Origin of the sequence: Klebsiella sp. C239, assembly GCF_048822715.1 — a bacterium.
Taxonomy (GTDB): Bacteria; Pseudomonadota; Gammaproteobacteria; order Enterobacterales; family Enterobacteriaceae; genus Klebsiella; species Klebsiella quasipneumoniae.
This window is the reverse complement of the sequence record NZ_JBMEZK010000010.1, coordinates 55866-111499: the sequence shown is the minus strand read 5'-3', so window position 1 is coordinate 111499 and position 55634 is coordinate 55866. Positions and strand designations below refer to the sequence as shown.

Annotated in this window: 58 protein-coding genes and 3 tRNA genes (2 of these 61 cut by a window edge); 22 read left to right on the top strand and 39 right to left on the bottom strand. The window is 57.4% G+C overall.

Annotated elements, in window-relative coordinates:
• A protein-coding gene (gene gpmB, locus ACOI6Z_RS22730; protein ID WP_004204216.1) for a 2,3-diphosphoglycerate-dependent phosphoglycerate mutase GpmB crosses the window boundary here: on the bottom strand, window positions 1-437 show its 5' portion. The gene continues 211 nt to the left of window position 1, outside the view; 437 of the gene's 648 nt are visible here — the first part of the coding sequence; the start codon lies at window positions 435-437; the stop codon falls past the left edge of the window.
• A gap of 113 nt (window positions 438-550) precedes the next feature.
• Between gpmB and yjjX the strand changes: the two genes are divergently transcribed.
• Window positions 551-1066, top strand: coding sequence for an inosine/xanthosine triphosphatase (yjjX, locus tag ACOI6Z_RS22725; protein ID WP_032452387.1), 516 nt, complete (start codon window positions 551-553; stop codon window positions 1064-1066).
• On the opposite strand, the gene trpR is transcribed toward yjjX, so the two are convergent.
• Together trpR and sltY are read right to left on the bottom strand one after the other, a co-directional pair.
• Window positions 1053-1382: a trp operon repressor gene (gene trpR, locus ACOI6Z_RS22720; protein WP_004204213.1), complete on the bottom strand. Its 330-nt coding sequence runs from the start codon at window positions 1380-1382 to the stop codon at window positions 1053-1055. The genes yjjX and trpR overlap by 14 nt on opposite strands.
• A gap of 88 nt (window positions 1383-1470) precedes the next feature.
• Window positions 1471-3408 carry a murein transglycosylase gene (gene sltY, locus ACOI6Z_RS22715; protein WP_420687519.1) on the bottom strand — a complete coding sequence of 646 codons (1938 nt, stop codon included), beginning with the start codon at window positions 3406-3408 and terminating at the stop codon, window positions 1471-1473.
• Between the two features lie 228 nt (window positions 3409-3636).
• Here sltY and ettA point away from each other — a divergent pair, with 228 nt between their 5' ends.
• Window positions 3637-5304 carry an energy-dependent translational throttle protein EttA gene (gene ettA / locus ACOI6Z_RS22710; protein ID WP_023291900.1) on the top strand — a complete coding sequence of 556 codons (1668 nt, stop codon included), beginning with the start codon at window positions 3637-3639 and terminating at the stop codon, window positions 5302-5304.
• A gap of 93 nt (window positions 5305-5397) precedes the next feature.
• Here ettA and nadR read toward each other — a convergent pair whose 3' ends face one another.
• Genes nadR through serB form a run of 3 tightly spaced genes read right to left on the bottom strand, consistent with a single transcriptional unit; the run spans window position 5398 to window position 9015 of the window.
• On the bottom strand, window positions 5398-6630 hold the full coding sequence (nadR, locus tag ACOI6Z_RS22705) for a multifunctional transcriptional regulator/nicotinamide-nucleotide adenylyltransferase/ribosylnicotinamide kinase NadR (protein ID WP_004886547.1): 1233 nt from the start codon (window positions 6628-6630) through the stop codon (window positions 5398-5400).
• A gap of 21 nt (window positions 6631-6651) precedes the next feature.
• Window positions 6652-8034 carry a DNA repair protein RadA gene (radA, locus tag ACOI6Z_RS22700; protein WP_065812860.1) on the bottom strand — a complete coding sequence of 461 codons (1383 nt, stop codon included), beginning with the start codon at window positions 8032-8034 and terminating at the stop codon, window positions 6652-6654.
• A gap of 9 nt (window positions 8035-8043) precedes the next feature.
• On the bottom strand, window positions 8044-9015 hold the full coding sequence (serB, locus tag ACOI6Z_RS22695; RefSeq protein ID WP_065812859.1) for a phosphoserine phosphatase: 972 nt from the start codon (window positions 9013-9015) through the stop codon (window positions 8044-8046).
• 104 nt (window positions 9016-9119) lie between these two features.
• Between serB and ACOI6Z_RS22690 the strand changes: the two genes are divergently transcribed.
• Complete coding sequence (locus ACOI6Z_RS22690) at window positions 9120-9767, top strand: YtjB family periplasmic protein (protein WP_023291897.1); 648 nt, start codon at window positions 9120-9122, stop codon at window positions 9765-9767.
• Entirely contained in the window at window positions 9767-10783 is a 1017-nt protein-coding gene (lplA, locus tag ACOI6Z_RS22685; RefSeq protein WP_032452385.1) for a lipoate--protein ligase LplA, read from the top strand. The genes ACOI6Z_RS22690 and lplA overlap by 1 nt, the downstream gene beginning before the upstream one ends.
• 83 nt (window positions 10784-10866) lie before the next feature.
• On the opposite strand, the gene deoD is transcribed toward lplA, so the two are convergent.
• The 13 genes from deoD to ACOI6Z_RS22620 form a co-directional block, all read right to left on the bottom strand.
• A complete protein-coding gene (deoD, locus tag ACOI6Z_RS22680) occupies window positions 10867-11586 on the bottom strand; it encodes a purine-nucleoside phosphorylase (RefSeq protein ID WP_002887789.1) in 720 nt (239 codons plus the stop codon).
• A gap of 103 nt (window positions 11587-11689) precedes the next feature.
• Entirely contained in the window at window positions 11690-12913 is a 1224-nt protein-coding gene (gene deoB, locus ACOI6Z_RS22675) for a phosphopentomutase (RefSeq protein WP_023291895.1), read from the bottom strand.
• A gap of 52 nt (window positions 12914-12965) precedes the next feature.
• Window positions 12966-14288 (bottom strand): thymidine phosphorylase, encoded by a 1323-nt coding sequence (gene deoA / locus ACOI6Z_RS22670; protein ID WP_032429093.1) that lies wholly within the window; start codon window positions 14286-14288, stop codon window positions 12966-12968.
• Window positions 14289-14397: 109 nt separating this feature from the next.
• Window positions 14398-15177, bottom strand: coding sequence for a deoxyribose-phosphate aldolase (gene deoC, locus ACOI6Z_RS22665; RefSeq protein ID WP_004886530.1), 780 nt, complete (start codon window positions 15175-15177; stop codon window positions 14398-14400).
• Between the two features lie 415 nt (window positions 15178-15592).
• Window positions 15593-16870: a NupC/NupG family nucleoside CNT transporter gene (locus tag ACOI6Z_RS22660; RefSeq protein ID WP_023291892.1), complete on the bottom strand. Its 1278-nt coding sequence runs from the start codon at window positions 16868-16870 to the stop codon at window positions 15593-15595.
• 129 nt (window positions 16871-16999) lie between these two features.
• Window positions 17000-17794 (bottom strand): metal-dependent hydrolase, encoded by a 795-nt coding sequence (locus tag ACOI6Z_RS22655; RefSeq protein WP_044525304.1) that lies wholly within the window; start codon window positions 17792-17794, stop codon window positions 17000-17002.
• Window positions 17791-18864, bottom strand: coding sequence for a patatin-like phospholipase family protein (locus ACOI6Z_RS22650; protein ID WP_023291890.1), 1074 nt, complete (start codon window positions 18862-18864; stop codon window positions 17791-17793). The genes ACOI6Z_RS22655 and ACOI6Z_RS22650 overlap by 4 nt, the downstream gene beginning before the upstream one ends.
• A 153-nt stretch (window positions 18865-19017) precedes the next feature.
• The gene (locus ACOI6Z_RS22645) at window positions 19018-19179 is read right to left on the bottom strand and encodes a DUF1328 domain-containing protein (RefSeq protein ID WP_002887716.1); all 162 of its coding nucleotides are present in this window, start codon (window positions 19177-19179) and stop codon (window positions 19018-19020) included.
• 129 nt (window positions 19180-19308) lie between these two features.
• Window positions 19309-19929 carry a molecular chaperone OsmY gene (osmY, locus tag ACOI6Z_RS22640; protein ID WP_032454796.1) on the bottom strand — a complete coding sequence of 207 codons (621 nt, stop codon included), beginning with the start codon at window positions 19927-19929 and terminating at the stop codon, window positions 19309-19311.
• Window positions 19930-20148: 219 nt separating this feature from the next.
• Complete coding sequence (gene prfC, locus ACOI6Z_RS22635) at window positions 20149-21738, bottom strand: peptide chain release factor 3 (RefSeq protein WP_002887711.1); 1590 nt, start codon at window positions 21736-21738, stop codon at window positions 20149-20151.
• Between the two features lie 90 nt (window positions 21739-21828).
• A complete protein-coding gene (gene yjjG, locus ACOI6Z_RS22630; protein WP_023291888.1) occupies window positions 21829-22506 on the bottom strand; it encodes a pyrimidine 5'-nucleotidase in 678 nt (225 codons plus the stop codon).
• A 14-nt stretch (window positions 22507-22520) separates the two neighbouring features.
• A complete protein-coding gene (rimI, locus tag ACOI6Z_RS22625; RefSeq protein ID WP_023291887.1) occupies window positions 22521-22967 on the bottom strand; it encodes a ribosomal protein S18-alanine N-acetyltransferase in 447 nt (148 codons plus the stop codon).
• Entirely contained in the window at window positions 22936-23349 is a 414-nt protein-coding gene (locus ACOI6Z_RS22620; protein WP_004886506.1) for a DNA polymerase III subunit psi, read from the bottom strand. Before ACOI6Z_RS22620 ends, rimI begins: the two co-directional genes overlap by 32 nt.
• Window positions 23350-23451: 102 nt before the next feature.
• Here ACOI6Z_RS22620 and rsmC point away from each other — a divergent pair, with 102 nt between their 5' ends.
• The 4 genes from rsmC to ACOI6Z_RS22600 all read left to right on the top strand — a co-directional run bounded on the left by rsmC (window position 23452) and on the right by ACOI6Z_RS22600 (window position 24970).
• Entirely contained in the window at window positions 23452-24480 is a 1029-nt protein-coding gene (gene rsmC, locus ACOI6Z_RS22615) for a 16S rRNA (guanine(1207)-N(2))-methyltransferase RsmC (protein WP_023291885.1), read from the top strand.
• 171 nt (window positions 24481-24651) lie between these two features.
• Window positions 24652-24738, top strand: a tRNA-Leu gene (locus ACOI6Z_RS22610).
• Window positions 24739-24766: 28 nt separating this feature from the next.
• Window positions 24767-24853 (top strand) — tRNA-Leu (locus ACOI6Z_RS22605).
• 30 nt (window positions 24854-24883) lie between these two features.
• Window positions 24884-24970, top strand: a tRNA-Leu gene (locus ACOI6Z_RS22600).
• 21 nt (window positions 24971-24991) lie between these two features.
• Here ACOI6Z_RS22600 and ACOI6Z_RS22595 read toward each other — a convergent pair.
• On the bottom strand, window positions 24992-25231 hold the full coding sequence (locus ACOI6Z_RS22595) for a DUF1435 domain-containing protein (protein ID WP_023291884.1): 240 nt from the start codon (window positions 25229-25231) through the stop codon (window positions 24992-24994).
• A 70-nt stretch (window positions 25232-25301) separates the two neighbouring features.
• On the opposite strand from ACOI6Z_RS22595, the gene ACOI6Z_RS22590 reads away from it, so the two are divergent.
• The 3 genes from ACOI6Z_RS22590 (at window position 25302) to fhuF (ending at window position 27437) form a co-directional block, all read left to right on the top strand.
• On the top strand, window positions 25302-25472 hold the full coding sequence (locus ACOI6Z_RS22590) for a hypothetical protein (protein ID WP_072096669.1): 171 nt from the start codon (window positions 25302-25304) through the stop codon (window positions 25470-25472).
• 23 nt (window positions 25473-25495) lie between these two features.
• Window positions 25496-26542, top strand: coding sequence for a GGDEF domain-containing protein (locus ACOI6Z_RS22585; RefSeq protein ID WP_044525300.1), 1047 nt, complete (start codon window positions 25496-25498; stop codon window positions 26540-26542).
• A 106-nt stretch (window positions 26543-26648) separates the two neighbouring features.
• Entirely contained in the window at window positions 26649-27437 is a 789-nt protein-coding gene (gene fhuF, locus ACOI6Z_RS22580; RefSeq protein ID WP_023291882.1) for a siderophore-iron reductase FhuF, read from the top strand.
• A gap of 50 nt (window positions 27438-27487) precedes the next feature.
• Here fhuF and ACOI6Z_RS22575 read toward each other — a convergent pair whose 3' ends face one another.
• Window positions 27488-28831 (bottom strand): PTS cellobiose transporter subunit IIC, encoded by a 1344-nt coding sequence (locus ACOI6Z_RS22575; protein ID WP_002887650.1) that lies wholly within the window; start codon window positions 28829-28831, stop codon window positions 27488-27490.
• A 333-nt stretch (window positions 28832-29164) separates the two neighbouring features.
• Here ACOI6Z_RS22575 and ACOI6Z_RS22570 point away from each other — a divergent pair, with 333 nt between their 5' ends.
• Entirely contained in the window at window positions 29165-29623 is a 459-nt protein-coding gene (locus ACOI6Z_RS22570; RefSeq protein WP_023291881.1) for a YbaK/EbsC family protein, read from the top strand.
• A 5-nt stretch (window positions 29624-29628) separates the two neighbouring features.
• Here the strand turns inward: ACOI6Z_RS22570 and bglJ are convergent, their stop codons facing one another.
• From bglJ to pobA, 4 genes are all read right to left on the bottom strand, one after another.
• Window positions 29629-30303 carry a DNA-binding transcriptional activator BglJ gene (gene bglJ / locus ACOI6Z_RS22565; protein WP_032454790.1) on the bottom strand — a complete coding sequence of 225 codons (675 nt, stop codon included), beginning with the start codon at window positions 30301-30303 and terminating at the stop codon, window positions 29629-29631.
• Window positions 30264-30986, bottom strand: coding sequence for a helix-turn-helix transcriptional regulator (locus ACOI6Z_RS22560; RefSeq protein ID WP_044525327.1), 723 nt, complete (start codon window positions 30984-30986; stop codon window positions 30264-30266). The genes bglJ and ACOI6Z_RS22560 overlap by 40 nt, the downstream gene beginning before the upstream one ends.
• 263 nt (window positions 30987-31249) lie before the next feature.
• Window positions 31250-32131 carry a helix-turn-helix domain-containing protein gene (locus ACOI6Z_RS22555; protein ID WP_023291878.1) on the bottom strand — a complete coding sequence of 294 codons (882 nt, stop codon included), beginning with the start codon at window positions 32129-32131 and terminating at the stop codon, window positions 31250-31252.
• 16 nt (window positions 32132-32147) lie between these two features.
• Window positions 32148-33332: a 4-hydroxybenzoate 3-monooxygenase gene (gene pobA, locus ACOI6Z_RS22550; protein ID WP_060591487.1), complete on the bottom strand. Its 1185-nt coding sequence runs from the start codon at window positions 33330-33332 to the stop codon at window positions 32148-32150.
• A 280-nt stretch (window positions 33333-33612) separates the two neighbouring features.
• Here pobA and ACOI6Z_RS22545 point away from each other — a divergent pair, with 280 nt between their 5' ends.
• From ACOI6Z_RS22545 to opgB, 6 genes are all read left to right on the top strand, one after another.
• Window positions 33613-34389, top strand: a complete 777-nt coding sequence (locus ACOI6Z_RS22545) for a threonine/serine ThrE exporter family protein (protein WP_004886474.1) — start codon at window positions 33613-33615, stop codon at window positions 34387-34389.
• The gene (locus ACOI6Z_RS22540) at window positions 34380-34853 is read left to right on the top strand and encodes a threonine/serine exporter (RefSeq protein ID WP_004886472.1); all 474 of its coding nucleotides are present in this window, start codon (window positions 34380-34382) and stop codon (window positions 34851-34853) included. The genes ACOI6Z_RS22545 and ACOI6Z_RS22540 overlap by 10 nt, the downstream gene beginning before the upstream one ends.
• Window positions 34854-34955: 102 nt before the next feature.
• On the top strand, window positions 34956-35495 hold the full coding sequence (gene dnaT, locus ACOI6Z_RS22535; RefSeq protein WP_032454787.1) for a primosomal protein DnaT: 540 nt from the start codon (window positions 34956-34958) through the stop codon (window positions 35493-35495).
• Window positions 35496-35497: 2 nt separating this feature from the next.
• Complete coding sequence (dnaC, locus tag ACOI6Z_RS22530) at window positions 35498-36235, top strand: DNA replication protein DnaC (protein WP_025999144.1); 738 nt, start codon at window positions 35498-35500, stop codon at window positions 36233-36235.
• Between the two features lie 65 nt (window positions 36236-36300).
• Window positions 36301-36795, top strand: a complete 495-nt coding sequence (locus tag ACOI6Z_RS22525; RefSeq protein ID WP_023291874.1) for a DUF2501 domain-containing protein — start codon at window positions 36301-36303, stop codon at window positions 36793-36795.
• 257 nt (window positions 36796-37052) lie between these two features.
• Entirely contained in the window at window positions 37053-39344 is a 2292-nt protein-coding gene (opgB, locus tag ACOI6Z_RS22520; protein ID WP_023291873.1) for a phosphatidylglycerol--membrane-oligosaccharide glycerophosphotransferase, read from the top strand.
• A 54-nt stretch (window positions 39345-39398) separates the two neighbouring features.
• On the opposite strand, the gene ACOI6Z_RS22515 is transcribed toward opgB, so the two are convergent.
• The 9 genes from ACOI6Z_RS22515 to ACOI6Z_RS22475 all read right to left on the bottom strand — a co-directional run bounded on the left by ACOI6Z_RS22515 (window position 39399) and on the right by ACOI6Z_RS22475 (window position 48906).
• Entirely contained in the window at window positions 39399-40343 is a 945-nt protein-coding gene (locus tag ACOI6Z_RS22515; RefSeq protein ID WP_074423641.1) for an Rpn family recombination-promoting nuclease/putative transposase, read from the bottom strand.
• A gap of 133 nt (window positions 40344-40476) precedes the next feature.
• Complete coding sequence (locus ACOI6Z_RS22510) at window positions 40477-41487, bottom strand: SIS domain-containing protein (RefSeq protein WP_065812856.1); 1011 nt, start codon at window positions 41485-41487, stop codon at window positions 40477-40479.
• Between the two features lie 17 nt (window positions 41488-41504).
• Complete coding sequence (locus ACOI6Z_RS22505) at window positions 41505-42566, bottom strand: SIS domain-containing protein (RefSeq protein WP_065812855.1); 1062 nt, start codon at window positions 42564-42566, stop codon at window positions 41505-41507.
• 12 nt (window positions 42567-42578) lie between these two features.
• A complete protein-coding gene (locus ACOI6Z_RS22500; protein WP_065812854.1) occupies window positions 42579-43430 on the bottom strand; it encodes a PTS system mannose/fructose/sorbose family transporter subunit IID in 852 nt (283 codons plus the stop codon).
• Window positions 43408-44187 (bottom strand): PTS mannose/fructose/sorbose/N-acetylgalactosamine transporter subunit IIC, encoded by a 780-nt coding sequence (locus ACOI6Z_RS22495; RefSeq protein WP_023291868.1) that lies wholly within the window; start codon window positions 44185-44187, stop codon window positions 43408-43410. The genes ACOI6Z_RS22500 and ACOI6Z_RS22495 overlap by 23 nt, the downstream gene beginning before the upstream one ends.
• A gap of 16 nt (window positions 44188-44203) precedes the next feature.
• Window positions 44204-44674: a PTS sugar transporter subunit IIB gene (locus ACOI6Z_RS22490; protein ID WP_023319678.1), complete on the bottom strand. Its 471-nt coding sequence runs from the start codon at window positions 44672-44674 to the stop codon at window positions 44204-44206.
• Between the two features lie 14 nt (window positions 44675-44688).
• Window positions 44689-45111, bottom strand: coding sequence for a PTS sugar transporter subunit IIA (locus tag ACOI6Z_RS22485; protein WP_064155480.1), 423 nt, complete (start codon window positions 45109-45111; stop codon window positions 44689-44691).
• Between the two features lie 99 nt (window positions 45112-45210).
• Entirely contained in the window at window positions 45211-47976 is a 2766-nt protein-coding gene (locus tag ACOI6Z_RS22480) for a sigma 54-interacting transcriptional regulator (RefSeq protein WP_044525294.1), read from the bottom strand.
• 99 nt (window positions 47977-48075) lie between these two features.
• Window positions 48076-48906, bottom strand: coding sequence for a GNAT family N-acetyltransferase (locus ACOI6Z_RS22475; protein ID WP_032454781.1), 831 nt, complete (start codon window positions 48904-48906; stop codon window positions 48076-48078).
• 32 nt (window positions 48907-48938) lie between these two features.
• Between ACOI6Z_RS22475 and ACOI6Z_RS22470 the strand changes: the two genes are divergently transcribed.
• Complete coding sequence (locus ACOI6Z_RS22470) at window positions 48939-49472, top strand: GNAT family N-acetyltransferase (protein WP_032454780.1); 534 nt, start codon at window positions 48939-48941, stop codon at window positions 49470-49472.
• Between the two features lie 70 nt (window positions 49473-49542).
• On the top strand, window positions 49543-50406 hold the full coding sequence (locus ACOI6Z_RS22465; RefSeq protein ID WP_032429092.1) for a MurR/RpiR family transcriptional regulator: 864 nt from the start codon (window positions 49543-49545) through the stop codon (window positions 50404-50406).
• Here ACOI6Z_RS22465 and ACOI6Z_RS22460 read toward each other — a convergent pair.
• The 5 genes from ACOI6Z_RS22460 to ACOI6Z_RS22440 all read right to left on the bottom strand — a co-directional run bounded on the left by ACOI6Z_RS22460 (window position 50403) and on the right by ACOI6Z_RS22440 (window position 55287).
• Window positions 50403-51002 carry a 2-dehydro-3-deoxy-6-phosphogalactonate aldolase gene (locus ACOI6Z_RS22460; RefSeq protein ID WP_023291861.1) on the bottom strand — a complete coding sequence of 200 codons (600 nt, stop codon included), beginning with the start codon at window positions 51000-51002 and terminating at the stop codon, window positions 50403-50405. The two genes, ACOI6Z_RS22465 and ACOI6Z_RS22460, sit on opposite strands and share 4 nt — an antisense overlap.
• Entirely contained in the window at window positions 50989-51861 is an 873-nt protein-coding gene (locus ACOI6Z_RS22455) for a 2-dehydro-3-deoxygalactonokinase (protein WP_117129205.1), read from the bottom strand. The genes ACOI6Z_RS22460 and ACOI6Z_RS22455 overlap by 14 nt, the downstream gene beginning before the upstream one ends.
• Entirely contained in the window at window positions 51858-53342 is a 1485-nt protein-coding gene (locus tag ACOI6Z_RS22450; RefSeq protein WP_101976489.1) for a sodium:solute symporter family protein, read from the bottom strand. The genes ACOI6Z_RS22455 and ACOI6Z_RS22450 overlap by 4 nt, the downstream gene beginning before the upstream one ends.
• 102 nt (window positions 53343-53444) lie before the next feature.
• On the bottom strand, window positions 53445-53837 hold the full coding sequence (locus ACOI6Z_RS22445) for a RidA family protein (protein WP_004204205.1): 393 nt from the start codon (window positions 53835-53837) through the stop codon (window positions 53445-53447).
• Window positions 53838-53847: 10 nt separating this feature from the next.
• The gene (locus ACOI6Z_RS22440) at window positions 53848-55287 is read right to left on the bottom strand and encodes an N-acyl-D-amino-acid deacylase family protein (RefSeq protein WP_117129204.1); all 1440 of its coding nucleotides are present in this window, start codon (window positions 55285-55287) and stop codon (window positions 53848-53850) included.
• Between ACOI6Z_RS22440 and ACOI6Z_RS22435 the strand changes: the two genes are divergently transcribed.
• Both ACOI6Z_RS22435 and ACOI6Z_RS22430 read left to right on the top strand, forming a co-directional pair.
• Complete coding sequence (locus ACOI6Z_RS22435) at window positions 55265-55411, top strand: hypothetical protein (protein WP_048296605.1); 147 nt, start codon at window positions 55265-55267, stop codon at window positions 55409-55411. The two genes, ACOI6Z_RS22440 and ACOI6Z_RS22435, sit on opposite strands and share 23 nt — an antisense overlap.
• A 76-nt stretch (window positions 55412-55487) precedes the next feature.
• A protein-coding gene (locus ACOI6Z_RS22430) for an amino acid deaminase (protein ID WP_032454775.1) crosses the window boundary here: on the top strand, window positions 55488-55634 show its beginning. The gene runs 1074 nt beyond the window's last position; only the first 147 of its 1221 coding nucleotides appear in the window; it begins with the start codon at window positions 55488-55490; its stop codon lies beyond the right edge, outside the window.

Here is a 55634-nt window from a genome sequence, read left to right as displayed (position 1 = left end):
AGCGGTCGACTACCGGCCGGTAATTCCAGACAGGCTGCCAGCGCCGCATGCATACGTTCGCTAAGCTCCTGCATCGATTCGCCCTGAGGAATACGACCATCCGGCGTGCCGTTGACCAGCTGGCGGCGCCAGCCCTCTTCTTCTTCGCTGAGCGAGTCGATATGGCGCTTCTCCAGCACCCCCATATCCAGCTCGCGCAGGCGCGCATCGGCGATCACGCTGCAGCCGCAGGCTTCGGCGATAATCTCTGCTGTGCGGCGGGTTCGTCCCAGATCGCTGGTAATGATATGGGTGATCCCCAGCGTTCTGGCGCGCTCGCCAACCTGCCAGGCCTGGCGCTCACCGTGTGCGGTCAGCGGGCTGTCGGACTGACCCTGAATACGTCGCTCGGCGTTCCACTGCGTTTCACCGTGGCGAACAAGGTATACCTGTAACATGCTTTTTTTCCGTTCTGAACTCGTTATCGACCGCTTTCAGGCATTACCGCCTGCCCTGGGGGTGATTTAGAGTATACTGCGATGACGTTAGTTTATTCTGAGTTGTTTTGATTATGCACCATGTTGTCTCAGCGACCACTAATCCCGCCAAAATTCAGGCAATTCTGCAGGCTTTTGACGAGATTTTCGGCGAAGGATCCTGCCACATTGAGTCCGTATCCGTCGAGAGCGGCGTGCCGGAACAGCCCTTCGGCAGCGAGGAAACGCGCGCTGGCGCACGAAATCGCGTCGCCAATGCGCGCCTCGCCCAGCCCCATGCCGATTTCTGGGTCGCCATCGAAGCCGGAATTGACGATGGCAGTACCTTTAGCTGGGTGGTCATCGAAAGCGCCAGCCAGCGCGGAGAAGCGCGCTCAGCCACGCTGCCGTTGCCTGACGTTATTCTTGAGCAGGTTCGCGCTGGCGAAGCCCTCGGGCCGGTCATGTCGCAGTATACCGGCATCGATCAGATCGGTCGTAAAGAGGGGGCGATTGGGGTTTTCACCGGCGGCAAATTAACCCGCAGCAGCGTTTACCATCAGGCGGTCGTGCTGGCGTTAAGCCCGTTCCACAACGCTATTTATCGCTAGCCAGCAGCGTCTGCTCCAGCCACTGGCGCAGCTCAACCGGCGCCGACTTCAGGCTGTTCGACCCGCGGGTAATGGTCGCAATGCCGGCGCCGAGCTCATTTTTCAGCTCGCGCTGGCTCATCTCGCCGCGCAGCAGCTCTTCGATAATGCGCACCCGGGTTCCCAGCGCTTCGCGCTCATCAGGGGTTAGCATTAGCTGCAGCAGCGGCAGATGCAGATCCTGCGCATAGGCCTGCTGTAGCAGCGCCACAAAGCGCAGCCACTCCTGATGACGTTGTTCGGCAACGGCCGCGGAATAGGGAGATTGTTGGGTCATATCGCGCCACCATATTGAGACGGGCAGCTTACGCTGCCCGTCGAATGTACTCTTCAACGAGTACAAAGCATAACATACTTCCCGGCGATCAGTAACGCTGCCGCCACTCCGCATCGCTGAAGAGCTTATCCTGCTGTCCCATAAAGTAGCGGTAGTAGGCGTCATAGGAGAGGACGTTCTTCACGTAGCCGCGGGTTTCCGAGAACGGAATACTCTCGACAAACGCCACGGCGTCGATCCGTCCGGCGCTGTTCCCCTGCCAGGTGCGTACCCGACCCGGCCCGGCGTTATAGGCCGCCGAGGCGTAGATGCGGTTATTGCCGAACTGCTGGTAAACGTACTGCAAATAGCTGGTGCCGATGTTGATGTTGGTTTCCGGATCCAATAGCTGCGACGGGCCGCTGTAGCCGGGAATGCGGAACATGCTGACGGTATGCGTCGCGGTGCCCGGCATAATCTGCATCAGCCCGCTGGCGCCGACCGGCGAGCGCACTTTCGGGTTCCAGGCGCTCTCCTGGCGGGCAATGGCCATCGCGTAGCTTTGCGGAATATCTTTACCGCTGATATAGCGGGCAAACAGATCGTTATAGGCCAGCGGGAAGCGCTCATCCAGCTGATCCCACAGCTTGCCGGCGATCGTCGCCTGCACGCTCAGATCCCACCAGTGTTGATCGAAGGCATAGCGCGCCAGCTGCGCCTGCTGAGATTTTGTGCGGCTGGTGACCAGATTCGCCCATTCGGTGCGCGCGGTGTTATCCATATTCCAGTACATCAGCTCGCGTACCCGGGCCATCTCCGGACCGGAAGCCAGCGCCGGATCGAGCGTGCCAGTCGCTTTATCGATGCGGAAGGTATACTCCTCGCCGAGACGCTGCGCGGCGACCATCGGGTAGAATCCGCGCTGCTGCATCAACGACCGGAGGATCGCCTGCGCCTCCTCGTCCCTGCCGCGCTCCAGCAACAGATCCGCCTGCCAGTAGCGCCATTCGTCTTTCTCTTTCGCCTCCATCGGCAGGCGCGCCAGCCAGGTATTCAGGCCATGGCGATCGCCCGTCCCCAGCGCCATCCGCACCCGCCGCTCCACCAGCGGCGTGGACTGCGATCGCATAATCGCATCGTCGCGCCAGATGGCCTGCTCTTCGGTCACATCGTTCCCCATCAGGCGCCAGGCGACAATATCGCGTAGCTCCTGGGTCTGATCCTCATTGAGCTGCTGGGCCTGCACCAGCGAAGGGATCATCAAACGGGCATTTTCCACATCCTGACGGGCGACGCTGGCGAAGGCGACGGCGGCCATCTGGCGGGTAAAGTCCGTCGCCCCAGTGGTGCGGGCAAAGGTCAGGACGCTGTTAGGATCGTTAGCCAGAGCGACCACGGCGCTGGCGATGCTCTGGTAGTTGGCGGGCATCTGCTGGGCCAGCGATTTCACCAGCCCGATATTGCCGGCCTTCATCGCCAGGCGGATCCGTTCGAGATAAGCCAGCGGATCCTGCTGGCCGGAGTCGCGCCAGGCGCTGAACAGCGGTTCACAGGCGCCGGGCTGGTTCTTGCCCGTCAGCCAGAGGTCTTTCGCTCCGCTCCAGGCCTCCTGCGACTGCCCCACGCTCAGTTTGGCGTAGTAGTAGTTGCACTGCGCCTCGGTGCTGGTCGGCTTATCGGGACTAAACGCCAGCAAGCCGCGCCAGTCGCTGCGCCGGGCCAGTTCATTCACGAAGCGCGAACGTAATGAACGCGCGGGGGGCAGCGTCGGGTTGGCGTCAATAAAGTTTTTCACCACCAGCGCCGGCTGGTTCATCAGATCGTCGGTAATCTGCCGGTACTGCAAATAGGGATACAGGGGATAGGTGCTTAACGTGGGCATCAGCTGGTCAACCACATCCATCTGCCGGTTATCCCACGCCTGCTTAATTTGTGCGTAGCGGCTGCGCTGTTCATCCAGTGAATCCGCATGCGCCAGCTGACTCAACGCCAACAGACCAACGCTGGCAGCCAAAAGATGCCACGCCATTTTTTTGGCTTTTTCCACAAGCTCTTCCTCTTTCAGGTGCATTTTCGCAGCATCGTGCCGCTTAAAAGCCCCTACCGGTTCGGCAGGCGGCTTTACTTATGCTAATCAGACAACGCTAAACGCGCCATGTCCTGAACATTTTTTTACGCTTCTGTGAATCCTGTCGCCTCGCTGGGATTAGCGCGCGAAAAAGGCTACACTTCGGCTTTGAACTATCTATCAAAATAGAAAGAGGCGAAGTCCAACGTGGCTCAATTCGTTTATACCATGCATCGTGTCGGCAAAGTGGTTCCGCCGAAACGTCATATTTTGAAAAATATCTCCCTCAGCTTTTTCCCTGGCGCGAAAATCGGTGTGCTCGGTCTGAACGGCGCCGGTAAATCTACCCTGCTGCGCATCATGGCCGGTATCGACACCGAGATCGAAGGTGAAGCGCGTCCGCAGCCTGGCATTAAAATCGGCTACCTGCCGCAGGAGCCGCAGCTCAACCCGGAGCACACCGTGCGCGAGTCCGTTGAAGAAGCGGTCGCCGAAGTGGTTAACGCGCTGAAGGGTCTGGACGAAGTCTATGCCAAGTACGCCGAGCCGGATGCAGACTTCGATAAGCTTGCCGCACAGCAAGGCAAGTTCGAAGAAATTATCCAGGCGCACGACGGCCACAATCTGAACGTGCAGCTGGAGCGCGCGGCCGACGCCCTGCGCCTGCCGGACTGGGATGCGAAAATCGCCAATCTTTCCGGTGGTGAACGCCGCCGCGTCGCGCTGTGCCGCCTGCTGCTGGAAAAACCAGACATGCTGCTGCTCGACGAACCGACCAACCACCTGGACGCCGAGTCCGTCGCCTGGCTGGAACGCTTCCTGCACGACTTCGAAGGCACCGTGGTGGCAATTACCCACGACCGTTACTTCCTCGATAACGTCGCCGGTTGGATCCTCGAACTTGACCGCGGCGAAGGTATTCCGTGGGAAGGCAACTACTCCTCCTGGCTGGAGCAGAAAGATCAGCGTCTGGCGCAGGAAGCCTCTCAGGAAGCCGCGCGTCGCAAATCCATCGAGAAAGAGCTCGAGTGGGTTCGCCAGGGTGCGAAAGGCCGTCAGTCCAAGGGCAAAGCCCGTCTGGCGCGCTTTGAAGAGCTCAACAACGTTGAATACCAGAAACGTAACGAGACCAACGAACTGTTCATTCCGCCAGGCGCGCGTCTGGGCGATAAAGTTCTGGAAGTCAGCAACTTGCGTAAATCCTACGGCGACCGCGTGCTGATCGACGATCTGAGCTTCTCGGTACCGAAGGGCGCTATCGTCGGCATCATCGGCCCTAACGGCGCGGGTAAATCAACGCTGTTCCGCATGATGTCCGGCCAGGAACAGCCAGATTCCGGCACCATCACCCTGGGCGAAACCGTTAAGCTGGCCTCCGTCGATCAGTTCCGCGACGCGATGGACAACAGCAAGACCGTGTGGGAAGAGGTCTCCGGTGGCCTGGATATCATGAAGATCGGCAACACCGAGATGCCGAGCCGCGCCTACGTGGGCCGCTTTAACTTCAAAGGCGTAGACCAGGGCAAACGCGTTGGCGAACTGTCCGGCGGTGAACGCGGTCGTCTGCACCTGGCGAAGCTGCTGCAGGTTGGCGGTAACGTACTGCTGCTCGATGAACCGACCAACGACCTGGATATCGAAACCCTGCGCGCGCTGGAAAACGCCCTGCTGGAGTTCCCGGGCTGCGCGATGGTTATCTCGCACGACCGTTGGTTCCTTGACCGTATCGCCACCCACATTCTGGATTACCAGGATGAAGGTAAGGTGGAGTTCTTTGAAGGTAACTTTACCGAGTACGAAGAGTACAAGAAACGCACCCTCGGCGCCGACGCGCTGGAGCCGAAGCGAATCAAATACAAACGTATCTCAAAATAAAATGCAAAAAGGCAACGCAAGTTGCCTTTTTTAATGTTTGCTCCCTCTCCCACCGGGAGAGGGCCGGGGTGAGGGCATCAGCCCGCAGAGGATCTACCCCTGCTCCCCCATCAGCTGCTTCACCAGCTCGACGCAGCGCAGGAAGCGCGTATCGTAGTCCGACTCCTTAACATGGACGAACTCGATCTCATTCTCTTTCAGCAGCGACACCAGCAGCGACTGAAACTCTTTACGATCCACCGAACTCCCAAGGCTGCGTAACCCATCGGCCACCCACGGGGTATTGTTCTCCAGCAGGATCACCAGATCGAAGCGGTATTCATCAATCAGCGCCTGCACGAACGGGTGCTCTCGCCCCTCGTACTTCAGGCAGAACGCCTGAGTGCTGACGAAGTCGGTATCGATAAACGCCACCTTGTTGGCATATTTCACTGCGAAATCAATATACTGGGCATGCCCGAGGGCTATTTTATCGTAATCCGAATACTGGAGCGCCATCTCATCGCCGCCGAGATGCGAAAAGACATAATCCCGGCCATATTCCCAGGCGCTGGTGGTATTGAAGATATTGGCGAGCTTATTGACCAGCGTTGATTTCCCGCTCGACTCGCCGCCGAGGATCGCCACCGTCCGCACAAAGAACGGTTTCACTTCCGTCGGAATATATTCCCAGTAACGGAACGGGTTCTCGCGGATCTGGCCGCCGCTAATATTCATAAAGGTCCGCTTAGGATCGATAAGCACCGTCTCGATCCCCAGATGCTCAAGGTACTGCGGCGCATCGGCCTCTTCCGAGGTATAGATCCGGTTCGGCTCGATCCCTTTTTCGCTCATAAAAGCGCGGATACCATGACTCCACACATCCCAGCCGTGCGGATAGGGTTCCATCCCCTCTTCATTGAAGGCGTGGATGCGAATATTCTTCTGATATTTAAAAGTTTGTAGCAGCCAGCGCAGGCGGTCAGGCACCGTCGGCTGCTGCGACATGGCGCTCTCTTCAAACAGCTCGCGGTCGCGTGTGTCGTCATAGCCCATGATGATATGCAGCTCATCGACCTGGCTACAGGCGCGTTGAATCAAATAGATGTGCCCGGTATGCAGCGGGTAAAATTTACCAAACACCACGCCGACGCTTTTCTGTCGGCGGGGAAACTCCAGCCCGAGGAAACGATGCAGCGCTTCTAGCTTCTGCGCGCTCGGGCTTTTGATTTTGGCATTCAACAGTTGGCTGAGATACCCTTTGGTCATCCCGCTGGCTTCCGCCACCTGCTGCAGGGTACAGCCTTTCTGCTTTATGGCGCTTTTTAAATAGTCAAATGACGACATCGCTAATCTCCTTTTAACTTATTATAAGTCGTCAAAAACGCTTAGCGCGTCTGAAAGCTTTTTCACACCAAAGATTTGCATGCCTTCCGGCACTTTTTTCGGCACATTGGCCGCCGGGACGATGGCGCGGCGGAAGCCATGCTTCGCCGCTTCGGAGATACGCTCCTGTCCGCTCGGCACCGGGCGAATTTCGCCAGCCAACCCCACTTCGCCAAAGACCACCAGGTCCTGCGGCAGCGGGCGATCGCGCAAGCTGGAGACCATCGCCAGCAGCAGCGCCAGATCGGCGCTGGTTTCCGTGACCTTCACCCCACCGACCACGTTGACGAAAACGTCCTGATCGGCCATCTGCAGGCCGCCGTGGCGATGCAGCACCGCCAGCAGGATCGCCAGACGGTTCTGTTCCAGCCCCACCGCCACGCGGCGCGGGTTGGACATCATCGAGTGATCCACCAGCGCCTGGATCTCCACCAGCAGCGGGCGGGTCCCTTCCCAGACCACCATCACCGAGCTGCCGGAGGTGATTTCATCGCCCCGGCTGAGGAAGATAGCGGATGGGTTGCTCACTTCGCGCAGCCCCTGCTCGGTCATGGCGAAGACGCCCAGCTCGTTCACCGCGCCAAAGCGGTTTTTGTGGCTGCGCAGAGTGCGGAAGCGGGAGTCGGCATCGCCGTCCAGCAGCACCGAGCAGTCAATACAGTGCTCCAGCACCTTCGGGCCGGCCAGCGAACCGTCTTTGGTGACGTGGCCGACCATGACGATCGCCACGCCGCGTGTTTTGGCAAAGCGCGTCAGATAGGCCGCCGTTTCACGTACCTGGGCGACGCTGCCCGGCGACGACTGAACGTCGGCCATATGCATCACCTGGATAGAGTCGATCACCATCAGCTGCGGTTTTTCTTCCTCGGCAATCTGACAAATCTGCTCAATGCTGGTTTCCGACAGCATGTTCAGGTTCGCCGTCGGCAGCCCAAGGCGATGGGCGCGCATCGCCACCTGCTGAAGGGACTCCTCCCCGGTGACGTACAGGGTTTTCATCCCCTCCGCAAGTTTGCAGAGGGTTTGCAGCAGCAGCGTCGATTTCCCGGCGCCGGGGTTGCCGCCAATCAGGATCGCGCTGCCCGGCACTACGCCACCGCCCAGCACGCGGTCAAACTCTTTAAAGCCGGTGGAGAAACGCGGCAGCGCCTCCAGGCTGATATCTGACAGCTTCTGCACCTTCGACACGCCGGCGTTACCGGCATAGCCTGAAAGACGCTCGTTTCTCGCCACCTGCGGCGACGCGGCGATGCGCATCTCGGTGATGGTGTTCCAGGCATGGCAGGCGCTGCACTGCCCCTGCCAGCGCGGATAATCCGCACCACATTCATTACAGACAAATGCGCGTTTTGGAGCTTTCGCCACGTTTACCTCTTACTTTTGGTTCATGCTGCCCGAGAGAATACAGAATACCCCCATCAGGTCAGCGTGGCGGATAGTCACTTCCGCCTGTTCATTCACTTTAGGCTTCGCGTGATAGGCGATGCCGAGGCCTGCCGCCTTAATCATCGGCAGGTCGTTGGCGCCATCACCGATAGCCACAGTTTGCGCCGTTGGGATCTCATACTTTTCCGCCAGCTTGCGCAACGTATTGGCTTTATATTTCGCATCGACGATATCGCCGAGCACGTTGCCGGTGAGCTTGCCGTCGCGGATCTCCAGTTCATTGGCGAACACCGCGTCGAGATGTAGCTTGTCGCGCAGGTACTCGGCGAAGAAGGTGAAGCCGCCGGAGGCGATCGCCACCTTCCAGCCCAGCGTTTCCAGCTTGAGCACCAGCTGCGCCAGGCCCGGCATCAGCGGCAGCGCGTCGCGAACCTGCAGCAGAATGCTGGCATCAGCGTCTTTCAGCGTCGCCACGCGCTGGCGCAGGCTGGCGGTGAAGTCCAGCTCCCCGCGCATCGCCCGCTCGGTCACTTCCGACACCAGCTCGCCGGTGCCGGCCAGTTTCGCGATCTCATCGATGCATTCGATCTGGATCGCCGTGGAGTCCATATCCATCACCAGCAGTCCCGGGGTGCGCAGATGAGGGATTTTACCCAATGGCGCGACGTCCAGCCCCGCCTCATGTGCCAGTCGCGTCGCACGGGGGGTCAGCGAACCGGCCAGGCGGATCACCTGGTAATCCTCGACCACCCAGGAGGCGACGATCACTAACGCGGCGCCCAGCTCACGCTGCCAGTCCGTCAGACGGCGTTTATCCAGCCCACGCCCGTACAGCAGCCAGCCGCTGCGCCCGGCGTGATAATCCAGCGGCATGACCTCGTCACCGCTCAGGGAAAGCGGCAACCCAGGCCACAGGGAAACGTCTTCAGGCAGGTCGCACCAGGTCAAACTGTTAGGCATTACGGCTCCACATCTCTTCATTCAGGCGAGGAAAATAACGCATGAGGCTACCTTGTAACCAGCGCTTCTGGCAACATTAAGCTGCAAATTTTCAAAGGTGGAATATGGTTCGCGCAAAACTGAAATTCCGGCTGCATCGTGCGGTCATTGTCCTTATCTGTCTCGCCCTGCTCGTCGCGCTGATGCAGGGCGCCTCGTGGTTCAGTCAGAACAGTCAGAAACAACGCAATCCGCAGCTGGAAGAGCTGGCCCGCACGCTGGCGCAGCAGGTGGTGCTGAATCTTGCGCCGCTGATGCGCAGCGAGACGCCGGACGAAAAGCGCATCAATCAGCTGTTGACGCAGCTCACCCACAACAGCCGCGTACTGGACGCCGGGGTATATGACGACCAGGGCGACCTGGTGGCGCGCTCTGGCGAAAGCGTCGAGGTTCGCGACCGGCTGGCGCTGGATGGTAAGAAAGCCGGCGGCTACTTCAACCAGCAGATTGTCGAGCCGGTGCCGGGAAAAAACGGTCCGTTGGGCTACCTGCGTCTGACCCTCGATACCCATACGCTGGCGACCGAGGCGAAGCAGGTGGATAATACCACCAATATCTTACGCCTGATGCTGTTGCTGTCCCTGGCCATCGGCGTGGTACTGACCCGCACGCTGCTGCAGGGCAAACGCACCCGCTGGCAGCAATCGCCCTTCCTGCTCACCGCCAACAAGCCGGTTGAGGATGAAGACGATGAAAAGAAAGGAAATCTATAATGTCCACACTGCGCCTCCTGCTTTCTGACTCTTACGACCCGTGGTTCAACCTGGCGGTCGAGGAGTGCATTTTCCGCCAGATGCCCGCCACCCAGCGGGTGCTGTTCCTGTGGCGCAATGCCGATACCGTGGTCATCGGCCGCGCGCAGAACCCGTGGAAGGAGTGTAATACCCGCCGCATGGAGGAAGATCATGTGCGGCTGGCCCGTCGCAGCAGCGGCGGCGGCGCGGTATTCCACGACCTCGGCAATACCTGCTTTACCTTTATGGCAGGCAAACCGGAGTACGACAAAACTGTCTCCACCGCTATTGTGCTGGCGGCGCTCAATTCACTTGGCGTAACCGCCGACGCCTCCGGGCGCAACGATCTGGTGGTCAAAACCGACAGCGGCGACCGCAAAGTCTCCGGCTCCGCCTATCGTGAAACCATGGACCGCGGTTTTCACCACGGCACCCTGCTGCTCAACGCCGATCTAAGCCGTCTCGCCAACTACCTCAACCCGGACCAGAAAAAGCTGCAGGCTAAAGGCATTACCTCGGTGCGCGGGCGGGTGGCGAACCTGGTTGAGCTGCTGCCGGGCATTACCCATCAGCAAGTTTGCGAGGCGATCCAGGAGGCGTTCTTCAGCCATTACGGCGAACGGGTAGACGCCGAGGTGATCTCCCCGGACAACACGCCGGACCTGCCGAACTTTGCCGACACTTTCGCTCGCCAGAGCAGCTGGGAGTGGAACTTCGGCCAGGCGCCTGCCTTTTCCCACCTGCTGGACGAGCGCTTCCCCTGGGGCGGCGTCGAGCTGCATTTTGACGTTGAGAAGGGCCATATCACCCGCGCGCAGGCCTTTACCGATAGCCTGAATCCGGCGCCGCTGGAGGCGCTGGCGGAACGCTTAATCGGCTGTCAGTATCGGGCTGAGGTTTTGCAGCAGCAGTGTGAGGCGCTGATGGAGGACTTCCCGGAGCAGGAAGCGGAACTCAAAGCGCTGTCGGTGTGGATTGCCGGCGCGGTACGCTAAAAAAAGCCCGCTGGCGTAGCGCTTAGCGGGCCTGGAAAACCGCAGGCCGGGTCAGGCGAAGCCGCCGCCCGGCACAACAGCGTTTACTCTTTATCGCCCAGCAGCACGGATTCCAGCGCGATTTTAATCATGTCGTTGAACGTGGTCTGACGCTCCGCGGCAGTGGTCTGCTCGTGGGTACGAATATGGTCAGACACGGTGCAGATGGTCAGCGCTTTCGCCCCGAATTCCGCCGCCACGCCGTAGATACCCGCAGCTTCCATTTCCACGCCCAGGATGCCGTATTTTTCCATCACGTCGAACATGGACGGGTCCGGGGTATAGAACAGGTCTGCAGAGAAGATGTTGCCGACGCGCGCGTCAACGCCCAGCGCTTTCGCCGCGTCTACCGCGTTACGCACCATGCCGAAATCGGCAATCGCCGCGAAGTCGTGGTCTTTAAAACGCAGACGGTTCACTTTGGAGTCGGTGCAGGCGCCCATACCGATCACCACGTCGCGCAGTTTGACGTCTTCGCGCACCGCGCCGCAGGAGCCGACGCGGATGATTTTCTTGACGCCGAAATCGGTGATCAGCTCTTTGGTGTAGATAGAGCAGGACGGAATACCCATCCCGTGGCCCATGACGGAGATTTTGCGGCCTTTATAAGTGCCGGTGAAGCCCAGCATGCCGCGCACGTTGTTCACTTCACGCACGTCTTCGAGAAAGGTTTCTGCAATGTGCTTGGCGCGCAGCGGGTCGCCCGGCATCAAGACTACGTCAGCGAAATCGCCCATTTCTGCGTTAATGTGAGGAGTTGCCATCTTCAGTTCCTTTTACATTGTTGTTTTTGCCGGGCGGCGGCTACGCCTGACCCGGCCGACAAAACCGTAGGCCCGGATCGTTGAGCGCCTCCGGGCAATTGCATCACAGCATATTTTTACCGTAGGCCATTGGCGAGGTACCAAAGTATGTCGCCAGCGTCTGGCCGATGTCCGCGAAAGTTTCGCGGTGGCCTAACGATCCTGGTTTCACTTTCGGGCCGTACACCAGCACCGGAATATGCTCGCGGGTGTGGTCGGTACCGGTCCAGGTCGGGTCGCAGCCGTGGTCGGCGGTGAGGATCAGGATGTCGTCTTCCCCTACCAGCTCCATCAGCTCCGGCAGACGGCGGTCGAACAGTTCCAGACCCGCCGCGTAGCCGGCGACATCGCGACGGTGGCCCCAGGAGGAGTCAAAGTCGACGAAGTTGGTGAAGACGATAGTCTCGTCGCCGGCTTCCTTCATCTCTTTGATGGTCGCGTCGAACAGCGCGTCCAGCCCGGTGGCTTTCACTTTTTTGGTGATGCCGCAGTTTGCGTAGATGTCCGCTATCTTACCGACAGACACCACGTGGCCGTTCTTCTCGTCAACCAGCTTCTGCAGCACGGTCGGCGCCGGCGGTTCGACCGCCAGATCGTGACGGTTGCCGGTACGCTGGAAGTTACCGGCTTTATCGCCGATAAACGGACGAGCGATGACGCGGCCAATGTTGTAGCCGCCTTCGGTCAGCTCTTCACGGGCGATTTCGCACAGCTCATACAGCTTGTCGAGGCCAAAGGTCTCTTCGTGACAGGCGATCTGGAACACGGAGTCAGCGGAGGTATAGAAAATCGGTTTCCCGGTTTTCATATGCTCTTCGCCGAGCTGATCGAGGATCACCGTCCCGGAAGAGTGGCAGTTGCCGAGGTAGCCCGGCAGGTTGGCGCGTTTCACCAGCTTATCCAGCAGCTCCTGCGGGAAGCTGTTTTCATGATCGCTGAAGTAGCCCCAGTCAAACAGCACCGGCACGCCGGCGATTTCCCAGTGGCCGGACGGCGTATCTTTACCAGAAGAGAGTTCATGCGCCCAGGCCCAGGCGCCAATCACTTCGGCATTGCCATCCATTCCGGCGGCAATTTTACCGGTAGAGCCTTCATGCGCTTTCACCAGCCCCAGACGGGTCAGGTTCGGTAAATTCAGCGGGCCTTTGCGGCCGTGGTCAGCCTCGCCTTTGGCGCAGGCTTCCGCAATGTGGCCCAGGGTATCGGCGCCGACGTCGCCAAAGCGGTCTGCGTCTTCCGTTGCGCCAATCCCAAAGGAGTCCAGCACCATGATAAATGCACGTTTCATCTTGTTCTCCATACATCTTGCGCTGCAAAAAAGCGATCAGATCAGTATATCGCTATTCGGTGATACGGCGATAGACTGTCGGTGTAATTTCCGGAGCTTTATCGTCCAGTTTAATGGCCGCTTTGACCGCTTTCGCGGCCTCCTGCCAGCTGTTCTCGTCTTTGGCATGGATCACCGCCAGCGGACGCTGTCCGTCCACGCGGTCACCCAGACGCGCCATCTCGGTAAAGCCAACGCTATAGTCAATGGTGTCTGATGCCTGACGGCGGCCGCCGCCCATAGAAACCACTGCCATACCCAGCGCGCGTGTATCCATCGCGCTGACAAAACCTTCGGTATCAGCATAGACTGCTTTGCTCAGCATCGCCGTCGGCAGATAATGATCATAATTCTCGACAAAGTCGCTCGGTCCTTTCTGCGCCGCGACCATACGGCCAAAGACTTCCGCCGCTTTACCGTTATCCAGTACCGCCTGCAGCTTCGCGCGCGCGTCGGCATCGTCCGCCGCCAGCTTGCCGGAAATCAGCATCTCTACACACAGCGCCATCGTCACGTCGAACAGACGCGGGTTGCGGTATTCGCCGGTCAGGAACTGGACCGCTTCGCGAACTTCAACGGCGTTCCCGGCGCTGGAGGCCAGCACCTGGTTCATATCGGTCAGCAGCGCGGTGGTGCGCACGCCGGCGCCGTTGGCGACCCCGACGATCGCTTCCGCCAGCGCGGCGGAAAGTTCATAAGTCGGCATAAACGCGCCGCTGCCGACTTTGACGTCCATCACCAGCGCATCCAGCCCTTCCGCCAGCTTCTTGGCAAGGATCGAGGCGGTGATCAGCGGGATGGAGTCCACCGTCGCGGTAATATCGCGGGTGGCATAGAAACGTTTGTCCGCCGGAGCGAGGGAGCTGGTCTGCCCGATAATCGCCACGCCGACATCTTTAATAATCTCGCGGAAGCGGTTGTCGTCCGGGAAGATATCGAAGCCCGGGATCGCTTCCAGTTTATCCAGGGTACCGCCGGTATGGCCGAGTCCGCGGCCGGAAATCATCGGCACATACCCGCCGCAGGCGGCCACCATCGGTCCCAGCATCAGCGAAGTGACATCCCCGACGCCGCCGGTGGAGTGTTTATCGACGATCGGGCCGTTAAGGTTGAGGCTTTTCCAGTCCAGAACGGTACCGGAATCCCGCATCGCCATGGTCAGCGAAACGCGCTCCGGCATAGACATATCGTGGAAGAAGATGGTCATCGCCAGCGCGGCGATCTGCCCTTCTGAGATAGTATTGTCGCGGATGCCGTTGATGAAAAAGCGGATCTCTTCATCGCTTAATGCCTGACCATCACGTTTTTTACGAATAATTTCTTGTGCGAGAAACACGGTAACCCCCATGAGGAATCGGGTGAATGGTGGCGGGTGGCGCTAAGCTTACCCGCCCTACGATCCTGTAGGCCGGATAAGCGAAGCGTCATCCGGCAATGTCTGACAATCAGTAGCTGCTGGCGCTCTTGCCGTCGCCGTGACCCAGAGCTTTCAACAGGCTGGCCAGCAGGCTGGAGGCACCAAAGCGGTAGTGACGGGCATCGGCCCAGTCGGCGCCAAACAGCTCATCGGCGATCGCCAGGAACTGCTGCGCATCTTCCGCGCTGCGCACGCCGCCCGCCGGTTTGAAGCCAACGGTTTTCTCAACGCCCATATCGCGGATGACTTCCATCATGATGCGCGCGCTTTCCGGCGTGGCATTCACCGGCACTTTACCGGTCGAGGTTTTGATGAAATCGGCCCCGGCTTTGATAGAGATTTCAGACGCTTTACGGATCAGCGCTTCTTCTTTCAGCTCACCGGTTTCGATGATCACTTTCAGCAGCACGTTGGCCGCCGCGCAGGCCTCTTTACAGGCTTTCACCAGCTCGAAGCCGACCTGCTCGTTACCGGCAATCAGCGCGCGGTACGGGAACACCACGTCCACTTCATCGGCGCCGTAAGCGATCGCCGCGCGGGTTTCCGCCAGCGCAATGTCGATATCGTCATTACCGTGCGGGAAGTTGGTGACCGTAGCGATGCGGATATCCGGCGTTCCCTGCTCGTTCAGCGTTTTACGGGCAATCGGGATGAAGCGCGGATAGATGCAGACCGCCGCGGTGTTACCCACCGGGGTTTTCGCCTGATGACACAGGGCAATCACCTTCTCATTGGTGTCGTCGTCGTTCAGGGTGGTCAGGTCCATCAGTTTTAACGCGCGCAGGCTGCTTGCTTTTAAATCAGTCATTTCATACTCCGCCGGCGCAGTGCCGGTTCAATAGTTTGTTCACCTTGCGAGTCTGTTACTATTGTAACATTCACTCGCCGCTACACTTCGACATTCATCACAGTTAATGAAAACTACTTACTAATTTGCATTACTGTAATGTGACTTTAATCACAAAATATCAGCGCATACCGCGGCAATTATCCTCACGCCCCTCTTAAGCATAATCGAAACTCCGCACCCAATGAGGATGTGATAATTCTAACACACAATGACAGAGACTCTCGACACCGTGGCGCACATTTTGCCCACCCAGCCGGTGATACAATTATTATATTTTGAAATATAAGCTATTTTTCTGAAAGTCAGAAATGATGGAATTTTCACAAACTCAATAAAACCAGCGACGCGGCGGCCGCTGGTTGAGGGAACTGGCTTAGAGGGCGAGGAAAACCCCGGCGATGGTGGCGCTCATCAGGTTAGACAGCGTCCCCGCCGCCACCGCACGCAGCCCAAGCTGGGCGATATCCTGACGCCGGTTGGGCGCCATCCCCCCGAGGCCGCCGATCAGGATGGCGATCGATGACAGGTTAGCGAATCCGCACAGCGCGAAAGAGATAATGGCTTTAGTGTGATCTGAAATAACCTGCAGCCCGGCCGCCGCCACCTCGGCGTCCGCCTTCAGATACTCGCCAAAGTTCATATAGGCCACGAACTCGTTAATGATCAGCTTCTGGCCGATAAACGACCCCGCTACCGTCGCTTCGTGCCACGGCACGCCGATCACCCACGCCAGCGGTGAGAAGACCCAGCCGAGGATCATCTGCAGCGACAGCTCCGGATGGTTAAACCAGCCGCCGACGCCGGACAGAATGCCGTTCAGCAGGGCGATCAGCGCGATAAACGCCAGCAGCATCGCGCCGACGTTGAGCGCCAGCTGCATACCAGACGCGGCGCCGGAGGCGGCGGCGTCCAGCACGTTGGCCGGTTTATCCGCGTCAGCGCTCTGGCGGTCATGAGCCGGGTTATCGTCCGGCGTTTCCGTTTCCGGTACGATAATTTTGGCAAACAGCAATCCACCCGGCGCCGCCATAAACGACGCGGCAATCAGGTACTCCAGCGGAACGCCCATCTGCGCATAGCCCGCCAGCACGGAACCTGCCACCGAGGCCAGGCCGCCGCACATGACCGCAAACAGCTCCGAGCGGGTCATAGTGGCGATATAAGGACGCACCACCAGCGGCGCTTCGGTCTGACCAACGAAGATGTTCGCCGTGGCCGACAGCGATTCGGTACGCGAGGTCTTCAGTACCGCCCGCAGCGCGCCGCCGAGAATGCGAATGACCAGCTGCATAATGCCCAGGTAGTAAAGCACGGCAATCAGCGACGAGAAGAAGACGATCACCGGCAGCACGCGCAGGGCAAAGACAAAGCCGCCGCCGCCAAACACCTCGAACATTTTATCGGAGACCAGCCCGCCGAAGATGAAACCGATCCCTTCATTGCCATAGGCAATTACGCGGGCGACGCCGTTCGACATCGCTAACAGCGCCGAGCGCCCGGCCGGTACATACAATATCAACGCGCCGATACCCACCTGGATTATCCAGGCGCCGAGCACAGTACGCAGGTTAATGGCTTTTCGATTATTGGAGAGCAGCACAGCAATGGCCAAAAGCGCCACCATGCCGATAAGTCCCATGAGGATTTGCATACAGATTCCCTGTGTTTTGATAGTCCAGCACTAACGGCGTGATTATATCGGCATGAAACTATCCTGCCTGCCAGGCATCACACATTTTACGCAAATCAATGATATGGATGAACAATTATGAGAATTCGATCACCATACAGTGGCTGAGGGCAGGGAAAACAAGGCAAGCGTGTTGCGCATTATCCCTTCGGCTATGGCTGCCGGCGGCTCCGACCGGAGTTCGCACAGGGCGTCAAATACCCGCGCAGCTTGCTCCGGGCGATTGGGCTGGCCCTGGAAGCCATTGAGCGGCATATCCGGGGCATCGGTCTCCAGCAGCAGGGCTGAAAGCGGCAGACGCGCCATCACCTCGCGGGTTTTGCTGGCGCGGGGATAGGTAATGGTGCCGCCAACGCCGATCTTATAGCCAAGCTGCACGAAACGCTCGGCCTGCTGCAGGCTGCCGGCGAAGCCATGTACCACCCCGGTACGCGGCAGGGCATGTTTTTTCAGCAGCATCGCCAGCTTATCGTGGGTGCGTCGGGAGTGGAGGATCACCGGCAGATCGTAACGCTTCGCCAGACACAGCTGCGCTTCCAGCAGCGCCTGCTGACGATCGAACTGCGGCTCGTCGCGATAGAGATCGAGACCAATCTCCCCCACCGCCACCAGTTTTGGCGGGCGCTGCGCCAGCGACGCCTCCAGTTGCGCCAGCCCCTCATCGGTGTGCTGCTCGATGACAATCGGATGCAGGCCCAGCGCGGCATACAGCGCCTCGTGCTGCGCCGCCAGCGCCAGCACGCGGCTAAAACGCTCAGCGGAGATGGCCGGAACGATAATTCGCCCGACGCCGGCCTGCGCCGCACGCGCCAGGCTGGCGACCTCATCTTCCGCGAAGGGGGGAAAATCGAAATGGCAGTGGGTATCGATAAAACGGTGCGTCACGCCAGATCCTCATGATTAAAGCTTGCGTCATTGGCCTGCGGCGCAGCGATGATGGTCGCCTGCGGCGCTTCATTGGCCACCGGCACCGGCGGCACCACCACCGGCGCAGGCCGGGCGATACGCGGTGCGTGGCGCAACAGCGGCGGCCGGTCGGCCAGCAGTTTACCCACGGTGGCCAGGAAATAACGGCCGCACTGGCGTCCGGTTTTGTAGTCCTCCAGCAGCGCCGGCAGTCGGCTGCCAAGCGCCATGCTGCGCAGCGGCCGCTGGGGATAGATTTCGAAGATCCGCAGTTTGCCGGGCGGTTTTTCGATGAACTGCTGGATGGCGCGATAGGTGGTTTCGTGATGATGCACCAGATTGACCAGCGGCTGCAGGCTGCTCTCCCCCAGCCAGCGCTCCATCCGCTTAAACCACTCCGGGGTGTAAAACATCTGCGAAGGGACAGTGCGGATCACCACGATGGTCTGAGCGCCGCGGCGGGCCGCCTCCTGTACCGGGATCGCATCGCTGACGCCGCCGTCAAGGTAGCTAACGCCGTCAAGTAACACGCCGCTGCGGTAAAACCCGGGGATGGCGCTGGAGGCGCGGATCAGATCCAGCCAGGTTTGCGGCGTCGGTGAAAAATAGCTGGCGGAGTAATCGTCGCCGCGACAGGCGCACATCCACAGCTCTTTGCCCAGCGCGAACTGCGTTTCGGCATAGTTCATGGCCAGCGGCATCTGCTGCGAGGTGGCCTCCACCAGCCAGTCGAGATCGATAAGGTTGCCGCCGCGCACAAAGCGCATCGGATCGAAAAACTGGCGTGAGGTGGTGTAGCGTGTGATGACTTTGCGGGCATAGCCTTGCTGATTACACATGTAAGCGGAGAGGTTTTGCGCCCCCGCGGAGGTCCCCAGCATCAGGTCAAAGGGGTTAAATCCGGCGCGCATGAATTCGTCCAGAACCCCGGCGGTGAAAATCCCTCGCTGTCCCCCACCTTCACACACCAGCGCCAGCTTGCCTGGTCGGAAGGGTTTAACCGCCAGCGGGGCGATATTGCCCAGCGTAACGGGAATGCGTTGCCCCACCCTGCTTTCCTGTTCGATTAGTCTTCTCCTGACAAGGTAACGCAATTTGCCCATCGCTTAAACCGCGAAAGCCAGTCCGCAGGACTGGCTTTGTGTAAGATGACGTGTCAGTAAAAACGCTCAGGCTTCAGCATCGCCCGGATTGTTGTCCCTCTACGGACGTCTGCGTCCTGTAAACAGGCTCACCAGGAACAGGATAATCCCGACGACAAAGACGATTTTCGCGGCGCCAGCGGCAGTACCCGCCAGACCACCAAAGCCCAGGGCCGCAGCAATTAATGCAATGACCAGAAAAATAATTCCCCATCGAAACATACTTTTCTCCTTACCATAATGGACGGTGAACAGCGGTTTGCGCACCCTTTCTGGAAAGCTCATCGCTCAGTGGGTGCTGCTATTCGTTCGGCAACCTTGGCCAGACAACACTTTTGTTAATAACTCGATTTACTTCACGCTAAGATCGTTGCGGACGCTTTTCACACCGGAAACCGCTTTCGCAATCTCTGCGGCGCGCTCAGCCTGCGCCGCGGAAGCCACCGTACCGGTCAGATGCACTGCGCCGGCGTTAGTTTCGACTTTCACATTGCGCGAAGGGACAATGTCATCCGCCAGCAGCTTAGCCTTCACTTCGCTGGTAATAGCGGTGTCCCCGGCATAGCCTTTCAGCGTCGCCGTCTCACTCGACGATTTGTGCTTCACCGTCAGCTTGTCGTTGACCTGAGAGACGCCTTCGACCGCTTTTGCCACGCTCAGCGCCTGACTTTTCTGTTCAGCACTGGTGACGTCGCCGCTGAGGGTGACCACTTTGTTTTCCGTTTTCACCGAAATATCGCCGGAGTTAATATCTTTATGGTCGATCAGCGCCGCCTTTACCCGTGCGGTAATAGTGCTGTCGTCCATAAAATCGCCGACTTTATTAATCGAATTGTCTACCGCCTCTCCCGCATTGCTGGCAGCTGACTTCGCACTGTCTACCGTTGTTTTTTCCGTCTCTGCCGAGGCGTTCAACGCGGCTAAGCCTAAGAAGAGCGCCAGCAACATATTGGCATTCTTTAGTCTGGTCATCGTGATGTCCTCGTTTTTTCACCAGCGCTGGCGTCTTATCGCAGTGAATTACGCCAGCATTTTTAAAAACACGAATTAAATATAGTAGACAGGCGAAGGGGTTGCGGAGGATATGGATAAAAAACAGACGAATTAGCGGCGTTTTAAGAACTTTCCAGAAGGAGGGAAGCGCGGGCGGAAGAAGAAAAAAGCGCGGCCTGCGCCGCGCTTCGTCAGGGATTAGTGCTCGCGCGTTTTGCGGAACACCACGTCAGGATAACGCTCCTGCGTCAGGTTCAGGTTGACCATCGTCGGGGCGATGTAGGTCAGGTTATCGCCGCCATCCAGCGCCAGCTGAACTTCGTTTTTACGTTTGAACTCTTCGAATTTCTTCACGTCAGTGGATTCAACCCAGCGCGCGGTGGCCACGTTGACCGATTCGTAAATCGCTTCCACGTTGTATTCGCTTTTCAGGCGCGCCACGACGACGTCAAACTGCAGCACACCCACGGCGCCGACGATCAGATCGTTATTGGCGATCGGACGGAAGACCTGCACCGCGCCCTCTTCAGAGAGCTGAACCAGCCCTTTCAGCAGCTGTTTCTGCTTCAGCGGATCCTTCAGGCGAATACGACGGAACAGTTCCGGGGCGAAGTTCGGAATACCGGTGAACTTCATCATCTCGCCCTGGGTGAAGGTATCGCCAATCTGAATGGTGCCGTGGTTATGAAGGCCGATGATATCCCCAGGATAGGCTTCTTCAACGTGCGAACGGTCGCCGGCCATAAAGGTCAGCGCGTCGGAGATCACCACGTCTTTACCGATGCGCACCTGACGCAGCTTCATGCCTTTCTCATATTTACCTGACACCACGCGCATGAAAGCCACGCGGTCGCGGTGTTTCGGGTCCATATTGGCCTGAATTTTAAACACGAAGCCGGTGAACTTCTCTTCCGTCGCGGTGACTTCACGGGTGTCGGTGTTACGCGGCATCGGCGCCGGCGCCCACTCCACCAGGCCATCCAGCATATGGTCAACGCCGAAGTTACCTAACGCGGTTCCGAAGAACACCGGGGTGATTTCCCCGGCCAGGAACAGATCTTTATCGAACTCGTTCGACGCGCCCTGCACCAGCTCCAGCTCGTCGCGCAGCTGCTGCGCCAGATCTTCCCCCACCGCCGCGTCGAGATCCGGGTTATTGAGCCCCTTCACGATGCGCACTTCCTGGATGGTATGGCCTTTACCGGTCTGATACAGGTAGGTTTCATCTTTGTAGAGATGATAGACGCCCTTGAACAGCTTACCGCAGCCGATAGGCCAGGTAATCGGCGCGCAGCCGATTTTCAGCTCGTTCTCCACTTCATCCAGCAGCTCCATCGGATCGCGGATATCACGGTCGAGTTTGTTCATAAAGGTGAGGATCGGCGTATCGCGCAGACGGGTGACTTCCATCAGCTTACGGGTCCGATCTTCGACGCCTTTTGCCGCGTCAATCACCATCAGGCAGCAGTCCACCGCCGTCAGGGTACGGTAGGTATCTTCCGAGAAGTCTTCGTGCCCCGGGGTATCCAGCAGGTTCACCAGACAGTCATGATAGGGGAACTGCATCACCGAGGTGGTGATCGAGATACCACGCTGCTTTTCCATTTCCATCCAGTCGGATTTCGCGTGCTGGCTGGAGCCACGACCTTTTACGGTACCGGCGGTCTGAATCGCCTGTCCGAACAGCAGCACCTTTTCGGTGATGGTGGTCTTACCGGCATCCGGGTGAGAAATAATGGCAAAAGTGCGGCGTTTGGCCACCTCTTGCAGATAAGGAGACAACGTCATAATTAATCTTCTAAGTAAACGCGGCCATGGGCCACGCATGTGGAATACGAAAAATTGCGGCTATTTTACCCATCAACGGGGGGGAGGCAATCAGTGTTTACACAGGAGCTGCTCCAGTTCGCTTAACGAGGTCACCGTCCAGTCCGGCTCGAGGTCCGCCGGCAGCTCGCGCTGATGCGCATTGAGCCAGCAGGTCGCCAGTCCGGCATTCACGCCGCCACGAATATCCGACTCGGCGGTATCGCCGACCATTAGCACCCGCGAGCGCGGTGGGTTACCCGCCTGCGCCAGCGCGTAATCGAAAATGCGCGCGTCCGGTTTGGCGACGCCCACTTCTTCAGAAATAATCAGCAAATCAAAGTGATCGCGTAAACCGGTCCGCTCAAGACGAGTCTGCTGCAGCGAGGTAAAGCCGTTGGTGATGATGCCCATCTTGACCTTGCCCTGCAGCGCGTTGAGCAGAGAGACCGCGCCCGGCAGCGGCGCACAGATTTCCGCCATCGCATTCATAAACGCGTCGTTGAGTTCCCCCGGCGGCACATTCAAACGTTCCGCCCAGCTGTCAAAGCGCTGGTGCTGCAACTGCAGCGAGGTGATGGCGCCGTTCTGGTAATCCACCCATAGCGGCTTATTCACGGCCTGATAGTCCTGAAAATCTTCGGCGGTAAAGGTCACGCTGTAGTCGAGAAACATCCGCTGCAAGCCGCTGAAAGAATCAAACGTAAACAGCGTTTCATCGGCATCAAAGAAAATCCAGTCCCATTTCATCGTATCACCTTGTCTTACATACTGATTGGCAGAGCCATAATAATGGCGTCTTCGCGCCCGTCGGCCGTCGGGTAGTAGTTGCGGCGAATCGTCGCCTCATTGAAGCCTAAGCTTTCATACAGCGCGATAGCGGCAACGTTGGAGGCGCGCACCTCCAGCCATAGCGTGACGACGCCGAGCCTTTCGACTTCGTCAATGACGTGTTCCAGCAGCGCTCGCCCCAGGCCACGGCGCTGGTAAGCGGGATCGACCGCGATATTGAACAACGTCGCCTCATCCAGCACCACTTGCGTAATGGCGAACGCCGCCATTTCGCCATCCACCGACAGCTGATAGTTGCGATAGCGTTCCCCCTGGTTACTGGCCAGGGTCTGTTCGCTCCACGGGAAAGCGTGGGCGCGGGTTTCGATTTGCCAGGCTCGGGTTAAATCAGCCGTGCTGAGGGTAGAAATCGTGTTCATGTGCGCAGATTTGTTGCCAGAGCGCCCTGCGAGCCGGCGCGCTGGTCTGGAGTTCATCAAAAGCGGGGGTGGACACCTGGGCGCCCGCCAGCGGCAGCGACGCCTCTGTGCCCAACCGCCAGCTGTTGCAGCGGCTGTCCTGCGGCAGCATCGCCACCCGCTCCGGGGTCAGCTGCAGGACCTGATCTGGCGTCACGGCCAGCGCGCGCAATACGTCGCCAATCAGCGGCTCTGTCAGCGACGGCGGGGTTTCCGCCACCATCACCAGACGAATATGTTCAGGAAGCGAGATAGCGATTTCGCCCTGCAACGCCCCCGGTCGGCGCAGCGACCACTGGGTAATGCCCAGCTGCTGTAGTTGCCAGTCTCGTCGGGATGTCATAGCGAAACACTCCTGTTAAACAAGCGCGCAATATAGCAAATCCGTCGTATCTGCGCCAACAAACTACTATAATCGGCGCCAGTCTTAATGAAGGAGTGTTTCATGTCCGCTTTTACCCCGGCAAGTGAAGTCTTGCTGCGCCACAGTGATGATTTCGAGTCCGCCCGCGTTCTGTTTGCCGGTGACCTGCAGGATGACCTGCCTGCGCGTCTGGATACCGCGGCCAGCCGCGCCCACACCCAACAGTTCCACCACTGGCAGGTCCTCAACCGCCAGATGGGAGACACCGTCCGTTTTAGCTTAGTGGCTGAGGCCGCTGACGTCGCCGAATGCGACACCCTGATCTACTACTGGCCAAAGAATAAACCAGAGGCACAGTTCCAGCTGATGAACCTGCTCTCTCTGCTGCCGGTGGGAAGCGACATTTTCGTCGTCGGTGAAAACCGCAGCGGCGTCCGCAGCGCGGAGCAGATGCTGGCTGAATACGCGCCATTAAACAAAGTGGATAGCGCCCGCCGCTGTGGCCTCTATCATGGCCGACTGGAAAAGCAGCCCGCCTTCGACGCCGATGCCTTCTGGGGCGAATACACACTGGATAATCTGACGATTAAAACCCTGCCAGGCGTCTTTAGCCGCGACGGGCTGGACGTCGGCAGCCAGCTGCTGCTCTCCACCCTCGAGCCGCATACCAAAGGGAAAGTGCTGGACGTCGGCTGCGGCGCAGGCGTGCTGGCCGCCGCGCTGGCCAGCCATTCGCCGAAAGTGCGCCTGACCCTGTGCGACGTCAGCGCCCCTGCGGTCGAAGCCAGCCGCGCGACGCTTGCCGCCAACGGCCTGGCTGGCGATGTGTTTGCCAGCAACGTCTTCTCCGAGGTCAATGGTCGCTTCGACATGATCATCTCCAACCCGCCATTCCATGACGGGCTGCAGACCAGCCTCGAAGCCGCCCAGGCGCTGATCCGCGGCGCGGTTCGCCATCTGAACAGCGGCGGCGAGCTGCGCATTGTCGCCAACGCCTTCCTGCCGTATCCGCAGGTGCTGGATGAGACGTTCGGCTTCCATGAGGTGATCGCCCAGACCGGACGTTTTAAGGTCTATCGCACCATCATGACCCGTCAGGCGAAAAAATAGTCGCCTTCTCACGCCGGCGGCCCGTTTCTGGTACCGCTGGCGCTTCCTGCGGGCAAATCCGCCCATTTTTGCAGCAATCGATACAACCTGCATAATTAACTATTGACGTGTCGCCGAAAACCACTAGAATGCGCCTCCGTGGTAACGATACTTTCATAGTGTCGATGGTATGCGAAGGTGGCGGAATTGGTAGACGCGCTAGCTTCAGGTGTTAGTGTCCTTACGGACGTGGGGGTTCAAGTCCCCCCCCTCGCACCATAATCCACGAAGATATTGCTCGCACTGGGCGAAGGTGGCGGAATTGGTAGACGCGCTAGCTTCAGGTGTTAGTGTCCTTACGGACGTGGGGGTTCAAGTCCCCCCCCTCGCACCAACGAGGCAATATCTAAAGAAAGAATACTGTGCGAAGGTGGCGGAATTGGTAGACGCGCTAGCTTCAGGTGTTAGTGTCCTTACGGACGTGGGGGTTCAAGTCCCCCCCCTCGCACCAATATTCTTCCCTCTCCCGGCGTTATCCCCTCAGTTTGATATCCACAAGCATCAGCATTATTCCACCAACCAGTGCAACGCACGATGGCAGCAGAATAAAATGGCGCAGTTGACGATGCCATATCATCGCCGCGGACATCAGCATGCCCACCGCGACCAGCGTCCGCCATACGTCAGCCGACACCCCGGCATACCCGAGAGCGACAATCAGCGCGCCGGGAACAATGACTCCCCAACCGCTTCCTAATGCTCGCTGCAGCATGGTTTCACCTCTCACAACGATAATGATAACCAATATCATATGATAATTTTTATCATTTGTCATTTGCGATGTGCTCTGCGCCTTATTCTTTACGTTCGCGGTAATGACATACATTCATGAAGGTGATAAATTAAGCGGATTATCGATATATATTAAATATTTTTCTTATTTTGCAAATAACCTTTTTTTGCACATTGTTATCAGACTCTTCATTTTTGGCTTTCATCATTTTGAAATTTAACGACTAATAATGATTCTTCCGATATGACTGCACAAACCTGGCGAGCACACTACGCACAAAAATATCAATATTCCTTACGGCTTTTTTTACTGCTTAATTTCATTTCATCCTCTCTGTCGCTGGTCACCCCCCTATTTACGGTAGTTCGTTTTACGCTGCCTTGCGCCCTGATCGTGGCCTGCAGCGGGTTGCTGCTGCTCTGGCACTGGAAATGGCCGCAATCGAAAATAAATATTCCCGCTATCTCGTTGTTATTTGGCATGCTATGGGCATGGCACGTAGTGACAAAGGCGATGCTATTGACACCGCCGCATTTTAACTATCTGGTGATCGCCCTATTAAGCATTCTGTTTATCGGCACCATCGCTTTTTCCAATAATATCACTGCCTTTACCCTCCACTCTTTACCGACTTTCCTTGCCTGCCTGATAATGGCGGAGGGGGAACAATGGTTGCGCATGACTTACTGTTTTATGCTGCCTATTGCCGGTATTACCCTGCAAAATATTATCCAGAAGCGCAGCGATGCCTTCACACAAGGATTAATGGATAAACTCATGCAGGAACGCAACACCCTCAACGATCTCAGTATGCTGGATCCTCTGACCGGTTTGTATAACCGCCGCGGACTGCAGAATCGCCTCGATACCCTGCTGGCGCTGGACGGCGACAACCACTTCGTGCTGCTCCTCGATATCGATCATTTCAAAGCCTATAACGATCACTATGGTCATATGATGGGCGACCAGGCGCTCATTCGCGTCTCTGCTGCCATTCGCAACGCCGTACGCTCGCGCGATATTGTCGCCCGCTTTGGCGGAGAGGAGTTTATGGTGCTGCTGACCAACAGCAGCGAAGAAACGGCCTGGCAGGCTGCCGAACGTATTCGGCAGCGGGTCTATGACCTGAAAATCCCGCATATGTTTAATGAGAGCGTCGCCACCAACGTGACCATCAGTATTGGCCTGACGCCGCTTATTGATGACAATATTGAGCAAGCGCTGGCGCGCGCCGACGGCGCACTCTATGACGCTAAGAATAAAGGCCGTAACATTATTCTGGCCAGTTAACCTGCGCGCGCCGCGGCATCGTGGCGCCGACAAAATTCTTGCCATGCCGCCTGCAAACAACTAATATCAGGAATCATTATCATTTAGATTTGTATCTGGAAATCGAATGGCCTGGCGTTCCCTTCCTCTCAGCGATGAACTTATCTGGCGGGCCCCTTTGCCGACGGCTGAGCGCGCCCTGGCGGAGAGTATTCGGGAAAAAATCGCCACCCTTCGCCCCCATCTGCTCGATTTCCTGCGCCTGGATGAATCCGCTCCAGGGCACGCTTTGACGCTTGCCGAGTGGTCGCGACCCACCGCCTTACGCTCCCTGCTGGCCACTTATTCCGATCATATCTATCGTCATCAGCCAACGCTGACACGGGAAGCAAAACCTCTGCTCTCGCTCTGGGCGCAATGGTATATCGGTCTGCTGGTGCCGCCGCTGATGCTGGCGTTGCTCAATGAACCACAGGGTCTCAGCCTGGCGCCGGAACATTTCCACGTCGAATTTCACGAAAGCGGCAGGGCGGCCTGTTTCTGGATTGATGTCCATAGCGATGCCGGTATTGAGAGACTGTCACCGCTGTCGCGAATGGATGCCCTGGTGACGCGCACCCTGCAGCCGGTTATTGAGGCGCTGGAAGCCACGGGCGAGATCAATGGCAAACTTATCTGGAGCAATACTGGCTATCTGATTAACTGGTATCTTGGGGAAATGCGCGCGCTGTTGGGGGATGAGCAGCTTGCCGCCCTGCGCCAGCACTGTTTCTTCGAAAAACAACTCGCCGATGGTCAGGATAACCCACTATGGCGAACGGTTGTGCTGCGTGAAGGACAGTTAGTCCGACGCACCTGCTGCCAGCGCTATCGCCTGCCGGACGTCCAACAGTGCGGCGACTGCACGTTAAAATAACGCCCTGTCTACAATAAGCAACGGGCGGCCTGTGGCCGCCCGGTCACTATTTATGCGGTCTGCTGACTCTCCTGCTCCGCCCGTTCAGCCTCTTCCGCTTCCTGAGCAAGCAGCTGCTTCTCATACACCTTAAAGAACGGGAAGTAGATAATCGCCGACACGCAGGCCAGAACGATGACCAGAATCGCCGCCCGGAAATCCCAGCCCAGCGCCCAGGCACCGCCAATCGGCGCCGGCGCCGTCCACGGTACCACGGAGATGACGCGGCCAATCAGATCCAGCTTCATTGCCGCCCAGGCCAACACCGCATTCACCATCGGCGCCAGCAGGAACGGAATAAAGAACACCGGGTTCATGACGATAGGCGTCCCAAAGATGACCGGCTCGTTAATGTTAAACAGGCTTGGCACCACGCTTAAACGCCCAATGGAGCGCAAATGCGCTGAGCGGCTGCGCAGATAGCAGAACACCAGCCCCATGGTGGCACCGGAACCTCCGACCACGATAAAAAAGGTCCAGAACGCCTCCATAAAAATATGCGGCAGAGGCGCGCCCTGGGCCAGCGCCTGCTGGTTCATACCGAGGTTGGTCAGCCAGAACATCTGCAGCATCCCGGAAACAATCGCCGCACCGTGGATCCCGGCAAACCACAGCAGGTGGCCGATGAGGACCGCCAGCAGGATCGCCGGCAGGGAATCGGCTGCCGAAACCAGCGGTTTGAAAATTGCCATAATGGCCTGCGGGATCAGCATGTCAAAATGGTGCTGAATAAACAGGCTCAGCGGATAGAGCGTCAGCACAACCACCAGCACCGGGATCAACAGATCAAAGGAATTTTTGATCATCGGTGGGACCTGATCCGGTAGACGGATACCGATATTATGCGCCTTGAGAAAACGCATCATCTCCACACAGTAGATCGCCACCAGAATGGCGGTAAAGATCCCTGTTCCGCCAAGGCTGTCCACCGGCAGCGTGCCATTCGTCTTCGGCGCGGCAATCAGTAAAAAGGCCATGATCGACAGCATCGCGCACATAAAGGGATCGAGCTGATTGGATTTCTCGTAGTGCTTACCGAGGTTGTAAGAGATTGCCGCGCAGATGTAGATCGACATGATCCCCATCGTCATATCAAAGGGGGTCAGAATGCGCCCCTCAAACTCTTTTGCCAGATCCAGCCAGGCGCGGGCAAAACCCCAGGTGGTGTCCGGGGAGAAAGGAGGATAAGCAAACACCAGCAGGAACGATCCGACGATCATAAACGGCATCGCGGAGATAAAACCGTCACGGATAGCCATGACGTGACGCTGCGATGAGATCCGCCCTGCTATGGGGCTTATGTAATTTTCTACAAAGCGAAATATCAAATTAAACGCAGCATGGTTAGCAGACATAGTAGCCCTCCTGACAGGCTATTGATACTGGCCCAACAACGATTACCCTGCCGTTACGATGACCGCTTATTGATGCAGCACGCCGCGGGTGGATTACCGGCTATACTGCCCATAACACAACGATTCATACACGGCTCTTTTGTTATAAATAAAAGGAGAAGTGACTGTTCCAGTATTCATCTCAATGCAGATAACCGCAACCGGTTACTGTAACCGGTTACGGTGAATGTGAAGGAGATCGACAAAATAGAAAGAATCTGGATTGTCCGCGCTGATATTTACACTCCGCCAGGCTTGTGACAGATTTAACCAGCCTTAAATCAGGAGAATCCAATGAGTCTGCAGTCTGTACGGCAGTTTTTTGCCGAACACGCCCCCGATATCGAAATTATTGAGTTAAACCAGAGTACCGCCACTGTGGCGCTTGCCGCTGCCGCGCACAACGTTGAGCCGGGACAAATAGCCAAAACGCTGTCGCTCAAGATCAAAGATAAGATTGTACTGATCGTCGCCAGGGGCGATGCGCGGCTGGATAATAAAAAGCTGAAAGAGACCTTTGGCGCAAAAGCGCGTATGTTGAGCAGCGACGAGGTGGTAACCTGGACCGGCCATCCGGTTGGCGGCGTGTGCCCGTTTGGTCTGGAAAATCCGCTGGCCGTCTTCTGTGACGTCTCGCTCAGGCACTATCAGGAGGTGCTACCCGCAGCGGGAGCTATTCACAGCGCCGTTCGCATTGAACCAGAACGAATGGCGCAGCTCACCGATGCAACATGGGTAGACGTATGCATATAGCCGCGTTATGCCACCTGTTTAACGGCGCTGGTCGGGCCGCTTATCGGTAAATGCAGCAAGATATCCGCCGCGTTTAATAAACCAATGTCAGAGCGAACCCCGAGCTTGGTCATGGCGTTGAATTTATGCGCGCGGATGGTTTTAATGTTCCGGTTCAGCTGCACCGCAATTTCCGCAAGCGAATATCCCCACGACATATACCGAAGAATGGCGTGCTCCGTCGGGCTTAGCGGATCGTTGCATGCCTCTCTGCCGCAAAAGTGCTCTTTGCCGGCGAGGGAATGATTATCCAGCAGCTGTAACAAATGCTCCTGCAATCCGCGTCGCGGCGCGGATTTATTTAATATACCCTGCAGGCAGGCCGGCATTAAATGGCCGATCAGACGCATTTCGCTTTCATTATTAGCCAGAATAATCGTTTGAACTTCCGGTCGGATCCTCGCCATTTCGTGAAGAAAAAGCAGGCTCTCGGCTCTGGACGAACGACTCCCCGAAAGTGAAAAGATGATTGCTGACCATGGGAACGACGTTTCCACCGCCCTGAGCAAATTGATATTTTTAAAAAAATGAATGCGGTATTGGCTGCTCTCTTCACGGCTAAAGGTATAGCGCCAGGCCATTTCCGTCATCACACATTTTTCTACGATGGCGACATGACGGGTTGTGCTATTTTTTTCCATTCCATTTGTTCCCCGTAAGCTGAATTGATATTCAGCTCTTGCATTCCCTGCGCACTGTTGATCCAGGCATACATTTCAGCGTTGCTGCGTAGCGATAAACGACGCATTGCGCTATTTTTCTGCGCGCTAATCGTCTTATTACTCTTTTTCAACAGCGCGGCGATCTGGTTAATTCCCCATCCCTTCGCCAGAAGGCGCAGAACTTTCCGCTCTGACAGGGTCAGCATCGCCGCTGAGTGGTAGCTAGCGAAATCGCTGTCCACATCCCCGGTAAACAACGTACGGCTAATCTGCTCAGCCGCACGGCTACCGGCGCAAATCACCTCAATCAGCCGGTCAACCGGCTCGTTCTCGGAGATCAGCGAACTTTCGGGACGAATTAAAAGCTCAACGGCTAATGGATAGAGGCTGTCGCTGACCATAAAAACCCAGTGAATATCTCGATACTGGGTCATGAGGGAGTAATAACGCTCGCAGACGGCCCGGGGCTGCGCAATCTCGCCGGAGATATCCGCAACGACCAGCACCGCTCGCCGCAGTTGTAAAAGGGTGAGCTCATCATGAGTGCGACAAAAACTGAGTTCGTAATCCGGGAGGTTCTCATTGAAGATCACCTTTAACCCTGACTGCATGACGGGGATTTTACTAATAACGACGCCAAACTTACCTTGTCCTGGTAACATAACACCTCCGCTTCCTGTCGAAGTTTCTTCGCTTGCCCGCAAACGATCGGCGAGTGACTCGATCGCCATACCATTTACTGGATGAATATTAAAAGCATATTCATGGCCCGCGTACACGATATACTGCATGACCGAACCGTGGTCATATCAAGTAAATATTATTCCTGTGTATACTTGCGATGAATATTAGCACAGACGCCCTGCGCTAATAAATTAGAAAAGATAAAACCATTATTTAGCAAAAATAATTTCAGGCATGAACATTATGAAGCATTCTCTTTAATTGCTTCTCTAAATGCTTTAGGCGACATACCGCTATAGCGGCGGAAAAAGCGAGAAAAATAGGCGGCGTCGCTAAAGCCCAAATAATCAGAGAGTTGCGTTATCGTCATGCGGGTGTATTGCAGATTACGCCGCGCCTCAAGCATCAGTCGCTGATGCAATACCCCAAGGGCGCTACAGCCATAGAACTCGCGACATAAATAGTTTAAATGCGTGACCGACAGCCCAATCAACTTCGCATACTCCGCCAGCGGGAGGTGCTGTCGGTAGTGGCTCTCAATAAGCCGGGAAAAATGACGCATCATACTGCGCTTTCGCTCCGCTTTATCTTCCGCGGGCGGTGCGGGGCGGCACTGCCGGTTCAACCAGGCCAGCAGCGTCCCCAGCAGCGAATAAAGCATCATTTCCCGGGCATCATGATCGGCACTGTACTCCTCGCGAAGCGCTGAAAACAGCGTATGCATACGCCCCCGGGAACGCCCCACCGGCAGACACTGCGCAACGCTAAGCACATCCAGCGGTCGGCCGAACTGATTTTCAAAGCGGCTCAGCAGCGGTAGCGCCAGGGAGAGCACAAATCCGTGCGTTCCGGGTGAGAAATGAAAGCCATGAATGCAGAGGGCGGGCACCACCTGGATGCAGGACTCCGTCATCACCGAGGTGGTGCCTTCAATTTCGATCTCCGCCCGACCTTTATGCAAATAGAGGAGCTGGACCATTTCGGCGTGCTGGTGGACGCGAATATGCCACTGATACAGGCTGCTGCGCTGCAAAATCGACTCGCAGTGCAGCAGGTCCGGCGTCGGCCAGCCGCGCTCCTCGCCATACAGCTTAAATACCGGAACAGTTTGGACGGGCGGCATAGTGACTCCTGTTCAGTCAGACGACACGTTCCATGGGCAGGCCCACGTAGTTTTCCGCGATAGTGGTCAGCCCGGCGCGCGAGCCCAGATAGTAGCGGCGATCGGCCGCCTGCATTTTGGCGTCGAACTCGCTCTGCTGCGGAAAATCGTGCAGCAGGCGGGTCATGAACCAGCTAAAGCGTTCCCCTTTCCAGACCCGATCCAGCGCCAGTCGCGAATAGGTCGCCAGCAGATCGCTCCGGCCGTGATGGTAGTATTCACGCAGGATCCGCCACAGATAGTTCACGTCCGATGCCGCCAGGTTCAACCCTTTAGCGCCGGTCGGCGGTACGATATGCGCGGCATCCCCCACCAGGAACAATCGCCCATATTGCATTGGCTCCACGACGAAGCTGCGCAAGGGAGCGATACTTTTCTCAAGTGAGTGACCAGTCACTAACTTTGATGACAGATCCTCCGGCAATCGGCATTTCAACTCCTGCCAGAAGCGTTCGTCCGACCAGTCCTCCACCTTATCGCTCAGCGGAACCTGCAGATAGTAGCGGCTGCGAGTAAGTGAGCGCTGACTACATAAAACAAATCCCCGCTGATGATGCGCATAGATCAGCTCCGGATTGACCGGCGGCGTATCCGCCAGCAGGCCTAACCAGCCGAACGGCCAGACGCTCTCGTAAGTCTTGAGGATGTCAGCGGGAATACTTTGCCGCGACACGCCATGGAACCCGTCGCAACCGGCGATAAAGTCACACTCCAGGCGGCAGAATTCACCTTCGCTAAGATAGGTGATCGTCGGCCGGTCGCTTTTTGCGTCATGGATAGTCACTTCGCTGACGCCGTACACGATCGGCGCGTCGCTGGCGGCCCGGGCAGTCATCAGATCGCGGGTCACTTCAGTCTGGCCGTAAACCATCACGCTCTTGCCGTCGGTCAGCTCGCTCAGTGAGACGGGCACCCGCTGGCCGTCAAAGAGAAACTCCACCCCATGATGCACCAGGCCTTCGACATCCATCCGCTGCGCCACGCCCGCTTCACGGAGCAGATCGACGGTACCGCTTTCCAGAATTCCCGCACGGATGCGCCCCAGCACATACTGCGGCGTTTGACGCTCAAGAATGACCGTGTGGATCCCGGCGTTGTGCAGTAGCTGCCCCAGCAGCAGCCCGGAAGGGCCAGCGCCAATAATCGCGACCTGTGTTTTCATAGGATTGTCTCACTTTTGCAGGGTTAATTATTTGTATAATTTTTGTTTAATAAAAGTGCTTTCCTGCATTTTTGATAAGTCAGACGGGAAAAAGAAGGGATGAATGGCGACAAAAATTGCACTTTTCACCAAACTGGCAAAAGTGTGGGACGCTTCAAATTCCGCCACCCCGGCGGACGGGAGATTTTTGCACATTATTTGATCCCACCCCCCTCAGCCGCCCCGGCGCTTCAGGTTAAAGTATCGGCAGATACCAGGCGTCGCGGACAGCAGAGGAAATATGCAGGTTGATCGGGCACAGCAGCGGGCAATCACACGATTATGCATCCAGTGTGGTCTTTTTTTGTTACAGCACGGCGCCGAAAGCGCGCTGGTGGAAGAGCTTTCAACGCGTCTCGGGCTGGCGCTGGGGATGGACAGCGTCGAAAGCGCCATCTCCTCCAACGCTATCGTCCTGACCACCATTAAGGATGGCGAATGTCTTACCTCAACGCGTAAGAATGTCGACCGCGGCATTAATATGCATGTGGTGACGGAAGTGCAGCATATCGTGATCCTCGCCGAGCATAAACTGCTGGACTATCGCGACGTCGAGAAGCGCTTCGCGCAGATTAGGCCCCTGCGCTATCCCCGCTGGTTGCTGGTGATCATGGTGGGCCTCTCCTGCGCTTGTTTCTGTAAACTGAATAACGGCGGCTGGGATGGAGCGCTGGTCAGCTTCTGCGCCAGCACGGTGGCCATGTACATTCGCCAGGTGCTGACCCACCGTTCTATGCATCCGCAGATCAACTTCTGCATCACCGCCTTTGTGGCCACCACGATCTCCGGGCTGCTGCTGCGCCTCCCGACCTTTGCCAGCACCCCGACCATTGCCATGGCCGCCAGCGTCCTGCTGCTGGTCCCGGGCTTTCCGCTGATCAATGCCGTCGCCGATATGTTTAAAGGGCATATAAATACTGGCCTCGCCCGCTGGGCGATCGCCAGCCTGTTAACCCTTGCCACCTGCATTGGCGTAGTGATGGCAATGACCGTATGGGGGCTGCGGGGATGGGCATAATTTCGTTTATTTTCGCGCTGGCGGAAGACATGCTGCTGGCGGCGATCCCTGCCGTCGGGTTTGCGATGGTCTTTAATGTCCCGCAGCGCGCCCTGCGCTGGTGCGCGCTGCTGGGAGCCATCGGCCATGGTTCGCGCATGGTCATGATGAGCGCTGGTTTTAACATTGAATGGGCCACGTTTCTCGCCGCCCTGCTGGTGGGCTGCATCGGCATCCAGTGGTCGCGCTGGTATCTGGCGCATCCGAAGATTTTTACCGTCGCCGCCGTGATCCCGATGTTTCCCGGTATTTCCGCTTACACCGCGATGATCTCCGCGGTAAAAATCAGCCATTTTGGCTATTCTGAAGAGATGATGATTTTGCTGCTGAGCAATTTTTTAAAGGCCTCTTCGATCGTGGGCGCCCTCTCCATTGGCCTGTCGATACCCGGTCTGTGGCTGTATCGTAAGCGCCCTCGCGTCTAACCCCGGCGTCGCGGCAGAGCCGCGACGCTCCTTCCGCGACGGGCTCTGTGCTACTATGTGCAGATCACCCCACTCTTTGCAGTTCAGAGTTGAGATAGAGTTATGTCTTCGCGAATTTTAACCTCCCATTTTAGCGGCCTGGAAGAGTTCCTCCAGCAGCACGCGGCGCTGCTGGCGAAATCGACTGACGGCACCGTCGCCGTTTTTGCCAACAACGCCCCGGCGTTCTATGCGCTGACCCCAGCCCGGCTGGCGCAGCTGCTGGAGCTGGAAGCCAGGCTGGCGCGCCCCGGCAGCGACATCGCGCTTGACCCGCAGTTTTTCGACGAGCCCGCCGCGGCGCCGGTTGCGGTGCCGATGGGCAAATTTGCCATGTATGCGGCCTGGCAGCCGGACGCCGACTTTCAGCGTCTGGCCGCGCTGTGGGGCATCGCGCTGAGCCAGCCGGTCACCCCGGAAGAGCTGGCCGCTTTCGTCGCTTACTGGCAGGCGGAAGGTAAAGTGTTTCACCACGTGCAGTGGCAGCAGAAACTGGCTCGCAGCGTGCAAATCAGCCGCGCCAGCAACGGCGGGCAGCCGAAGCGCGATGTGAACAGCGTTAGCGAACCCGACAGTCATATTCCGCGAGGTTTCCGAGGATGAGCATGAAAAACGTTGGCGATCTGATGAAGCGCCTGCAGAAAATGATGCCGGCTCATATCGAACCGGCGTTTAAAACCGGCGAAGAGCTGCTGGCCTGGCAAAAAGAGCAAGGCAAGCTGCGTTCCGAAGCGCTGGAGCGGGAGAACCGCGCGATGAAAATGCAGCGCACCTTTAACCGCTCGGGGATCCGCCCCCTTCATCAGAACTGCTCCTTTGATAACTATCGCGTCGAGTGCGAGGGGCAGATGAACGCCCTCGCCCGCGCGCGTCAGTACGTGGAGGAGTTCGATGGCAATATCGCCAGCTTTATCTTCTCCGGCAAACCGGGCACCGGCAAAAACCACCTCGCGGCGGCTATCTGCAACGAACTGCTGCTGCGCGGGAAGTCGGTCTTAATCATCACCGTGGCCGATATTATGTCGGCGATGAAAGATACTTTCGGCAACCGGGAGACGAGCGAAGAGCAGTTACTGAGCGACCTCAGCAAGGTCGATCTTCTGGTCATTGATGAAATTGGTATGCAGACAGAGTCTCGCTATGAAAAGGTCATTATCAATCAGATCGTTGACCGCCGATCTTCATCCAAACGGCCCACCGGTATGCTGACCAACAGTAATATGGAAGAGATGAATAAGCTGCTCGGCGAACGGGTGATGGACCGTATGCGCCTGGGCAACAGCCTGTGGGTTATCTTCAACTGGGAAAGTTACCGGCACCGCGTCACCGGCAAGGAGTATTAAGAGATTTCCGGACGACGACGGCGTTATACTAAAGCGATTCTTCAGTCACGCTTATGAGTCCGTCTATGAAATCGTTAAAAAATGGCTTACTTGCCGCGCTTACCCTCAGCGCATTTACCCTCTCCGGCGCCCACGCCGCCTCCTGGCAGGATTCTCTCAACAGCGCCGCCAGCCAGCTCAGCGGCAGCAGCACTCAGGCCAGCGGCGGCGGAATGTCCATCTCCTCTCTGACCAGCCTGCTCAACGGCAGCAGCCAGTCGCTGACCGCCAGCAGCATGAATAACGCCGCCGGGATCATGTCATATTGCGCCAAACAGAAGCTCGCCTCGGCGACCAGCGCTGATAACGTCAAAAACCAGGTGCTGGATAAGCTGGGGCTCAGCACGCCGGAAAAACAAAAACAGGACACCAGCTATCTTGATGGCCTACAGGGGCTGCTCAACAGCAATAATGGCCAGCAGCTTGACCTGAATACCCTCGGCAACAGTTCGCTGGCGAAACAGGTGAAAACCAAAGCCTGCGATCTGGTCTTAAAACAGGGCGTTAACTTTCTCTCCTGACGCAGAGGGCCAATGCCGCGTTTGTCGCCTTCGCGACGGCAGCGCGGCCTGAAACGGCTTTTTTCGCCTTTTTCTCCTTGCACTTCCCCGCCCCGCCCGTTGCGACGCCGATCAAAAAAGGCAACTTCTAAACCAATTCTGAATAACTGCACACTTTCATGACGCTAGAATTGCAGCAAGATGGCGCTGCAATTACAGTGTGGCTTGAAAAGTAATCTGTTCTGCCAGCCGATAACTGGCGTTAATGAGGATGAGCTGTGTCAGAGTTGTTATCCATCGCCTTATTTTTAGCTTCGGTGGTGCTTTATGCCTGGAAAGCGGGTCGTAACACCTGGTGGTTTGCCGCCACGCTCACGGTGTTAGGTCTGTTCGTGGTGCTGAATATCACCCTCTACGCCAGCGACTACTTTACCGGCGACGGCATCAACGACGCGGTACTCTACACTCTGACCAACAGCCTGACCGGCGCCGGGATCGGCAAATACATTCTGCCGGGCGTCGGCGTGGCCGTCGCGCTGGTTGCCGTCTTTGGCGCCCTGGGGTGGGTTCTGCGCCGCCGTCGGCATCATCCTCATCACGTCGGCTACAGCCTGGCGGCGCTGCTGCTGGCGCTGGCTTCGGTCGACGCCAGCCCGGCCTTCCATCAAATCAGCGAGCTGGTGAAATCGCAGTCGCGGGAAGGAGATCCGGACTTTGCGGCGTACTACAAAGAACCGTCGAAGCGTATCGACAATCCGCAGCTGAATCTGGTCTATATCTATGGCGAAAGCCTTGAGCGCACCTATTTTGATAACGATGCTTTCCCCAACCTCACCCCTGAGCTTGGCAGAATAAAAGATGAGGGCATTGATTTCAGCAATACGATGCAGCTGCCGGGGACCGATTACACCATCGCCGGCATGGTCGCATCACAGTGTGGCATTCCGCTGTTTGCCCCGTTTGAAGGCAACGCTTCGGCCTCGGTCTCCAGTTTCTTTCCGCAGAATATCTGCCTTGGCGATATCCTGAAAAACTCCGGTTACGAAAACTATTTTGTGCAGGGAGCTAACCTGCGCTTTGCCGGCAAAGACGTGTTTCTCAAATCCCACGGCTTCGATCACCTGTTCGGGGCGGAAGAGCTCAAAACCACGGTAGCCGATCCAACCTACCGCAACGACTGGGGCTTCTATGACGACACGGTACTCGACGAGACGTGGAAAAAATTCGAAGAACTGTCGCAGTCCGGAAAACGCTTTTCACTGTTCGCCCTGACGGTGGACACTCACCATCCCGACGGCTTTATCTCGCGTACCTGCGAGCGTAAACGCTATGACGTGGACGGCAAGAAAAACCTCTCCTTCAGCGCCGTTAGCTGCAGCCAGGAACATATCGCCGCGCTGATCGAGAAGATCAAAGCCTCTCCCTATTTCAAAAACACGGTCATCGTGGTCTCTTCCGATCACCTGGCCATGAAGAACAGCGCCTGGGATTACCTCAACAAGCACGATCGCAGCAATTTGTTCTTTGTCCTGCGCGGCGATCGGCCGCAGCAGGAGACCCTGGCGGTGAAACGCAACACCATGGATAACGGCGCGACGGTGCTGGATATTCTCGGTGGCGATAACTATATCGGCCTCGGGCGCAGCAGTCTCTCTGGCCAGTCGCTCTCCGGTATTTTCATGAATATGAAAGAGAAGGTCCTGGCCTGGAAACCCGACGTAATCCGCCTGTGGAACTTCCCGAAAGAGATGAAAAACTTCACCATCGACTCGCAGAAGAACATGATCGCCTTCTCCGGCAGCCATTTCCGTCTGCCGCTGCTGCTCCGGGTGTCGAACCAGCGCGTTGAACCGCTGCCGGAGAGCGAATACTCGGCGCCGCTGCGCTTCCAGCTGGCCGATTTCGCGCCGCGGGATAATTTCGTGTGGGTCGATCGCTGCTATAAAATGGGCCAGCTGTGGTCTCCTGAGCTGGCGCTCTCCACCGACTGGTGCGTCTCGCAGGGACAGCTGGGGGGTGAGCAGAAGGTCCAGCACGTTGATAAGCCACAGTGGCAAGGTAAGACCGCCTTCAGGGACACCCTTATCGATATGGAGCGCTATAAGGGCAACGTCGATACGCTGAAAGTTGTCGACAACGATATTCGCTATAAGGCCGACAGCTTTGTGTTTAACGTTGCCGGCGCGCCGGAAGAGGTGAAACAGTTTAGCGGCATTTCGCGCCCCGAGTCCTGGGGTCGGTGGTCCAATGCCCAGCTGGGCAGCGACGTGAAGATTGAATATAAAGAGCCGCTGCCGGAGAAATTTGATCTGGTGATCACCGCCAAAGCCTACGGTCCCAATGCCAATAAGCCGATCCCGGTGCGGGTTGGTCAAAGTGAGCAAGTACTTACACTGGTCAATGATGTGACCACCACGACGCTGCATTTCGACAACCCAACGCGCAGCAATACGCTGACCATCACTCCGCCGGACCCGCAGTCCACCAACGAGGGCAATATCCTCGGCCACTCCCCGCGTCAGCTGGGGATCGGTATGGTGGAGATCAAAGTGGTGAAAAGCGAAGGTTAAAGCCACCTTGCCCGGCGGATATTGGCGCCGGGCAACGGTTTCCGTGGCAGGGTGTTAACAATACAGCGGCTTGAGGTCGTCAGCCGACAGTCCGGTAATTTTCTGTACCGTCTCTTTGTCGAGGCCATTCTGTAACATGCTGCCGGCAATGCGCAGCGCCTCACGCCGGCTCCCTTCCTGTAAGCCCTCAAGGCGCCCTTCCAGGCGCCCCTCCTGTCGGCCCTCATGCCGACCTTCCTGCTTAAGCTTTTGCGCGATAGACATCAATGTCTCCTCATACTGTGGCAGACGGCGGGCCAGCCGGCGGAGAAACACGCCCGGCTCGGCCGTGTTACCGTACTGCAGCATATAGTGAAACAGCATTCTCAACTGCCGGGGATTAGTGTATCCCAGCATCACCACGGCCGCCAACGACTCCGTTATGCCGCTGAGATCGCGCTGGCGAATATGCTTTTGCATCAGCTCCAGCAGGGCGACCCGCCGATGCTGCACGATTTCATCGTCCGGCATGACCGTGACGTCGATCAATGGAAACTGACTGCCGTACAGCCTCTTCGCCAGCTGCGGGTCGGCAAATTCATCCAGCCAGTTGAGGGAAAAAGGATACGGACTGGTTGCGCCATGATAAAAAAGCATCGGCACCACCAGCGGCAGCGTTTTGTGCCCGGCGTCGAGGTGTCGCTGCATCGCGGCAATCGCATAGCGCATTAGACGAAAAGCCATATGATTATCCGGCGAGCTCTGATGCTCTATCACCACGTAAATATATCCCGCCCCGCAGGTGGTTTGCACCGACCACAGCACGTCCGAATACCAGGCGCGTAGATCCTCATCGATAAAGCTCGCCGGTTGCAGCCTCAGAGTAGCGAAATCGCACCGCTGGCGGATCGCTTCGGGAAGATAGAGCATGAGAAAATCATTCGCCGTCTCCGGGTGGCGAAGAAATCGTTTAAACACCGCATCATGCGGCGTGGCGGTTATTCGTTTTTTCATGGCCATCCGCTTGCCTGAAAGAGAAGGAAAGCCGGACTCTACCACCGGTTTTTAACCGGTTGGTTTTAACGATGATTTTCTGGGAAGCGCCTCGGAGAATAGCGGAGCGGCCAGTCTGACTGGCCGCCATAGGCAAGATTTAGTAATCAAACTGCCGATAATAACGGCGGATATTCAGGTCGTGGCCGGTATGGTGCTCAAAGTGGGCCGCCAGCCGGTCCACCAACAGAGTAGACACCACGCACGGCGCCATAATCCAGCGGAACGCATCATCAATGCCGTTCAGCGGATAGTCGCGCGGGTCGATCACCACCAGATGGTCAGTTATCTTTTCGGCAAAGCGTTCGACGCGCTCGTCCAGCGTCCGGCATTTCCCCTCGCCCTTCACCAGAAACAGCGGGACCTCTTTTTCCAGCAGCTCCAGAGTGCCGTGGAAAAATTCAGCCGAGCTTACCGACTTGGTCCGCTTCCACTGCATCTCTTCGAGAATACACATCGAGAACAGGTAGACCTCACCCCACATTTCCGCGCCGCCAATCCACATCATATAGCCGCTGTCATGGTACTGCGCGGCAATGCTGTCCGCCTGGGGATCGAACTGGCGTTTGGCCTGCAGAAGATTTTCCGGCAGCAACTCGAGCTGGCTGGCAAAACGCGCATAATCCGCAAACTCGCCGTGACGATAAATGACACGGAAGAATAACCAGTACAGCAGCATATATTCATATTCCACGCCATTTTTGTGGCACATCGGAATATGCCAGCTGGCGGCGGCAGCCAATGGCGAATCGGCATGACGGGTAATGGCTACCACGCGTATCCCCTGCGCCTTGCACCATTCGGCAATGGCCACCGACTCTTTGGTATCGCCGGATTTGGATAACGTCACCACCACCGCCTCTTTATTTAATTTTTTATGCCCGCGATGAATTAATTCCGCCGCCTGCTCAAGATAAACCGGCACGCTGGTTAATTCTTTGGCAAACTCATTAATTGCCATCATCGGAGCTAAAGAACCGCCTACCGAGGCGAAAAATAACGCGCTGCAGCCGCTGTCATAAATAGCGTCGGCCACGGTTTCCGCCTGTTTACGCGCAGCGATGATCTCGCGAGCACTGGTCAGGTACTCGTCCTGATTAAAACCCAACATAGTTTTCTCCTGAATAATCAGATTTTACTTTTTAATACGCGGTCAAAATCGTCGAAAATACGTATCGCCAGATCGATGCCTTTTAGCCCGGCGGTATGCCAGGCCAGCATCTGCACTGAGACAATCAGCAGCAGCGGCGCCAGGTGATGCTCGCACGGGCAGTTAAGCGCCAGCGTTTGTTCATCCTCTTCGTCCCCCAGCGTCAGCGTAAAGGCCTGGGCAATGGACGGCGCCATATAGTCGCGCAGCGCCCGGGTTCGCGCATCCGGCGAGTCTTCCATAAACAGCATCACATGGCGGGCATTGGCTTCCAGATAGGGGCCGTGCATATAGGCTTCCAGCTCAAAGCCGCTGGAAGGTACCCGCACCGTCTCGGTAAATTTGGTTTCGAACTCTTTCGCCACGCCAACCAGCGCGCCATAGCCGGTGGCGACAAAGCGCTCGCCGCGCCGCAGCGTTTCGCTATGCCGGTCGATAAAGCGCGAAGTGCGGGCGATGACCTCCGGGATCGCCGCCGCCAGTCGCTGGAATTCGGCAAGATAGTGCTGCTCCTCGGCTTCACTGGCCTTCCCCTGGCTGCGAGCAATCATCAGCGCTATCAGCAGCAGATTGAGCACTGTCGCGCTAAAGCCGCGGGTGACAAACCCTACGCTCTCGATCCCGGTATTGATATCCAGAACGCCATCGCAGGCCCGCCCGGTCGGGCTTTGCGGGTCGGAGGTCAGGGCAAATACCGGCAGTCCTGAGGCCTGTACCTTACGCATCGCCTCCAGCGTCGACGCGCTTTTTCCGCTCTGTGAAATCGCCACCACCAGATCGGTATGCGGGTCGATAGTTTCGTAATGGGTAAAGTTGTACGGCTCTTTAATGTCCACCAGCACGTCAAAGCGTTGTTCAAAGAAATAGCGCGCGCAAAGCGCGGCATTCAGCGACGATCCGGTCGCCAGCAGCAAAATACGCCGCACCGGCTGCTGGCGGGCGAAGGTCTCAATCGCCGCCAGCTTGCGCCGGTAGTCGCGCAGGATCTGCGCCAGACAGGCCGGCTCTTCGCTGATATAGGTCATCATTGTTGGTCGCATAGCTCACTCCCGTTAAAACAATCCGATCCACGAACCCAGAATGCCCACCAGCGCCATTCCGCCGATAATAGAGAGCGGTTTAACCTTCCGCCCCAGCAGCCAGTAGACGATGCCGAAACTCACCAGCGGCAGCATGCAGGGCAGAATGTCGTTGATGATGTCCTGCACCTGAGTTTTGGCCTCCCCGGCCCCGAAGGAGACAGGGATGGTGATATCGATCATTGAGGCGGTCATCGCCCCGACCACCATCAGGCCGATAATCGACGCCCCGTACGTCAGGCTCTCCATCATTCCGCTCTTCTGGATCCGCTGCAGCACCCCGGTGCCCAGCACGTAGCCCCAGCGGGTAAAGTACCAGCGCACCAGAATGTGCGGCACGTTAAACACCAGCAGAAACAGGATCGGCCCGAGAATATTGCCCTTTAGCGCCAGGCTGGTGCCGATGCCGGTGGCGATCAGGCGCAGCGTTCCCCAGAAGAAGGAGTCTCCCAGCCCGGCCAGCGGCCCCATCAGCGAGGCTTTGACGTTATCAATCGCGTTGGCATCCATATTTTTCTGCTGGCTGTTTTTCTCCTCCATCGCCGTCGTGATCCCCAGCAGCAGGGTGACGATATGCGGCGTGGTATTGAAGAACACCAGATGGCGTTTCAGCGCCCCGGCCAGCTCCTCTTTGCGCGGATAGAGCTTCTTCAGCACCGGGATCAGCGCGTAAACAAAGGCGAGATTCATCTGTCGCTCATAGTTCCACGAGAACTCCATCTGGAAGGAGCGCCAGAACACCCGGCGTAAATCACGCGGCGTAATTCGCGCTTCTTCCTGCTCCTGCGGCTGCAGGGTCTCTTCAGAAATCATCTTCGTCGTCATCGCTGACTCCTTGTTCTGTCGTGGTACGAGGTGCGCTCAATGCGGTGACATTAACCATCACCACCGCCACGATGGCGCCGAGAATGGCGATACCGGTCACCGGGATTTTCAAATAGGCCATCAGTACAAAGCCGAGGAAAAAGTACGGCGCCACCTTCTTGTTAATCAGCAACCTGGCGAGCATCGCGAAGCCGAGAGCCGGAATGATCCCGGTGGCCACGCTGAGTCCGTGTTTAATAAATTCCGGGATCGTATCGAGCAGGGATTTCACCGCGTTGCTGCCCACCAGGAATGAGACGGTCACCACCGTGGCAAGCATCAGCGACAGGCCGAATCCGGCAATCAGATGCATCCGCTCAATGCCGCGCGTATCCGCCCGTTCCGCATAGCCGTCCGCTTTCTGGCTGAGCAGCGGAATAAACATCCCCAGATAAACGTTTTTCAGGATCAGGGTCAGGGTGGCGATAGGCAGGCCGAGCAACAGCGCCGTTTCCGTGCCCGCGCCGGAGGTGATGGCGAACGCCACGCCGAGAATACCGCCGGTCACCACGTCGGGCGGGATCGAGGCGCCAACGGAGAACGAACCGATAAACGCCAGCTCCAGCGTCGCGCCCATAATGACGCCGGTCTGCACATCCCCCAGCACCAGACCGGTCAGTAGCCCGGTGACGATAGGCCGGGAAATCAGCGACGTCCCTAAGGCATATTCCGATTGCGCGATAAACGCCACCAGACCCAGTAAGAGAGCCTCTACCATAATCTGTCCTCCGGAATCACACGCATTCCGTAAAAAGCTGTTTGCGATCGTTCGGGACCTGGCGAATCTCCACCTCGACGCCTTTGCCCACCAGTTGTTGCAACTGCTCTATTTCCTCCGGCAATAAATTAATCGCCTTAGAGATATTTTTACTGCCCTCTTTGGCTTTAATTCCGCCGAGATTAATACTTTTAATTTCCTCGACGGCGCTGGCAATACGCCAGGCGTCATTGACCGATTCCACAACAATAAATAAATTATATTTATCGGTAACCCCGCTTTTTATCGCCTCAATTGAGTCATTTATATTTTTAATCACCAGCTTCACCGAGGGTGGTTTAGCTAGCTTAATGGTGGTTTTCCGCAGTTCATCCTCAGGGACACTGTCGTTGGCGATTAAAATACAATCGGCGCCGACATATTGGGTCCAGGAAAAGGCTACCTGGCCGTGAAGTAATCGATGGTCAACCCTTAATAACGTAATCATCATGCATCCTCATTTCAGAAGTCTTTATCCATAGTCATCGCCCCGGCAATAGTCTGATTGCAGTACTGAATGCTCTCTTTGGCGTTGATTAATGCTTCAGAAATTAATTTTTCGGTATTCTCTTCCGCTGCAGAAATAAGCAGATCAATAATTAATGGTAGATTTAACCCGGACAATAAATGGAAGTGCGGGCGCGATAAAAAACGCACAAACTCATTATTCACGCTACCGGCGAAAATATCCGTAATCACTATCAGCTCATCCTGCGCCGGGAAACGCGCCAGCAGCGCCTCCACCTGCTGCGTCAGATCGACCTCCTCTTCCACATAGGCGCACAGAGTATAAATATCCGGCTGTTTACCGAGGATCAGCTCCACAGAGTTCAACAAACCGTTAGCAAAGGTGCCGTGGCTGGCAAAAATATAGTGTCGTTTCATCCTTACCTCGAAAGCGCATTCCACTGCTTTCTTAATTGCAACCGACGTGCCAGAAACAGTGGCGCGTCGGCTAACGTAAGGACAAAAGGGAGAGAAGCGTTAAAACTCTTGATCTTCCTGAATAAATTCCGTTTCCCGCGTCAGAATATCGTGAATGTAGTACAGTTCTACGGCGGGGATTTTGACACTATATCCACTCTCTATGACACTAAAGGCCTCGCGCAGCGTCGCCAGCTCGCGCTCCGGACACTGCCTTCCCGCATAATGGGTTGGGGAAGCGTGGCGAATTAACCGCTCTATCAGACAGCTGATATGCACATACAGCGCCACCTTACGTTCGTTGGGCACCTCGTACCCGGCCAAATGCTCATAGCGCAGCAAAAACTGCTCAACCTGGTTGATCACCTTCGCGGTATCGAGGATCGTCACCGACTCGATCACCCGCCGCAGCGAGAAGTTTTTCAGGATCAGGTTGTTGATCTCGCTGACCTGCTCCGCTGTCGCCAGTTCGCCGAAGATACGCATTAGCGGGCGGCTTCCCTCCCCCGAGATCAGCGAATCCAGCGAGATCCACGGGAGATCGGCAAGATGCGGATCGAGGGTGCCGACGATCGCCAGCACGTCGTAGCGGCTGAGCATCGGCTCCCGCCGCGCGGGGTCGGCCAGGGTCTCCACATCGCAGGCCACAATATCAACGCCGAGCGCTTCAGGGATGCTGGCTTTTAACAGCGCCGAAAGGTTCGCCGCAGCGCCCAGGCCGGTGGCGCAGGTGGTCAAAATCGCCCGCGGTTTATCGGTCTGCGGGTAATAGAGCTGGTGCTCAACCGCCAGATCGTCGCCGATCTCGCGGACGATATCTTCCAGCATATCGCCGTGTAAAATCCGCTCCCCGACGTACATCGCCATGCCGGTGGAGACATTGTTAATAATCGCCACCGGCGTATTCAGGCGACGATTAAAATGGCTGTGAATAGCGTTCAGCGATCCCATATCGACCAGAATGATCAGCCCTGACGCCAGCGCATGGCGCTCAATATACGCCATCACCTGATTAGCGATAGCCTCCGGCGTCACGTCGAGCGGCATGTCGAATGACTCAAACAGCGGGCTTTTCAGCAAGCGGTTCGCCACGCTGGCGATGCTGCTGGCGGTGGCGTAACCGTGAGCGAGAATAATCGCGCGGGTCACCTGCTGCTGGCTGATTGCGCCGTTTTTCTGGAACCATAGCACCAGCAACAGCAGGTCAATACGCCGGGGCTCAATATCCAGCTTCAACGCCAGCGCGTCGAGGATCGCTTCGCAAAAGCGATACAGCAGCGGGAATTTGTTTGCCAGAAAATCCGCCAGCAGACGGATTTTCTCATTGCTCATCGTGGACGCCGCCTGACGGGAGCGATGGATCAGGTAGTGGCTCAGGGCGTAGAGACAGTTGCCGTTAAACTGGATATTGAAGCGTTTTTCCAGGCGATAATACTCCTCCCGCACCTGATGGGCGATCAGCAGCAACATCTGCGAGCTACTGGCATCCTGGTTATCAAAGATCAGCCGATCGAAGAGGGTTTCAATCTCCTCCCCCATGCTTCTTTGCGCCTCTTCCCAGACCGTTTTTTTATTTAGCACTGCTTCATACAGCGCCAGAATCCGACACTGAACGTCATGGATCAGCCCCTGAACCGGATCGCGCGCCCGCAGCAGCCAGACCAGGCTGGTCTGCGGCTCGATAAGCAGCGGCTCCTTCTGGCCCATGGCTTCACTGAGCGCCGGCGTCGCCGCCATGATATTTTCCGGCAGATCGTGCAGCGTCACGGTCAGCATCTCGCTGCCTGGAGACCTGGCCCAGGCCGATGCAACGGCGTACTTCACCACATTCTTCAGCTCGCCGACGTTGCCTCGATAAACGTACTGCGTCAGAACCTGCAAAAGCCGCGGCGTGAGCTGCAGCCTGGCGGCAAGCGTTCGCGCCTCCTGCCAGAAAAACTGCAGCGTTAGCGCCTCCTTCTCCTCGCGGCTACGCTGTTGAAGATCGGGCAAGCTGACCAGGATCGGAATACGACGAAGAAAGGTGGTCAGAAACGTGCTGTGAATATCTTCGGTGGTGGCAAACACCAGCCGCAGGGAAATCGGCAGGCCATGGGCGGTCTCTCCCACCCGGTAGATCTCCTTGCGGTCCAGCCAGGTGAAGAGCTTCTCCTGCCCCTGAGCATCCAGTCGATGGACCTCGTCGAGAAACAGCATCCCGCCGTTTGCCGCCTCGAACGCCCCGGCTTTATCGCTCTGCGCGCCGGTAAACGCGCCTTTGACATAGCCAAACAGGTTGGCGGCCAGCAGCTCCGGGTTACTGGCATATTGCGCGCAGTTGAAGCTGACAAAGGGCGCATCGGGCGCCAGCAGGCCCTGGGCGATCGCGAACTCGTGCATCAGCTCCGCCATATAGCTTTTGCCGGTTCCGCTGTCGCCGACGATCAGTAACGGCAGGCCGCCGTTGGGATAAAACAGCGCGGTTTTCATCTGCTCAATCGGTTTACGCAGGCTGCCGTCATGCCCGGTCAGCAACGAAAAATGGTCCGCCTGTTCCGGCTGGCGGTCACTCTCCGCGAGCAGCTCCGCCATGCTGGCGTACTCGCTGCGGGAAAGGGGGAAGAACTGCTGGCAGAAGGCTTTTTTATGCAGAAAATAGACCGGCCGGGTGTTGATCTTCACCAGCACGTCCTGGGCGACCAGCTGATTGAGATAGTGGCTGGCGGTATTTCTTTGCATCGCGAAACGCTGAGCCAGCCAGCTGGCGGTAAAAACGTCGCTCAGGTTATCCGGATCGAAAAAATCGGTCTGATTTTGCAAAAAAGCCAACAGTTCCGTTTTACGCATTACATCCCCCTCGTTGCCATTACGAAGAGATATGATGCGGCAAAAGAGAGGGTTATCGACGCCCCGTGCTGTTTTTTGCGGCCCAGCGCACACTCCCGCCTAAGCGGACTTCGCTGCGGCACACTCCATCGTCATTTCATACTGCTGCAGCGATAGCGGCGCATACCCCGCCGCGGCAAACAGCGGCGTAAAGGTTTCCGGAACCGTCACCGACGTGCCGATCCCCGGGAACTGCTGCGCCAGCGCCATCAGCAGCGCTTGCGCCAGCCCCTGGCGACGGGCGGCGGGTTCCACCCATAAAAACTGCAGTACAGGCCGTGAGCCCGAGGTGCTCAGTACCGCGAAGGCGCGCTGTTCCAGGGTCACGACGCGGCATGGCAGGGTGGCGAAGGTAAGCGGATCCATCAGCCAGGGGAGCTGACTGTTACTCTCCTCAACGGCGCGTCGAAGCAGTGCCAGGATCGGATAAGGCTGTAACACGCCAGGCGCCGCAGCCAGAGGCTCTGCGCTCAGGTAGCCGCAGAGACCATAGCGCCGCGTAAAGCCTAACGACTGATACAGCGCGACGGCCGCGTGGTTATCGCGGATCACCTCCAGGGAAACCGTCTCGATCTCCTGCTGCTGCAGAAGCGTCAGCAGCTCCTGCATCAATTTCCGCCCAAGACCTTTGCCGCGCCAGGCCGGGCGCAGGGCAAAGGCCGCCAGGCGAGCCATATTCCCCCGACGCGCGACGATCGCGATCGCCGCCGGTTCATCTCCGGCCAGCCAGACGCGGGAATCGATCAGGCTCATCCCCTCGGCGCTAAAGCGCTGAACAAATCCCTCCACCGACTGGGTCACCGGTACCAGATAGGCTTCAAAACAGGCGTTAAGAATATCCGTTAACTGCACGCTGCTGAACTGCGTGGCGGGAACGGCGGTCAGCTCCATATTTTTCTCCCGAAGGCTGCTATGCTCAGGTGATGAAAACTAACACTATAACTGCCGGCGCCGGATTACGCCTGACCGAGGAGAGTGATATCGCCCTTCTGCCGGCCATTGAACGTTCCGCCGCTCAGGCATTTCGTCAGATCCCCGCTCTCGCCTGGCTGGCGGACAGCGAGGTGATTAGCGTTGCGCGCCATCATGATTATCTGGAAACGGAACATAGTCTGCTGGCGGTGGCCGCCGGGCAGCCGGTTGGTTTTATTCTTACCGAACCGCTCGACGATGCCTTATTTATCGCCGAAATCGCCGTCCACCAGGCCTGGCAGCATCAGGGCATCGGGCGGATGCTGCTGGAGCAGGTTATCGAGCGCGCCCGGCAAATGGCTTACCCGGCGGTGACCCTCACCACCTTCCGCGAAGTGCCGTGGAATGCGCCGTTTTATACCCGCCTGGGATTCGCCATACTCGATGAGCTTACCCTGCCCGCCGGGCTGGCGGCGAAAAGAGAACAGGAGACCCGGCACGGACTGCCGCCGGAGACGCGCTGCGCCATGCGCCTGGCGTTGTAGACGCCAGCGCTGAATTTAGCGGCGATATATGGTACAAAGTACCAATCAAAACTTACCTGTTGCTACCCGTATGTCCTGGTCAATCGATATTATTTCCTGTATTACCGATCGCTTTGTGGAGCTCACGGCGACCGAAAAACGCATCGCGCAGTTTATTCTCGATGATGTCGCGGCGGCGGCGGAGCTACCCATCGCCGAAATAGCGCGTCTGACTCAGACCAGCCAGGCGTCGGTCACCCGTTTTGCCCGGGCGCTCGGCTGTAAAGACGTCCGTGAGCTGAAGATGAAGCTTGCGCAATCCCTTGCGGTCGGCCAGCGGTTTATCCTCGATGTTCCGGACCTCGAAGGCGTACAGGGGATCTATGAGTCAATCATTAGCGTGCTGGAGACCAATCGCCGGGCGCTGGATATCGAGGCGTTGAAGCGTGCGGTGAGCTGGTTGAGTGCAGCGCGGCAGATCCTCGCCCTTGGAATGGGCGGCGGGTCAACCATCTGCGCTCAGGAGATTCAATATCGCCTGTTTCGTCTTGGTCTTCCGGTCGTCAGTCAGAGCGATGGTCTGCTGGTACGCATGATGAGCTCGGCGGTGACGCCGCAGGATGTGGTGATTGTGCTGTCTCTGGGCGGCTATACCCCGGAGATCATCGAGAGCGCGGCGATTGCCAGCCAGTACGGCGCGAAGGTCATTGCGATTACCCCCGCCGGGACGCCGCTGGCTGAGCAGGCGGATCTGGTGCTGCCGCTGCTGGTGCGGGAAAACGACTATATCTTCAAGCCCAGCACTTCGCGTTATGCGATGCTGGCGATGGTCGATGTGCTGGCCACCGAACTGGCGATGGCCAACAAAACTCAGGCAAAAGGCAAATTACGTCGTATTAAGCTGGCCCTCGACAGCCACCGCGGCGGCGTCGATCGCCAGCCTCTTGGCGACTAGCCACCGGCAGCGGCGATAAACCTCTCCGCCTGCAGGCGGGTACGTTCCACGGCCTGTCCGGCGCGATAAAGATCGCTGCCCAGGCCGGCTCCGGCGCACCCAGCCCGCATCCAGGTTGCCAGATTCTCCGGCGTCACGCCGCCCACCGCCAGCACCGGCACCTCCGACGGCAGCACCGCTTTCAACGCCCGAATGTAGTCCGGACCGAAAGCAGAAGACGGAAATATCTTCAGCCACTGCGCCCCGGCATCCAGCGCGTTAAACGCCTCAGTCGCGGTGGCGCATCCGGCACAAACCTGCATTCCGTGCGCCACTGCCTGACGGATCACCGCAGGCTGGGTATTCGGCGTCACAATAAGCTTCGCCCCGGCCTCAGCGAGAAAATCGACCTGTTCCACGCGCAGTACCGTTCCCGCGCCTATCATCGCCTGCTCGCCAAACCGCGCAACCATCTGCGGAATACTCTGCTGCCAGTCTGGCGAATTGAGCGGGATTTCGATATAGCGAAAGCCTGCATTGATTAGCGTCTCAATATGATCTGCCGCCTCAGCGGGTTGAATGCCGCGTAAAATCGCCACCAGCTTAATCTTGTTCATGCATTATCCTCGCCATGCCAGCCAGCAATGCCTCATCGCCACTGCAGCTGTTAACCGTCATTCCGCGCGCCTTCATCGCCCGACCGTAGCGGGCATTCAGCGCCGGGTCGCCAACCAGCGTGACGGCAGAAGTACGGAAACGCTGCCCCAGGGTCGCTACCTCCGCGCCAATCAGCAGCCCGGAGAGGTAATCGCTGACCGAGCTCGCCGCCAGACCGCCCAGCACCCGGGCGGCCCTGGCGACAAACAGTTCGCTAATCAGCGACGGCTGCGCCAGCCCTTTTTCCAGCCCCCGTTCAAACGCCGCCTCGTCCGGCTGCTGGGCAGGCAGCCCTTTGCCGATCAGCGATTGCGTCATCAGCAGATGATGCAGTTCGCCGGTCATCGCCGTGGCAAAATGACGCACCTCGCCGCCCGCCACCTGGACCCATTTGCAGTGGGTGCCCGGCAGCACGTAACACTCCGCCGGCGCCAGCTGGCAGGCCCCCAGCAGCTGCGTCTCTTCGCCGCGCATCACGTTGAAATCCCCATCCTGTTCAATCTTGAGGCCGGGAATAATCCACACGCCTTCAGCAACGGCGCATAGCTGCCGCCCGGGGGCGTCGATCGCCGCCGGACAGTCCAGATACGGCACCGCCTGCCAGCCCGCGTCGCTGCCGATCATCCCGGCCATCAGCACCGGCAGCGCCTGTGCGCCGCGCCAGGGGGCCAAATGCTCCGCGAATACATCGGCAGGCGATCGTCCGTTCAGGCGGGTAATACCCAGCGGCAGCTGCTTCGTTTCGACGCACTGGCCGTTGCGAATCAGCCAGCCGCGCAGCTGGGTAGAGCCCCAGTCGACGGCAATATAATCTTTCATTGTGCTTCTCCTGAGAGCTGCACCGCCGTCTTCGCCGGGATCGCCTCCCCTTCCCGCTCCTGGGTAATCATTTCCAGCGCCTGCTGACGGCTGATTTTGCTGGCTGGCGTCATGACGGTGACAAAAATAGCGGAAACAAAGCTGCCAACGACCGACGGAATGCATGGATTGCCCCAGTAAGCCAGCCAGTCGGCCTTAACCAGAACCACAATAGACACCAGCATGCCGCTCAGCAGCGCGGTGAGCGCGCCCTGCCAGTTAAAGCGCAGCCAGAAGCGGCCGAGAATGGAACAGACGAAGAGCCCGGACATCAGCATGGAGATCATTTTGGTGATATAGCTGATGATATCGTTCGAGGTCAGGGCGAAGATCATCGCCAGGCCGATGACGAACGCCAGCATCCAGCGAGAGAGCGTTATCGCCTTATGCGCCGGCGGCATTTTTCCGGTAACGAGGGTATAGACATCCCGCATCATGATGGCCACGGCGGCTATCGCATCGGAGCTGGCCGAAGACATGGTGGCGGAAAGTCCGGCAATCAGGACCACCAGCCCGAGGATCGCCGGTAAGAAGCTGGTGGCGAACAGGAAGGCGTAGTTACTGTTCTCAAGATTGGGGTTCATCGTCCAGGCCGCCATGCCGATGATCGCCGGCAGCACCGAGAAAAACAGATACAGCACGCCGGTATAGACAAACGAGCGCCGCACCGAAGAGACGTCTTTTCCCGAGTAAATACGCTGGCGATAGGAAGGGGTCGCCAGCACGCCGACGCCGATGACCATCGCCAGCGATAGCGCCGGAATGGCCCCCAACTTATCGACCGCAAACAGGCTCATCGCCTTGGGATCCATCGCCTGAACGATGGCATCCCAGCCCCCGACGTGAACCACTGCCAGAATCGCCATCAGGATAAAACCGAAAAACAGAATTAATGCCTGAATGGTATCCGTCCACACCACCGCAGAATAACCGCCGATAATGACGTAAATCGCAAACGCCATGGCAATAATAATTTTTGCCACCGTCAGATTAATTCCTGTCGCCCAGGCTAAATACATACTCCCGCCAAGAATATGCGCCCCCAGCCAGCCAATTGAGGCAATAAATATCATTATCCCGACGAGGTTTTTAATTAAATGGCTGCCCCCTGTGTAATAAGAAAGCTCTTCGCTCATGGTCATAAAGCGCAGCTTTCGCACCGGCGCAAACAGCCAGGCCACCAGTAAAATACCAATGGCGCCGCCCACGCCGTAGAGCATCCCGGCCCATCCATTGCTGTAGCCGAAGCCGACAGCGCCCATGCTTGAACCGGTTCCCACCATGGTCGCCACGGTGGACCCCAGCGTCAGGAACAGCGGCAAAGAACGGCCGCCGAGTAAAAAATCCTCACCGCTTTTTTGATGACGGGACACGTACCAACCAAGCCAAATCATGGCCAACGCGTAAATAATAAAGCCGACTAAAAAGACATGACTATTCATAATTCACATCCTGCCAGTTAATTTTGTAAAGGTAAAAGGCTACGAAGCGCTGAATTATTTCAGCGCTCAAAATGACTGTTTATATTTCTGGTTACTAACTTTTTATGCGCGAGAAGCGTTATAACAGGTCACATCCACTTCGACTTTACAATCCACCACCAGGTCCGCTACGCAGCAGATGCGGGCAGGCGGGTTGTCGCCAAAGAACTCGCGGAAGACTTTATTGAAAGACTGAAAATAGCGCGCATCGGTGAGGATCACTTTAACATGCACCACGTCGGCCAGGGTGTAGCCCGCTTCGGTCATGATATCTACGCAGTTCTGAATCGCCAGACGCGACTGGTCGACAATCCCGCCTTCCACCACTTCTCCGTCCTTCATCGGCGTCTGGCCGGAGACGTACAGCCAGCCTCCCGCTTCCACCGCCCGCGCGAACGGCAGGTGCTGCCCGCCGGTACCGGTACCGCCCTCTACGCCATAACGTTTAATACTCATTTTTCACTCCTCAGTTCATTCGGCGGCGCAGGAAACGCCCCGCGCGCCCGATAATCTTTTTGTCGCTGCCGTAGCTCATCACGCCGTTAACCATCACCGCCTCAATACCGTCCGCCGGACGTTTCGGGTCGGAGAAACTGGCGACATCGCGCACCGTCAGCGGGTCAAACAGCACCAGGTCGGCGTAATAGCCCACTTTTACCAGCCCACGATCCGCCAGCTGGAAGCGCGCCGACGACAGCCCGGTCATTTTGTGGATCGCGGTAGTCAGCGGAAACAGGCGTTCATCGCGGCAGTAGTGGCCCAGGACCCGCGGAAACGCGCCCCACAGCCGCGGATGCGGCATCGGGTCGTTCGGCAGCCCGTCGGAGCCAATCATGGTCACCGGATAACCCAGCACCCGTCGTACGTCCTGCTCGTCCATGTTGTAATAAATAGCGCCTGCCGGCATCAGCCGCGCCGCGGCGTCGTGCAGGCTCTCCTGCCATTCATCGGCGATCTGCTGCAGCGTTTTTCCGGCCTGCTCGGGCTGTGCTTCCGACCAGGTGATGACGATATCGAACTCATCGGTGACCTGCTTCATATCCAGCGTCGACGAGCTGGCGGAATAGGGGTAACAGTCGCAGGCGATCTCCTGGCGCTGGCGCATCTCATCGAAGAAAGCCAGCGTCTCCTTCGTGCGACCCCAGTTTTTCGCGCCGGCGCACTTATGGTGCGAGACCACCACCGGCACGTTGCCGTGGCGACCAATACGGAACGCCTCGTCGAGCGCCTCCAGAATCGGCTCGAACTCCGAACGCAGGTGGGTGGTGTAAATTCCCCCCTCTGCCGTCAACTCCTCAGCGAGCGCCATCACTTCTTCGGTGGTCGACTGGAAGGCGCTGGCGTAGGCAAGTCCCGTGCTCAGTCCTAAAGCGCCCTGGCGCAGCGCATCGCGCAACTGTATGCGCATGCCGGCGATTTCCGTCTCGCTCGCCGGGCGGAACAGGTCATCCATATGGTTATTGCGCAGCGCGGTGTGCCCAATCAGCGTCCCGACGTTAAGCGAGGGTCGCGCGGCCTCTACCGCATGGGCATAGGCTTCGACGGTGGGATAGATAAAGTGCTGTCGTTCGCCGAGAAGATTCATCGGGTCCGGCACCTCGCCGCGCATGGTGGCGGTTGCCGCGCTGATCCCACAGTTGCCGACGATCACGGTTGTCACCCCCTGGCTGAGCTTAGGCAGATACTCCGGCATACGGATGACGTTGATATCGTCATGGGTGTGAACATCGATAAAGCCAGGCGCCAGTACCCGCCCTTGACCATCTATCTCCTGCTCCGCCGCGACGTCAAGCGCCGGAGCGATAGCCATTATTCGGTCGCCCTTCACCGCCACATCGGCACGGTATTGCGGCCCGCCGCTCCCGTCGATCACCGTGACGTTTTTGAAAAGCCAGTCAACTTTCATAGCAATTACTCCCTTTCGACATACCGACAAGTTAACCATTTACAAGTGCAAAAAACAGTGGAAAACTACGCAAAAACCAGATCATTTTGTGATACTTTTATTCAAAAGAAACAACAATTATTAATTAAAATCATTATTATCAAATAGTTATAACTGATACCCAGCAACTCACCGATTATAAACCCTGAAAGGAAAGTGTTATGAAATACCATTCAGCACCGCTCATTCCGCACAAATCCGCCCTCATGTCCGCGCCGGCTAATCTCCTGGCTGAAGAGGGCTGTCTGCCTGCCGCGCTGCTAAAAAAGTCGGCGCTGGAAAATAATATTTCATGGATGCAGCGCTAC

Bases quoted from the DNA above. Each gene is read 5' to 3' on its own strand.
- ACOI6Z_RS22620 (WP_004886506.1), bottom strand. From the start codon at position 23,349: ATGACATCCCGACGAGACTGGCAACTACAGCAGCTGGGCATTACCCAG.
- ACOI6Z_RS22575 (WP_002887650.1), bottom strand. From the start codon at position 28,831: ATGTCTGCTAACCATGCTGCGTTTAATTTGATATTTCGCTTTGTAGAA.
- ACOI6Z_RS22690 (WP_023291897.1), top strand. From the start codon at position 9,120: ATGGTTCGCGCAAAACTGAAATTCCGGCTGCATCGTGCGGTCATTGTC.
- ACOI6Z_RS22495 (WP_023291868.1), bottom strand. From the start codon at position 44,187: ATGGTAGAGGCTCTCTTACTGGGTCTGGTGGCGTTTATCGCGCAATCG.
- ACOI6Z_RS22505 (WP_065812855.1), bottom strand. From the start codon at position 42,566: ATGCGACCAACAATGATGACCTATATCAGCGAAGAGCCGGCCTGTCTG.
- ACOI6Z_RS22470 (WP_032454780.1), top strand. From the start codon at position 48,939: ATGAAAACTAACACTATAACTGCCGGCGCCGGATTACGCCTGACCGAG.
- ACOI6Z_RS22490 (WP_023319678.1), bottom strand. From the start codon at position 44,674: ATGATTACGTTATTAAGGGTTGACCATCGATTACTTCACGGCCAGGTA.
- yjjG (WP_023291888.1), bottom strand. From the start codon at position 22,506: ATGAAATGGGACTGGATTTTCTTTGATGCCGATGAAACGCTGTTTACG.
- pobA (WP_060591487.1), bottom strand. From the start codon at position 33,332: ATGAAAACACAGGTCGCGATTATTGGCGCTGGCCCTTCCGGGCTGCTG.
- deoC (WP_004886530.1), bottom strand. From the start codon at position 15,177: ATGACTGATTTAAAAGCAAGCAGCCTGCGCGCGTTAAAACTGATGGAC.
- ACOI6Z_RS22460 (WP_023291861.1), bottom strand. From the start codon at position 51,002: ATGAACAAGATTAAGCTGGTGGCGATTTTACGCGGCATTCAACCCGCT.
- prfC (WP_002887711.1), bottom strand. From the start codon at position 21,738: ATGACGTTGTCTCCTTATCTGCAAGAGGTGGCCAAACGCCGCACTTTT.
- ACOI6Z_RS22500 (WP_065812854.1), bottom strand. From the start codon at position 43,430: ATGACGACGAAGATGATTTCTGAAGAGACCCTGCAGCCGCAGGAGCAG.
- ACOI6Z_RS22480 (WP_044525294.1), bottom strand. From the start codon at position 47,976: ATGCGTAAAACGGAACTGTTGGCTTTTTTGCAAAATCAGACCGATTTT.
- ACOI6Z_RS22445 (WP_004204205.1), bottom strand. From the start codon at position 53,837: ATGAGTATTAAACGTTATGGCGTAGAGGGCGGTACCGGTACCGGCGGG.
- ACOI6Z_RS22475 (WP_032454781.1), bottom strand. From the start codon at position 48,906: ATGGAGCTGACCGCCGTTCCCGCCACGCAGTTCAGCAGCGTGCAGTTA.
- ACOI6Z_RS22540 (WP_004886472.1), top strand. From the start codon at position 34,380: ATGGGCATAATTTCGTTTATTTTCGCGCTGGCGGAAGACATGCTGCTG.
- ACOI6Z_RS22525 (WP_023291874.1), top strand. From the start codon at position 36,301: ATGAAATCGTTAAAAAATGGCTTACTTGCCGCGCTTACCCTCAGCGCA.
- ACOI6Z_RS22465 (WP_032429092.1), top strand. From the start codon at position 49,543: ATGTCCTGGTCAATCGATATTATTTCCTGTATTACCGATCGCTTTGTG.
- yjjX (WP_032452387.1), top strand. From the start codon at position 551: ATGCACCATGTTGTCTCAGCGACCACTAATCCCGCCAAAATTCAGGCA.
- ACOI6Z_RS22455 (WP_117129205.1), bottom strand. From the start codon at position 51,861: ATGAAAGATTATATTGCCGTCGACTGGGGCTCTACCCAGCTGCGCGGC.
- ACOI6Z_RS22560 (WP_044525327.1), bottom strand. From the start codon at position 30,986: ATGTTACCAGGACAAGGTAAGTTTGGCGTCGTTATTAGTAAAATCCCC.
- rsmC (WP_023291885.1), top strand. From the start codon at position 23,452: ATGTCCGCTTTTACCCCGGCAAGTGAAGTCTTGCTGCGCCACAGTGAT.
- ACOI6Z_RS22660 (WP_023291892.1), bottom strand. From the start codon at position 16,870: ATGCAAATCCTCATGGGACTTATCGGCATGGTGGCGCTTTTGGCCATT.
- ACOI6Z_RS22555 (WP_023291878.1), bottom strand. From the start codon at position 32,131: ATGCCGCCCGTCCAAACTGTTCCGGTATTTAAGCTGTATGGCGAGGAG.
- deoD (WP_002887789.1), bottom strand. From the start codon at position 11,586: ATGGCAACTCCTCACATTAACGCAGAAATGGGCGATTTCGCTGACGTA.
- trpR (WP_004204213.1), bottom strand. From the start codon at position 1,382: ATGACCCAACAATCTCCCTATTCCGCGGCCGTTGCCGAACAACGTCAT.
- ACOI6Z_RS22515 (WP_074423641.1), bottom strand. From the start codon at position 40,343: ATGGCCATGAAAAAACGAATAACCGCCACGCCGCATGATGCGGTGTTT.
- ACOI6Z_RS22485 (WP_064155480.1), bottom strand. From the start codon at position 45,111: ATGAAACGACACTATATTTTTGCCAGCCACGGCACCTTTGCTAACGGT.
- nadR (WP_004886547.1), bottom strand. From the start codon at position 6,630: ATGTCGTCATTTGACTATTTAAAAAGCGCCATAAAGCAGAAAGGCTGT.
- rimI (WP_023291887.1), bottom strand. From the start codon at position 22,967: ATGAACACGATTTCTACCCTCAGCACGGCTGATTTAACCCGAGCCTGG.
- ACOI6Z_RS22585 (WP_044525300.1), top strand. From the start codon at position 25,496: ATGACTGCACAAACCTGGCGAGCACACTACGCACAAAAATATCAATAT.
- ACOI6Z_RS22510 (WP_065812856.1), bottom strand. From the start codon at position 41,487: ATGTTGGGTTTTAATCAGGACGAGTACCTGACCAGTGCTCGCGAGATC.
- ACOI6Z_RS22570 (WP_023291881.1), top strand. From the start codon at position 29,165: ATGAGTCTGCAGTCTGTACGGCAGTTTTTTGCCGAACACGCCCCCGAT.
- dnaT (WP_032454787.1), top strand. From the start codon at position 34,956: ATGTCTTCGCGAATTTTAACCTCCCATTTTAGCGGCCTGGAAGAGTTC.
- lplA (WP_032452385.1), top strand. From the start codon at position 9,767: ATGTCCACACTGCGCCTCCTGCTTTCTGACTCTTACGACCCGTGGTTC.
- bglJ (WP_032454790.1), bottom strand. From the start codon at position 30,303: ATGGAAAAAAATAGCACAACCCGTCATGTCGCCATCGTAGAAAAATGT.
- ACOI6Z_RS22645 (WP_002887716.1), bottom strand. From the start codon at position 19,179: ATGTTTCGATGGGGAATTATTTTTCTGGTCATTGCATTAATTGCTGCG.
- dnaC (WP_025999144.1), top strand. From the start codon at position 35,498: ATGAAAAACGTTGGCGATCTGATGAAGCGCCTGCAGAAAATGATGCCG.
- ACOI6Z_RS22595 (WP_023291884.1), bottom strand. From the start codon at position 25,231: ATGCTGCAGCGAGCATTAGGAAGCGGTTGGGGAGTCATTGTTCCCGGC.
- ACOI6Z_RS22440 (WP_117129204.1), bottom strand. From the start codon at position 55,287: ATGAAAGTTGACTGGCTTTTCAAAAACGTCACGGTGATCGACGGGAGC.
- ACOI6Z_RS22545 (WP_004886474.1), top strand. From the start codon at position 33,613: ATGCAGGTTGATCGGGCACAGCAGCGGGCAATCACACGATTATGCATC.
- fhuF (WP_023291882.1), top strand. From the start codon at position 26,649: ATGGCCTGGCGTTCCCTTCCTCTCAGCGATGAACTTATCTGGCGGGCC.
- ACOI6Z_RS22450 (WP_101976489.1), bottom strand. From the start codon at position 53,342: ATGAATAGTCATGTCTTTTTAGTCGGCTTTATTATTTACGCGTTGGCC.
- deoB (WP_023291895.1), bottom strand. From the start codon at position 12,913: ATGAAACGTGCATTTATCATGGTGCTGGACTCCTTTGGGATTGGCGCA.
- serB (WP_065812859.1), bottom strand. From the start codon at position 9,015: ATGCCTAACAGTTTGACCTGGTGCGACCTGCCTGAAGACGTTTCCCTG.
- osmY (WP_032454796.1), bottom strand. From the start codon at position 19,929: ATGACCAGACTAAAGAATGCCAATATGTTGCTGGCGCTCTTCTTAGGC.